The sequence below is a fragment of the Psychrobacter sp. T6-4 genome, from assembly GCF_052258425.1.
Taxonomy (GTDB): Bacteria; Pseudomonadota; Gammaproteobacteria; order Pseudomonadales; family Moraxellaceae; genus Psychrobacter.
The window spans coordinates 1-57,671 of sequence record NZ_JBQQEZ010000002.1 but is presented as its reverse complement, the minus strand read 5'-3'; the positions used below and the strand labels follow the sequence as shown (position 1 = coordinate 57,671).

49 protein-coding genes are annotated in these 57,671 nt (G+C 44.7%); 34 read left to right on the top strand and 15 right to left on the bottom strand.

Annotated elements, in window-relative coordinates; all coding sequences use genetic code 11:
* The first annotated feature begins 199 nt into the window (after nucleotides 1-199).
* The 4 genes from ACTXGE_RS02020 (at nucleotide 200) to mmsB (ending at nucleotide 4,546) form a co-directional block, all read left to right on the top strand.
* A complete protein-coding gene (locus ACTXGE_RS02020; RefSeq protein WP_317199335.1) occupies nucleotides 200-1,360 on the top strand; it encodes an acyl-CoA dehydrogenase family protein in 1,161 nt (386 codons plus the stop codon).
* A gap of 50 nt (nucleotides 1,361-1,410) precedes the next feature.
* Entirely contained in the window at nucleotides 1,411-2,193 is a 783-nt protein-coding gene (locus ACTXGE_RS02015; protein ID WP_443541540.1) for an enoyl-CoA hydratase, read from the top strand.
* A gap of 28 nt (nucleotides 2,194-2,221) precedes the next feature.
* A complete protein-coding gene (locus tag ACTXGE_RS02010; protein WP_443541539.1) occupies nucleotides 2,222-3,490 on the top strand; it encodes an enoyl-CoA hydratase/isomerase family protein in 1,269 nt (422 codons plus the stop codon).
* Nucleotides 3,491-3,607: 117 nt separating this feature from the next.
* Nucleotides 3,608-4,546 carry a 3-hydroxyisobutyrate dehydrogenase gene (gene mmsB, locus ACTXGE_RS02005; RefSeq protein ID WP_435950876.1) on the top strand — a complete coding sequence of 313 codons (939 nt, stop codon included), beginning with the start codon at nucleotides 3,608-3,610 and terminating at the stop codon, nucleotides 4,544-4,546.
* A 91-nt stretch (nucleotides 4,547-4,637) separates the two neighbouring features.
* Here the strand turns inward: mmsB and ACTXGE_RS02000 are convergent, their stop codons facing one another.
* Complete coding sequence (locus tag ACTXGE_RS02000) at nucleotides 4,638-5,396, bottom strand: IclR family transcriptional regulator (RefSeq protein ID WP_317199339.1); 759 nt, start codon at nucleotides 5,394-5,396, stop codon at nucleotides 4,638-4,640.
* Nucleotides 5,397-5,922: 526 nt separating this feature from the next.
* Between ACTXGE_RS02000 and ACTXGE_RS01995 the strand changes: the two genes are divergently transcribed.
* On the top strand, nucleotides 5,923-6,666 hold the full coding sequence (locus ACTXGE_RS01995; RefSeq protein ID WP_443541537.1) for a hypothetical protein: 744 nt from the start codon (nucleotides 5,923-5,925) through the stop codon (nucleotides 6,664-6,666).
* 74 nt (nucleotides 6,667-6,740) lie between these two features.
* Here the strand turns inward: ACTXGE_RS01995 and ACTXGE_RS01990 are convergent, their stop codons facing one another.
* From ACTXGE_RS01990 to ACTXGE_RS01980, 3 genes are all read right to left on the bottom strand, one after another.
* Nucleotides 6,741-7,310, bottom strand: a complete 570-nt coding sequence (locus ACTXGE_RS01990; RefSeq protein ID WP_317199341.1) for a 4'-phosphopantetheinyl transferase family protein — start codon at nucleotides 7,308-7,310, stop codon at nucleotides 6,741-6,743.
* Between the two features lie 204 nt (nucleotides 7,311-7,514).
* Nucleotides 7,515-8,057, bottom strand: a complete 543-nt coding sequence (gene pal / locus ACTXGE_RS01985) for a peptidoglycan-associated lipoprotein Pal (protein WP_317199342.1) — start codon at nucleotides 8,055-8,057, stop codon at nucleotides 7,515-7,517.
* A 138-nt stretch (nucleotides 8,058-8,195) separates the two neighbouring features.
* Entirely contained in the window at nucleotides 8,196-8,783 is a 588-nt protein-coding gene (locus ACTXGE_RS01980) for a DUF6231 family protein (RefSeq protein WP_443541535.1), read from the bottom strand.
* Between the two features lie 248 nt (nucleotides 8,784-9,031).
* On the opposite strand from ACTXGE_RS01980, the gene pepN reads away from it, so the two are divergent.
* On the top strand, nucleotides 9,032-11,668 hold the full coding sequence (pepN, locus tag ACTXGE_RS01975) for an aminopeptidase N (RefSeq protein ID WP_443541533.1): 2,637 nt from the start codon (nucleotides 9,032-9,034) through the stop codon (nucleotides 11,666-11,668).
* 188 nt (nucleotides 11,669-11,856) lie between these two features.
* On the top strand, nucleotides 11,857-12,813 hold the full coding sequence (locus tag ACTXGE_RS01970) for a DMT family transporter (protein WP_443541531.1): 957 nt from the start codon (nucleotides 11,857-11,859) through the stop codon (nucleotides 12,811-12,813).
* 74 nt (nucleotides 12,814-12,887) lie between these two features.
* Here the strand turns inward: ACTXGE_RS01970 and ACTXGE_RS01965 are convergent, their stop codons facing one another.
* A complete protein-coding gene (locus ACTXGE_RS01965; RefSeq protein ID WP_317199346.1) occupies nucleotides 12,888-13,970 on the bottom strand; it encodes a 3-deoxy-7-phosphoheptulonate synthase in 1,083 nt (360 codons plus the stop codon).
* Nucleotides 13,971-14,338: 368 nt separating this feature from the next.
* On the opposite strand from ACTXGE_RS01965, the gene lpxB reads away from it, so the two are divergent.
* The 4 genes from lpxB to ACTXGE_RS01945 all read left to right on the top strand — a co-directional run bounded on the left by lpxB (nucleotide 14,339) and on the right by ACTXGE_RS01945 (nucleotide 19,449).
* Nucleotides 14,339-15,637 carry a lipid-A-disaccharide synthase gene (gene lpxB, locus ACTXGE_RS01960; RefSeq protein ID WP_443541529.1) on the top strand — a complete coding sequence of 433 codons (1,299 nt, stop codon included), beginning with the start codon at nucleotides 14,339-14,341 and terminating at the stop codon, nucleotides 15,635-15,637.
* Nucleotides 15,638-15,662: 25 nt separating this feature from the next.
* Nucleotides 15,663-16,508: a ribonuclease HII gene (locus tag ACTXGE_RS01955; RefSeq protein WP_443541528.1), complete on the top strand. Its 846-nt coding sequence runs from the start codon at nucleotides 15,663-15,665 to the stop codon at nucleotides 16,506-16,508.
* Nucleotides 16,509-16,724: 216 nt separating this feature from the next.
* Nucleotides 16,725-18,026 carry a CAP domain-containing protein gene (locus tag ACTXGE_RS01950; RefSeq protein ID WP_443541526.1) on the top strand — a complete coding sequence of 434 codons (1,302 nt, stop codon included), beginning with the start codon at nucleotides 16,725-16,727 and terminating at the stop codon, nucleotides 18,024-18,026.
* A gap of 175 nt (nucleotides 18,027-18,201) precedes the next feature.
* Nucleotides 18,202-19,449 carry a CAP domain-containing protein gene (locus ACTXGE_RS01945; RefSeq protein WP_443541525.1) on the top strand — a complete coding sequence of 416 codons (1,248 nt, stop codon included), beginning with the start codon at nucleotides 18,202-18,204 and terminating at the stop codon, nucleotides 19,447-19,449.
* Between the two features lie 43 nt (nucleotides 19,450-19,492).
* Here ACTXGE_RS01945 and ACTXGE_RS01940 read toward each other — a convergent pair whose 3' ends face one another.
* Nucleotides 19,493-20,068 carry a DUF924 family protein gene (locus tag ACTXGE_RS01940; protein WP_435951028.1) on the bottom strand — a complete coding sequence of 192 codons (576 nt, stop codon included), beginning with the start codon at nucleotides 20,066-20,068 and terminating at the stop codon, nucleotides 19,493-19,495.
* A 180-nt stretch (nucleotides 20,069-20,248) separates the two neighbouring features.
* Between ACTXGE_RS01940 and ACTXGE_RS01935 the strand changes: the two genes are divergently transcribed.
* The 17 genes from ACTXGE_RS01935 (at nucleotide 20,249) to radA (ending at nucleotide 37,321) form a co-directional block, all read left to right on the top strand.
* Entirely contained in the window at nucleotides 20,249-21,472 is a 1,224-nt protein-coding gene (locus ACTXGE_RS01935) for a carboxynorspermidine decarboxylase (protein WP_443541523.1), read from the top strand.
* 284 nt (nucleotides 21,473-21,756) lie between these two features.
* Nucleotides 21,757-23,028 (top strand): saccharopine dehydrogenase family protein, encoded by a 1,272-nt coding sequence (locus ACTXGE_RS01930; protein ID WP_443541522.1) that lies wholly within the window; start codon nucleotides 21,757-21,759, stop codon nucleotides 23,026-23,028.
* A gap of 189 nt (nucleotides 23,029-23,217) precedes the next feature.
* The gene (locus ACTXGE_RS01925) at nucleotides 23,218-24,894 is read left to right on the top strand and encodes a GMC family oxidoreductase (RefSeq protein ID WP_443541521.1); all 1,677 of its coding nucleotides are present in this window, start codon (nucleotides 23,218-23,220) and stop codon (nucleotides 24,892-24,894) included.
* A 157-nt stretch (nucleotides 24,895-25,051) separates the two neighbouring features.
* On the top strand, nucleotides 25,052-25,513 hold the full coding sequence (locus ACTXGE_RS01920; protein ID WP_443541519.1) for a methyltransferase family protein: 462 nt from the start codon (nucleotides 25,052-25,054) through the stop codon (nucleotides 25,511-25,513).
* A gap of 35 nt (nucleotides 25,514-25,548) precedes the next feature.
* Nucleotides 25,549-26,364, top strand: coding sequence for a PhzF family phenazine biosynthesis protein (locus tag ACTXGE_RS01915; protein ID WP_443541517.1), 816 nt, complete (start codon nucleotides 25,549-25,551; stop codon nucleotides 26,362-26,364).
* Nucleotides 26,365-26,370: 6 nt separating this feature from the next.
* Nucleotides 26,371-26,703 (top strand): YnfA family protein, encoded by a 333-nt coding sequence (locus ACTXGE_RS01910; protein ID WP_317199357.1) that lies wholly within the window; start codon nucleotides 26,371-26,373, stop codon nucleotides 26,701-26,703.
* A 195-nt stretch (nucleotides 26,704-26,898) separates the two neighbouring features.
* The gene (locus tag ACTXGE_RS01905) at nucleotides 26,899-27,531 is read left to right on the top strand and encodes a 6-pyruvoyl trahydropterin synthase family protein (RefSeq protein WP_443541515.1); all 633 of its coding nucleotides are present in this window, start codon (nucleotides 26,899-26,901) and stop codon (nucleotides 27,529-27,531) included.
* Complete coding sequence (gene tsaE / locus ACTXGE_RS01900; protein ID WP_443541513.1) at nucleotides 27,531-28,031, top strand: tRNA (adenosine(37)-N6)-threonylcarbamoyltransferase complex ATPase subunit type 1 TsaE; 501 nt, start codon at nucleotides 27,531-27,533, stop codon at nucleotides 28,029-28,031. The genes ACTXGE_RS01905 and tsaE overlap by 1 nt, the downstream gene beginning before the upstream one ends.
* A gap of 73 nt (nucleotides 28,032-28,104) precedes the next feature.
* A complete protein-coding gene (mutL, locus tag ACTXGE_RS01895; protein ID WP_443541511.1) occupies nucleotides 28,105-29,829 on the top strand; it encodes a DNA mismatch repair endonuclease MutL in 1,725 nt (574 codons plus the stop codon).
* 32 nt (nucleotides 29,830-29,861) lie between these two features.
* Nucleotides 29,862-30,947, top strand: a complete 1,086-nt coding sequence (miaA, locus tag ACTXGE_RS01890) for a tRNA (adenosine(37)-N6)-dimethylallyltransferase MiaA (RefSeq protein WP_317199360.1) — start codon at nucleotides 29,862-29,864, stop codon at nucleotides 30,945-30,947.
* A gap of 299 nt (nucleotides 30,948-31,246) precedes the next feature.
* Nucleotides 31,247-31,771 (top strand): RNA chaperone Hfq, encoded by a 525-nt coding sequence (hfq, locus tag ACTXGE_RS01885; RefSeq protein WP_443541508.1) that lies wholly within the window; start codon nucleotides 31,247-31,249, stop codon nucleotides 31,769-31,771.
* Between the two features lie 252 nt (nucleotides 31,772-32,023).
* The gene (locus tag ACTXGE_RS01880; protein ID WP_443541506.1) at nucleotides 32,024-33,007 is read left to right on the top strand and encodes a KpsF/GutQ family sugar-phosphate isomerase; all 984 of its coding nucleotides are present in this window, start codon (nucleotides 32,024-32,026) and stop codon (nucleotides 33,005-33,007) included.
* A gap of 77 nt (nucleotides 33,008-33,084) precedes the next feature.
* Entirely contained in the window at nucleotides 33,085-33,645 is a 561-nt protein-coding gene (locus ACTXGE_RS01875) for a KdsC family phosphatase (protein ID WP_317199363.1), read from the top strand.
* Nucleotides 33,642-34,223, top strand: coding sequence for an LPS export ABC transporter periplasmic protein LptC (gene lptC, locus ACTXGE_RS01870; protein ID WP_317199364.1), 582 nt, complete (start codon nucleotides 33,642-33,644; stop codon nucleotides 34,221-34,223). Before ACTXGE_RS01875 ends, lptC begins: the two co-directional genes overlap by 4 nt.
* 147 nt (nucleotides 34,224-34,370) lie before the next feature.
* A complete protein-coding gene (gene lptA / locus ACTXGE_RS01865; RefSeq protein ID WP_317199474.1) occupies nucleotides 34,371-34,859 on the top strand; it encodes a lipopolysaccharide transport periplasmic protein LptA in 489 nt (162 codons plus the stop codon).
* 130 nt (nucleotides 34,860-34,989) lie between these two features.
* Nucleotides 34,990-35,700, top strand: a complete 711-nt coding sequence (lptB, locus tag ACTXGE_RS01860; protein ID WP_317199475.1) for an LPS export ABC transporter ATP-binding protein — start codon at nucleotides 34,990-34,992, stop codon at nucleotides 35,698-35,700.
* Between the two features lie 172 nt (nucleotides 35,701-35,872).
* Nucleotides 35,873-37,321: a DNA repair protein RadA gene (radA, locus tag ACTXGE_RS01855; protein ID WP_317199365.1), complete on the top strand. Its 1,449-nt coding sequence runs from the start codon at nucleotides 35,873-35,875 to the stop codon at nucleotides 37,319-37,321.
* 124 nt (nucleotides 37,322-37,445) lie between these two features.
* On the opposite strand, the gene ACTXGE_RS01850 is transcribed toward radA, so the two are convergent.
* Together ACTXGE_RS01850 and ACTXGE_RS01845 are read right to left on the bottom strand one after the other, a co-directional pair.
* Nucleotides 37,446-38,054, bottom strand: a complete 609-nt coding sequence (locus ACTXGE_RS01850; RefSeq protein WP_317199366.1) for a septal ring lytic transglycosylase RlpA family protein — start codon at nucleotides 38,052-38,054, stop codon at nucleotides 37,446-37,448.
* Between the two features lie 367 nt (nucleotides 38,055-38,421).
* The gene (locus tag ACTXGE_RS01845) at nucleotides 38,422-39,156 is read right to left on the bottom strand and encodes a glucose 1-dehydrogenase (protein WP_443541504.1); all 735 of its coding nucleotides are present in this window, start codon (nucleotides 39,154-39,156) and stop codon (nucleotides 38,422-38,424) included.
* 197 nt (nucleotides 39,157-39,353) lie between these two features.
* On the opposite strand from ACTXGE_RS01845, the gene ACTXGE_RS01840 reads away from it, so the two are divergent.
* On the top strand, nucleotides 39,354-39,893 hold the full coding sequence (locus ACTXGE_RS01840) for a DUF924 family protein (protein WP_443541503.1): 540 nt from the start codon (nucleotides 39,354-39,356) through the stop codon (nucleotides 39,891-39,893).
* Nucleotides 39,894-39,896: 3 nt separating this feature from the next.
* Here the strand turns inward: ACTXGE_RS01840 and ACTXGE_RS01835 are convergent, their stop codons facing one another.
* The 6 genes from ACTXGE_RS01835 to ggt form a co-directional block, all read right to left on the bottom strand.
* On the bottom strand, nucleotides 39,897-40,376 hold the full coding sequence (locus tag ACTXGE_RS01835) for a PACE efflux transporter (RefSeq protein ID WP_435950903.1): 480 nt from the start codon (nucleotides 40,374-40,376) through the stop codon (nucleotides 39,897-39,899).
* A gap of 55 nt (nucleotides 40,377-40,431) precedes the next feature.
* Nucleotides 40,432-41,331 (bottom strand): serine O-acetyltransferase, encoded by a 900-nt coding sequence (gene cysE, locus ACTXGE_RS01830; protein ID WP_435950904.1) that lies wholly within the window; start codon nucleotides 41,329-41,331, stop codon nucleotides 40,432-40,434.
* Between the two features lie 137 nt (nucleotides 41,332-41,468).
* Complete coding sequence (locus ACTXGE_RS01825; protein ID WP_443541502.1) at nucleotides 41,469-42,410, bottom strand: RNA methyltransferase; 942 nt, start codon at nucleotides 42,408-42,410, stop codon at nucleotides 41,469-41,471.
* Complete coding sequence (locus ACTXGE_RS01820; RefSeq protein WP_443541501.1) at nucleotides 42,410-42,805, bottom strand: Hpt domain-containing protein; 396 nt, start codon at nucleotides 42,803-42,805, stop codon at nucleotides 42,410-42,412. Before ACTXGE_RS01820 ends, ACTXGE_RS01825 begins: the two co-directional genes overlap by 1 nt.
* Nucleotides 42,806-42,873: 68 nt before the next feature.
* Nucleotides 42,874-46,566, bottom strand: coding sequence for a DNA polymerase III subunit alpha (gene dnaE, locus ACTXGE_RS01815; RefSeq protein WP_443541500.1), 3,693 nt, complete (start codon nucleotides 46,564-46,566; stop codon nucleotides 42,874-42,876).
* Between the two features lie 274 nt (nucleotides 46,567-46,840).
* Nucleotides 46,841-48,703, bottom strand: a complete 1,863-nt coding sequence (gene ggt / locus ACTXGE_RS01810) for a gamma-glutamyltransferase (RefSeq protein WP_443541720.1) — start codon at nucleotides 48,701-48,703, stop codon at nucleotides 46,841-46,843.
* Nucleotides 48,704-48,913: 210 nt separating this feature from the next.
* On the opposite strand from ggt, the gene ACTXGE_RS01805 reads away from it, so the two are divergent.
* Nucleotides 48,914-50,914: a hypothetical protein gene (locus ACTXGE_RS01805; protein WP_443541499.1), complete on the top strand. Its 2,001-nt coding sequence runs from the start codon at nucleotides 48,914-48,916 to the stop codon at nucleotides 50,912-50,914.
* A 64-nt stretch (nucleotides 50,915-50,978) separates the two neighbouring features.
* The gene (locus ACTXGE_RS01800; protein ID WP_443541498.1) at nucleotides 50,979-52,724 is read left to right on the top strand and encodes a hypothetical protein; all 1,746 of its coding nucleotides are present in this window, start codon (nucleotides 50,979-50,981) and stop codon (nucleotides 52,722-52,724) included.
* Nucleotides 52,725-52,828: 104 nt separating this feature from the next.
* Here the strand turns inward: ACTXGE_RS01800 and ACTXGE_RS01795 are convergent, their stop codons facing one another.
* Entirely contained in the window at nucleotides 52,829-53,377 is a 549-nt protein-coding gene (locus tag ACTXGE_RS01795) for a Spy/CpxP family protein refolding chaperone (RefSeq protein ID WP_435950910.1), read from the bottom strand.
* A 208-nt stretch (nucleotides 53,378-53,585) separates the two neighbouring features.
* On the opposite strand from ACTXGE_RS01795, the gene ACTXGE_RS01790 reads away from it, so the two are divergent.
* The 3 genes from ACTXGE_RS01790 to ACTXGE_RS01780 all read left to right on the top strand — a co-directional run.
* Complete coding sequence (locus ACTXGE_RS01790) at nucleotides 53,586-54,272, top strand: response regulator transcription factor (protein WP_435950911.1); 687 nt, start codon at nucleotides 53,586-53,588, stop codon at nucleotides 54,270-54,272.
* On the top strand, nucleotides 54,272-55,822 hold the full coding sequence (locus tag ACTXGE_RS01785) for a sensor histidine kinase (protein ID WP_443541497.1): 1,551 nt from the start codon (nucleotides 54,272-54,274) through the stop codon (nucleotides 55,820-55,822). The genes ACTXGE_RS01790 and ACTXGE_RS01785 overlap by 1 nt, the downstream gene beginning before the upstream one ends.
* A 334-nt stretch (nucleotides 55,823-56,156) precedes the next feature.
* The coding region (locus tag ACTXGE_RS01780; RefSeq protein WP_443541496.1) for an ESPR-type extended signal peptide-containing protein at nucleotides 56,157-57,671 on the top strand (1,515 nt) is incomplete at its 3' end.

The window sequence follows — 57,671 nt, the reverse complement described above, 5'->3', positions numbered from 1 at the left end:
TGAACTCTATGTAGTATTAATATTGACACTACAGCTCAGGCTTAGCTTGATATACTATCTGTCTGTTTATACTCTTTATAAAGAAGCGACGCGGTGTATCAAGCACAGCTATCGATACAGATAGATAGTGATGCTTTAACACAACAAAGGCTTTAACGTTAAGCCCCCATATTTGTAGTGCATGCACAAGGATGACCTCATGGATTTTACGCTCACCGAAGATCAAATCGCCTTTCGCCAAACGGCTAAACAATTTGCGCAAAAAGCGCTCAAACCGCACGCTGCTGAATGGGATCGCACCTCGCATTTTCCTGTAGATGTGATCAAAAAAACAGGCGAGCTTGGGTTTTTAGGTCTGTATACCAATCCAGATCATGATGGCCTAGGACTGACGCGCTTAGACTCTGCAATGGTATTTGAAGAGCTATCTTGGGGCGATACCTCAGTTGCCGCCTACATGAGTATTCATAATATGGCAGCATGGATGATCGGCGAGTACGGTAGTCATGAGTTATGCCAGCAGTTTTTGCCTAAGATGGTTAGCGGCGAGTGGCTAGGCAGTTATTGCTTAACTGAACCTAATGCTGGCTCTGATGCCGCCTCCTTGCGCACCAAAGCGGACAAACAAGGCGACTATTATGTGTTAAATGGCGAAAAAACTTTTATCTCTGGCGCAGGCTCGACTGATATTTTAGTCGTCATGGCACGTACTGGCGGCGCAGGGCCCAAAGGTGTCTCCGCGTTTGTCGTTGACGCCCATAGCGACGGCATTGAGTATGGCAAAAACGAGCACAAAATGGGCTGGAAAGCACAGCCGACGCGCGCTATTAGTTTTAAAGACGTTAAAGTGCCTGCGTCAAACCTGATAGGCGAGGAGGGTCAAGGCTTTAGTATTGCTATGAAAGGTCTTGACGGTGGGCGTATTAATATCGGTATTTGTGCGGTAGGAACAGCGCAGTCAGCGCTTGAGACCGCTACCAACTACGTGCAAGAGCGCAGTCAATTTGGTAAGCCAATAGCAAACTTACAGTCGGTGCAGTTTAAACTTGCTGATATGCTCACTCAAACCATAACCGCGCGGCAAATGCTGTATTTAGCAGCGAGCAAAGTCGATAATAAGGATCCGCAAGCCTCAGTCTATTGTGCGATGGCAAAACGCTTATCTACTGATCTGTGTTTTGATGTGGCCAATGAAGCTTTGCAACTTCACGGCGGCTATGGTTATCTCAATGAGTATCCGCTAGAGCGTCACGTACGAGATCTGCGCGTGCATCAAATATTAGAAGGCACAAATGAGATTATGCGGGTGATTATCTCGCGTCAACTGCTCCAAGACGATGCACTCGATAAGTTACGCTAAGCGATCTAATCTAACAGCAATTGTCAAAATAATAAGACAAGGAGGTTGTGATGACCGAGTATACCAATCTAAAACTATCAATCGATGGCGCTACCGCGACTATAACGCTGCACAATCCCCCCGCGCATACGTGGACGATGGAGAGCTTGCCTGCGCTCAAACAGCTGATTGCTGATCTCAATGCCAATGATGAGGTTTATGCCATTATTTTACATGGCGACGGTGAAAAGTTCTTTTCAGCGGGCGCGGATCTCAATAACTTCTCAGACGGTGACAAAGGTCGGGCGATCAGTATGGCTATCGCTTTTGGTGAGGCTTTTGAAGCGTTATCAAACTATCGCGGCGTCAGTATCGCTGTGATCAACGGCTATGCAATGGGCGGCGGGCTTGAGTGCGCGCTGGCCTGTGACATTCGTATCGCTGAGGAGCATGCGCAAATGGCCTTGCCAGAGACGGGCGTGGGTTTATTGCCTTGTGCTGGCGGTACACAAAATCTGCCGATGCTGGTGGGCGAAGGCTGGGCCAAACGCATGATACTGTGTGGGGAGCGCGTTGATGCAGCAACGGCTCTGCGCATTGGCTTGGTTGAAGAGGTAACGGCTAAAGGTGAGGGCTTGCAAGTGGCGCAGGAATTGGCTAAAAAAGTCGCCAAGCAATCCCCCGTCGCCGTCAGTTATTCCAAAGCACTGATTCAAGCAGCTAGAGACAACCCACCTGCACAAAACCTGATCAAAGAGCGCGAAGCCTTTGTTAAATTATTTGACACCCAAGATCAGCGCGAGGGCGTACAGGCATTCTTAGAGAAGCGTAAACCCAATTGGCAGAACAAATAATCGCTACTTGAATTGATAGGTCACTTCTATGACAGTTATAAAATATCCCAATAATAAAACAGCTAAAGCTCAATATGGCAATGACGCAGATGCACCAGTATCCGCTGACGCGCCAGTCCTATTTGAGACCAAGCCAACAGACTGCGGTCATCTATTAGGTATCATGACGCTTAATGCGCCAAAGTCGCTTAATGCGCTTAGCGTTGAGATGTGCCAGCTACTTTCAAAGCAGCTTGAAGATTGGCAAGCCGACTCACAAATCGTCGCTATCGTATTAAGAGGCGCAGGTGATAAGGCATTTTGTGCAGGCGGCGATATCCGCAGGCTCTATGACAGCATGTCGGCTGATGCACCGATGCCGAACCCTTATGCAACAGAATTCTTCGGTAATGAGTACCGTCTGTATCGACAGATGCATTTTTATCCCAAGCCGCTCATTCTTTGGGGTGATGGCATTATCATGGGCGGCGGTATGGGATTGATGGCGGCATGTAGTCATCGTATCGTTACTGAGCGTACGCGCTTTGCTATGCCTGAGATTACCATTGGCTTGTTTCCTGATGCCTCTGGTAGCTGGTTTTTGCGGCGTATGCCTGCCAAGTCCGGTTTATTTTTAGGACTCACAGGTGCGCTGTGTAACGGTAGTGACGCGATGTTTACCAGCCTCGCTGAATATGCGGTAGCAGGAGATGATTACGATAAGGTAATAAGTCTCTTAACACAAACAGACTGGCAGCCTGCAACGACACTCAATCAAAGCAGCTTAGATACGGTCACAAGCCAAGCACTAGCAGCATACCCTGTGGCTGATCTGCCTGAGAGTAAGCTGGCACTATATTGGCAGTCTATCTCCCAAATCATGAATAGGGGCGGTCTTGGTGATATCGATGATCTTTTGCGTGATGATGACGCGCTTGCCCAGATAGACGGCAATTTTGCAGCGGATAAATGGACTAAGCGCGCGCTTGCTACTTATCGGCACGGCTGCCCAGTGAGTGCGGCATTGACTTATGCATTGTACGACAAAGCGACAGATCTTTCGCTTGAGCAAGTGCTCTATCTTGAGCTTAATACCGCTGTACACTGCGCGGCAAATCCTGATTTTAAAGAAGGCGTACGGGCGCTGCTGATTGATAAAGACAAAGATCCTAAATGGTCGCGATCGCTTAGCGAGTGTTTATCCCCTGAGGGCCGCGATTATATCGAGCAGCATTTTGACAACCCTTATAGCAAAGACGCGCACCCCCTAAAAGACTGGCTAGGCGCTGATGCTTTGGGCGCGCAATACGTTCGCTAAGCTTTACGTATAGTTGAGTTCCTTTAATAGTGCTATCTCTTAGTCTAAATATGTCAGTTTTTTTGAGACTGACAATAGAATATATAATCAGAACAACAATCATCAAGGAGTGATGACATGAGTCCAAGTAAACATAGCGATAGTCAAAATAAGCCTAATATTGCCTTTATTGGTCTAGGTAATATGGGCGCGCCAATGGCGGAGAATCTGATAAAAGCAGGATATAAGCTCTCGGTGTATGATTTATCACAGGCGGCGCTCGATCGTTTGCAGAGTGCAGGTGCTAGAGTTGCCGATAGCCCAAAGGATGCGGCACGTGACGTCCAAGTCGTCATCACGATGTTGCCAGCAGGCAAGCATGTACACGCGGTCTACTTGGATAGCGAAGAGTCAAACGGTCTACTCTCGGTACTGCCTAAGGGTACACTCGTCATCGACAGCAGCACCATTGCCGCAAGTGATGCACGCAAGGTGGCGACAGAGGCGAGCAAATTAGGCATCGACTTTTTAGATGCGCCAGTCTCAGGCGGCACGGGCGGCGCTATTGCAGGTAGTCTTACCTTTATCGTCGGCGGTAGAGCAGACGCCTTTGCCCGTGCTAAGCCTATCCTTGATGTTATGGGTAAGAATATCTTTCATGCAGGGGATCATGGTGCAGGACAAGTCGCTAAAATATGTAATAACATGCTGCTTGGCATTTTGATGTCAGGGACAGCTGAGGCGATTAACTTAGGGGTCAAAAACGGCCTTGATGCCAAGGTGCTCTCCGAGATTATGCTCCAAAGCTCAGGGCGCAACTGGACGCTTGAAGTGTATAATCCTTATCCTAACGTCATAGAAACCGTACCCTCGAGCAATGGCTACAAAGGCGGATTTATGACCGAGCTTATGCAAAAGGATCTTAACCTTGCCATGCAAACAGCGCAAACAACAGGTGCTGATACGCCAATGGGTGCTAGGGCTACTGAGCTATACAACGAGCACAGCGTCCAGCATGGTGACAAGGATTTTTCCAGTATCATGGCGCTGCATGATAAGTCAGTATTATCGTCCTAATCAGTTTTACTGCCGTATACTTTAATAAGCAATAAAAAGCCGTTGATGCTACTCACGATAGCACCAACGGCTTTTGTTATTACAAACCAATTTAACTTTGTAGCTCATACACCAAGGTCTGAATATCTTTGGCCGCTTCTCGTAGTCTTGGTACATGGCTTAGTAGTTCATCGAGCGATACTCGTATCGTTGGCGCGTGTATATAGAGCGAGCCCAAATAGCGAGATTTTTTATCAGATATGGCAACGGATACCGCTACCATCTCAGATATAAACTCCTCATTATCGATACCGACGCCTGTCTTGGCAATGTGATCAAGCTCAGTATTTAAAGCACTGATATCGACGATGGTGTTTTTAGTGAACTTATCGAGCGCTAAGCTTTGGAGCACCTTGCGCCGACTCTCCAGACTTAACTGACTTAAATACAGTTTACCCGTTGCTGTGCACCACATGGGTGACTTAATACCTACTGGCAAGTAGATTTGCAAGGGTAGTTTAGTCGCAACCCTATTGGTATAGATCATATCGGTATGATAGGGAATACCAATGCCGCAAGTCTCTTTTATATCGTCTACCAGCTTTTGTAATATGATTTGCCGCTCGTTAAAGAACTGCCTATGTTGCCAAAGCTCAACACTTAGATTGCGCACGCGCTTGCCAGGGATAATACCGCCACCGATATCGACTGCAACAAAACCTTCATCAACCAGATTTTGTACCAAACGATGTATTGTTGGTTTTGGAATATCGAGCATTTGTGAGAGCTCAAGGGGCGAGATAGGTTTGGATGAATAGGACACCGCTTCGATAATTTCTAACACGCGAGTAATAGAGGATACTTTGGGCATAGAAGAAGCTCAGTATAGATAAAGAGAGTAGTTAGAAAGTTTGAATTCACTGAAATGTATATAAACCAGTAACAGTAAGTATAAAGAATTACGATAATAATCACTAGTTTATAGCGATAAACTTTACTAATTTATGAATCTTATTATTAATATGTTCAACTATCATAGATACATCAACTCACAAACCGAAACAAATGGTAGTAATAAGTAATAGAATATTTACTGTCTAAAATACATTTATAGTCCATTATACAGAAACATCTTGAAATACTTTCTTTATCTCGAATTTGTATATTTACTTGAGTTTAGGGAGTAGTAGGTCGTAAAAAGCAAGTGTTTTAGGTTGCTAGGTGCCACTAATTACAATATGCATGCAATCTTTACATAATACTAAACAAAAGGGGTCTCTGAGGGGATGACTTTTGAAGCTAAAATTGTTTTAATCTGCTCAACAAAAAAATGATTATGCAAACCATCCAATCAATCATTTTTATGGGCAAACAATCCCACACTTTAGGAGAGAGTTATGAAATTCATCAAATTATCTTTGGTTACTGCTGCTGTAATGGCATCAACTGCTGCTATGGCCGCTGAGCCAGCTTATCAGTACAGCAGTGATAACGGCATTATCCGTAACACTACTGGTGCTGTTGTTGGTACGACTAAAACTATCTTTAACACGCTTACTAACCCAGCTTCTGTTAGTGCTGAAGTGGGTTCATTAGGTTACGGTGCAAACGTTGGCTTTAGCGTTAACGAAAAAGTAGAACTACAAGCGGGTTGGGCAGGTGGCGATGTTGCTGACCTATTTGGCGGTGACTTTGACGTTGAAGATATCGAGTATGACGTTGATTCAGACTTTAGTAACCCGTACCTAGGCGTTCAAGTACGTCCTGCTGGTAACTGGTTCACTATGGGTGCTGGCGTAATCGTACCTGATAATGAAATTGATATCAGATCTGATGGTAACAATGGTACGTTTGAAATTGATAACGAAACATATACTGGTGTTGGTGAGTTAAGAGGTAGTGTCAAGCATCGCAACGAACTTGCTCCTTACCTAACCGTTGGTTTCCGCCCTAATATCAGCAATAATTTTGGTGTATTTGGTGAAGTTGGTGCTGCATACTTAGGTGATGTAAACGCTACAGTAACTGCTACTGGTCCTGATCTACAAGGTGCTGCTGCTGCTGCAAACCGTGAGCTTGAAAATGAAGACTACTTAGAGTGGTTACCTATCGTGAAGTTAGGTGCAACTTACCGCTTCTAATATCAGTTTATAAATAACTGATACGATAAAAAGACGTCCTTTGGGGCGTCTTTTTTTGTGTGTAAGCTTTTTATTTACAAAGTAATTATTATTTGCAGCTTAGGTAGTAGCACAATGCGATAAATACTTTGCGTATCCTTTATCCTAATTGGCGTAACATCTTCGTTATCCGTGTTTATCAACAGCTCATCAATTAATTGTGCGTAGTTGATACCCATACCTTGCGCTAGCGTGTAATTGTGCACTTTGATAAAGCACTCTTTGACTTGCCATAGTAAACGACTCAGATGCGCGCGTTTTATAGTATTCAGCTTGTCTAAAACAGCCAGCTCATCAGTATGATAATACCGCTGTACAATAGACCATTTCACACTTTGTACCTCTATATCGATACCGACTGGTCTATGACTGCTGACAACGACCGCAACCCTATCAACGGAATGACTAAAGCAGACATAATAACGGTGATGAATAAGCCGATAAGGGAACTGGGTCTCATCTAAATCATCATAGATTGCAAGCTTTTGCAGTAAGTGCTGAAGTAAATCTCGTACGCCTTTACGTTGTTGCTGCCGCTCATAATTAAATGCACTATTCGTGTTGTTTTGACCATCATGATGGGTAGATGCTATTTTTGCGCTCATACACCAAGTGCTGTTATCGAGTTGGATATAGCTTAAATTATATAGTGAGAAGGGCATAGTTGATAAGATCATGAGTATGAGTATGAGTATGAGTACTATTGAGAATAGCATGCTTTAAAGTCGTAAAAAACCCAGCAATGCTAAGGTTGCTGGGTTGTGTTTTTTTAACGAGGCTCTTTTGCTAATGCAAGTTTATACTTAAATTTAGTAAGACAACTCAGCACGGCGGTTTAGAGCATAGGCCGCCTCGGTCATACCAGTAGCAGCAGGACGCTCTTCGCCATAGCTAATAATTTGAATATTATTGATAGCAACGCCTTGATTAGCTAGATAGTCACGAGCCGCCGCCGCACGGCGCTCTCCTAGAGCGATGTTATATTCACGGCTACCGCGCTCATCCGTATGACCTGCGATAAGGACACCAGCAGCTGGGTTTGAGCTCAACAGATTGACGTGTTGATTGAGTACGCTAGCAGCTTGCGCTGTAATGTTGCTACTATCAAAGTCAAAATAGACGACCGCTTGCAAATTATCAGCAGCACTAACAACCATACCTGGATTGTCAACGAGAACGGCACCTGAATAAGCGACCTGACCGCTAGGTACACCTAGGGGTGCAACAACAACTTCAGAGGTTGCTCTTTTAGTGGCACAGCCTGAGGTAATGGCTATAGCGCTTGATAATACGGCTAAGGTTGCCACTTTCGCAAAACGACTATTGAGAGTAGAGTGAGTAATGATTGACATATAAATCTCCTAAAGTTGAAATAACATTCTTATTTTTAAAACCACTTAATATACCACTTAGCTCATTGCTACTTATCATATAACTCATGTTAATTTATGTAAGTATCATTACTGTAATTACAAAGACCGTTTATTTAATCACCAGCGACCTTTATCCCAGTTCTCAGGATTGGCCCAATACTTATTGTTTAGCCAATTGGGTAGAACTTTATAATCATAAAGATTAAATTGCCATAAAGTAATTGGATGTTTAGCTACAGCAGCACTTAAAGGTCTGCTTGGGTTGACGGCTTGCTCTTTGTTAACGATATCAAAAGGAGTAAATCCGTAAGCTCGCAAATCTATAGTACTATCAATAGCTATAAGTAAGTGAGCGGCATATAAATCACGATAGCGCATTAGTAAAGGGATATAGTGCTGTATCATCTCATCTGATAATGTTGGTAGCCAAAAACAAACCAGCTCATGACGCTTGTGTATCTGCTGCTGATCAAGTGCAGGTAAGGTTAAGAGATGAGTATGGTCTTTTTTTGACTTGATATCGTTTGATGCTTTATTAAGCTGTGTTTGTAGTGATGCAAGTGCGGCTTTATCCTCTGCCACCCATAACATCTGTGTACTATCAAAAGCAGGCACCTCTGATGCTAATTCTGGAAGCAGCTCCTCTACGTAAGCCACAAGCATTGGCAGGCTAACGTTTGAGTGCTCTGTTTTTCGCTGCGTCATAAGAGTGCCTTTTTATGAAATGAAAATCTACTCTGCCATTAAATCACTTTATATGGCATTAGCCAATTAATAATACGACTTAAAGCTATCGATGACTCTTAAAGCTAAGTTTAAGTTTTTCGGTAGCGTAACTTGAAATCTAGCAAATCAAATCAATGTAAGCTAATAATGTAAAGTCACTCAATTGAACGAACCATTCTACCTCTAACAAAAATGCTCTCAATCTACAATTAATAATAGGAATGACCATGTCTGCTGACACTCCCCAAATTATCAACCCTGAGATGGCTGATGTACCCCTTCATGAGCCAAGCAAAATCCATCTAAAAGACTATAAGCGCCCAAGCTTCGATGTCGAGACCGTCAATTTGGACATTCAATTATTTGATGAGCATGCGACAGTCGAAAGTACGCTGGTTATGAATCGTCAGACCGAAGGCGACTTGGTGCTATATGGTGAGGACGTTGAGCTGCTCACCATTGAACTCGATGGTGAAGTGCTGGCTACTGAACGTTATAGCATCAATAACGGTAAGCTGACCATTACAGATGCGCCAGATAGTCTAAGTTTGCATATAAAGGTGCGTATCCATCCGCAAACCAATACCGCGCTTGAGGGTCTGTACATCGCAGGCACGGGTAGTGAGACCATGTTCGTCACTCAGTGCGAGCCAGAAGGCTTTCGCAAGATTACCTATTATCCTGATCGACCTGATGTGCTGGCGGTGTTTACGACGCGTCTAGAGGCAGACAAGCGTTATCCGACGCTGCTTGCCAATGGTAATTTGATTGAACAAGGTGAAGTCATAGGCGCGCCTGATCGTCATTATGCTATTTGGGAAGATCCGACTAATAAGCCAAGCTATCTGTTCGCTTGCGTTGTCGCAAACTTAGATGTATTAACCGATCATTTCACAACTAGTGAAGGGCGAGAAGTCACCCTTGAGTTGTACGCAAAGTCTGATGATATTGATAAATGTCATGTCGGTATGCAAGCATTAAAGGACTCGATGTTGTGGGATGAGGTCAATTATGGGCGCGCCTATGATTTAGATCGCTATATGATTGTGGCGGTGAGCCAGTTTAATATGGGCGCTATGGAGAACAAAGGTCTCAATATCTTTAATACCGCTTGCGTATTGTCTAGTCCTGAAACGACAACCGATGCGCGCAGCTTTAATGTAAAAGCAGTCATCGCTCATGAGTATTTTCATAATTGGACGGGCAACCGTATTACCTGCCGCGATTGGTTTCAGCTGTGTCTAAAAGAGGGCTTTACTGTATATCGGGATCAGTCGTTCTCAGCCGATCAGCAATCAAGTGCGGTGCAGCGTATAGACGATGTAGCGATGCTGCGCGCGCATCAGTTTGCAGAGGACGCAGGACCACTCGCGCATCCTGTACGTCCTGAGAGCTTTGTTGAGATTAATAACTTTTATACCACCACTATTTATGAGAAAGGCGCAGAAATCGTACGCATGATTGCTAATATGCTCGGCGCTGATAATTTCCGTCAAGGCACTGATGAGTATTTTCGCCGTTATGATGGACAAGCGGTCACAGTAGAGGATTTCTTATCAGCGCTTAGTATCACTGATAGTAAGGTTGAGGACTTTATCGACTGGTATCGTCAGCCCGGTACGCCTGTGTTGTCTGGCCATCAAGACTATGATAGCGAGACGCAGACGCTCACTATTACTTTGAGTCAGCAGACGCGCCATGTCGCTGGATTTGACGCGCCAAAGCCTTTGCCAATTCCGGTTGCGATGGCTTTGTTTGATCAAGACTCAGGTGAGATCATTAGCGAGCGTATGCTATTACTTGAGCAAGCGGCGCAAACCTTTGTGTTTGACAATGTAGGCAGTAACCCTGTGGTGTCCTTGCTACGCGATTTTAGCGCACCTGTGCAATTGAATTATAATTATCAAGATACCGATTTAGCGTTTTTGCTGACTCATGAGACCAATGGTTTTAACCGCTGGCAAGTGACGCAAATGCTGGTCAATCGTATATTACTGCCCAGTAGTGACGCTAAGAGCAGTCCTGATATTTACTTGCAAGCACTAGTGGCGACCCTGCCTAAGCTTGCAGTAGATGATCCTATGTTAGCGGCGCGCCTGCTCGATATCCCATCACCGCAGGAGCTGGCATCAGCGACGCACAAAGACTACGATCCAGAGGTCATCAAACAAGAGCGTGAGAATCTATACAAACAAGTCGCCCTTGCGCTAAAGGATCAATGGGCAACTATCTATGAGCAGTTGCCATTACAAGCCTATACTGATACCCCAGAAGCACTAGGCAGGCGCGCCCTACGTAATGTAGTACTAGATATGGCATTGACAGCCAAGGTCACAGGCGCGGATCAGTGGGCTAAGCAGCAGTATGACAATGCCAGCTGTATGACTGAGCGTTTTGGGGCGCTAAGAGCTATTGTCAATCATCAGCTAGAGAGTTGTAATGTCTACTTAGCTGATTTTTACGAGCGGTTTAATACGGATGACTTGGTCATCGACTTATGGTTTAGTGTGCAAGCATCTAATACTCATGTGACTACTGATACTATTAAATCGCTACTAGCGCACAAGGACTTTGATTGGAATACGCCGAACCGTATACGTTCGGTAATAGGTGCATTTACCGCGCAGCCTGCGGTGCTCTGGACCTTTGAGGGTTTAGATATCTATGTCGATGTTATCAAAAGATTAGATGAGGCCAATCCAGTGGTTGCATCGCGTATGCTACAAGTGCTGGCGCGTTGGTATACTTTGGTTGAACCGCGCCGCACTATGGCACATGAAAAACTGCTTGATCTACAGCAAAAAGCCACCTCTAAACATGTGCTTGAAAGTTTAGAGAGCGTACTGGGCGCAGCTGGTAAATAAAGTTGTCGAATGATTTAGATAAAAGGCTAAACTGCTATGTCAGTTTAGCCTTTTTATTTTTAAGAGATGCTAAGGTATGCAAAGCGATAAAGATTATAGTTCATGATAAATCGAGTTAAATGCTAAGTTAGGCACTGATTCTAAGCACTGATTCTAGGCACTGATTCTAGGCACTGAGGACATCAATTATGAACAAGATGATATTTGGGGTGGTCTTTAGTTTATTGTGGTCATCAGCGTTTATAGCGGGTAAGTACTCGGTTGATTATATGTCACCGCTTAGTTTTTTGAGCGTGCGGTTTTTATTGGCAGGTATGTTACTACTAGGTCTGTATCAGGTATTAAAGCGGCGACACAAGTTAAAGATATCAACTAATAAAACAGAACTTCTAAGTCGCTCAATGTGTCGTGATGCCATTATTTTAGCGCTACTTAACTACGTGTTGTATCTTGGGCTATCTTACTCAGGCTTGCAGTATGTATCACCAGAGCTTGTAGTGTTACTAGTATCTACCACACCGTTTTTAACCGCTTTTGCGCAGTCATATTTAAGTAAAAAGTGGTCGGCATATTTGTGGATAGCATTAACACTTGGGTTTTTAGGCGTTGTCGTTGTGCTTGTAGCTCGTGTGGGCGAGGTAGAGTCGCTACTGAGTCAGCTGCAAAACCCTGCTCAAACGGATGAGTTTTTATGGGGTGTCGGATGTGTATTGCTATCCGTAGTTGCTCTAGCGGCTGGCACCTTATACTATCAGCTTATCGCTTCTAGTCATAACGTAGTGGCGCTGACAGGACTACAAAATCTAAGTGCAGGCGTTATGTTGTTGCCCTTTGTATCAGTATTTGCTTGGGGACAAGCCTTGAGCGTACCGATATTTGTATACGCGCTCTTGTACCAAGTCATCTTGATATCAGGCGCGGCTATGCTGATGTGGTTTCAGCTTATTCGCTGGTTTGGCTCAGGATATGCTTCGGCTTTTCATTTGCTCAATCCAATATTTGCAACGCTTTTATCTGTCTGGTTGTTTGATATTGATTTAAGTGTAAGTGACGTTATTGGCACAATAATGGTGGTCATTGCTATGGGGATCATTAGCTTAGATGTCGTTAGTATTAAAGCCAAAGAAAATCCTGTGTCACTTTAAAATTTCTACCTCGCAGCCAAAAGCCCACCTACGAGTAGATGGGCTTTTGTATTTGGGCAGTTAGTTGTTGCTCATTAACGATTGGGTAAAACGTCTTTGACCATATTACGCAAATTGTGTAGCGCGGCTACGCTACTCTCCCAGTCGAGGCAACCATCGGTGATAGAGACGCCATATTCAAGCTTGCTTAAGTCTTCGGTGAGCTTTTGATTACCACCTTTTAGGTGACTCTCAACCATCATACCGATGATAGATTTGTTACCGTTTTCGATTTGCTCAGCGACGTTATTGATGACCATGGGCTGCAAGTAAGGATCTTTGCCTGAGTTGGCATGACTTGAGTCAATCATAATTTTGGTACTGGTTTTACCTTTCTCAAGCTCATTCTCAGCGGCTGCTACTGCCGTCTCATCATAGTTTGGCTTACCATTACCGCCGCGCAGTACCACGTGCGCATAAGGGTTGCCTTTAGATTTGATAATAGAGACTTGACCGTCTGAGGATAACCCCAAGAAGCTATGAGGCGCTTTGACCGCTTGCATAGCGTTGACGGCGACAGTCATACCGCCGTCGGTACCGTTTTTGAAGCCAACTGGACAAGATAGACCCGAGCTCATCTCGCGATGCGTTTGGCTCTCAGTGGTACGAGCACCAATAGCTGACCAGCTAATCAAGTCTTGCATGTACTGCGGTGTATTTGGGTCTAAGGCTTCAGTCGCGCAAGGTAAACCCTTCTCATTAAGATCAATGAGCAATCTGCGCGCGCTGCGCAAACCCTTCTCGATATCGAAGCTATCATTCATATCAGGATCGTTGATCATGCCTTTCCAGCCAACCGTAGTACGCGGCTTTTCAAAATAGACCCGCATAACGATAAAGATGGTATCTTCCAGCTCTTTTGCCAGCTTAGCCAAGCGGTCGGCATATTCGTGCGCAGCCTTTATGTCATGGATAGAGCAGGGGCCGATGACGATAAACAAGCGCTTATCTTTACCATCTAAGATGTTTTGAATGGTTTGACGTCCTTTTAGGACAGTTTGATACGCGGACTCTGAGAGCGGTAGCTCAGCTTTTAATTCAGCTGGCGTAACTAGGGGGATGAATTGTTCAATATTCACGTCGTCAATGTCTGCATTATGGGTAGCTGGTGTTGTCATGATTATATCGTCTAGCTTATTTATAGGAACAATCATTATGAGGTCAAAAGTAGTCGTTGACAAGGGGACAAGAGTAGTTAATTGACTGATAACTGGAATGCCAAAACCAATGTTTTGTTATACTTGCGCTGATATTAGTCTTTTTAGGCGTCGCTATACTCTATAATTCTTTAAAATTTATTATTGTTTGCCTAACATCTTGAGCGTTTCGCTATTTGGGCTGCGCTCACGTATGATGGCAGCCTAAACGCTTAAGCACTTAGAAGTCTGTATAAGCGTCTAGGTGGTTAGCGTCCAATAATGGCTTGTGCTATATTTTAGTTTGTACCCAACTCCACCTTATATCTAATAGCGGTTAGGATCCTATCATGCCAGAATCTGTAACACCTTTTAAGCAAAGTCCTTTGTCTGATACTCTTGCTACTGATCAGGCATCAGGCCCTTTGGTGATAGGGATAGTCGCAGGAGAGGTCTCAGGCGATAGCTTGGGTGCTGATTTTATGGCGCAGATGAACAATTTGCGCGGTGATATTATCTGGATCGGCGTTGGTGGTAGTAAGATGCAAGCGCAAGGTCTGCAAAGCTTATTTCCGCTATCACGCTTAGCAGTTATGGGCTTGGTTGAGGTGATGTCGCAATTGCGAGATCTATTTAAGGCGCGGCGTGAGCTACTGACTGCCTTTGATGGCGCGAACATTGATTGGTTCGTGGGCATCGATGCCCCTGATTTTAATTTACGCGTTGCCAAAAAGCTTAAACCCAAAGGTGTGTTTTGCGTGCAATACGTGAGCCCATCGATATGGGCCTGGCGTGAGTCACGTATTCACGGTATCAAGGCGGCAACCAACTTGGTGCTGTGCTTATTTCCCTTTGAATTGCCTGTGTATGAGCAGTATGATCATCCAGCGATCTGCGTTGGACATCCGCTACTACGCACTATAGATCAAGCGCTCGTTCAGACGCCGATGACCCAGCTACGTAGTGAGCTAGTCTGGCACAATGATGGCTTACAGCAGTTTTTTACCAGCCGTTTCAATGCAGTTAGTCAGCTCATCTGCGTGATGCCAGGGTCGCGCCGCAGTGAGATTACTGCTATTTTACCGGTGATGCTTGATGGTATTCAAAAGCTCATACTCCTAGATCCAAAGCTATGCTTTATTATCCCAACGGTTGATCAAAACCATCAGTATATTGTACAAGAGGTAATCGATAAGCGCTCAGAATCACTGCGAGCTGCAATCGTTGTAGTTTATGATGACAGCCTACCTACCTTTAGTCAGCAGGCAATGGCAGCCTCTGATATGGTCATGCTCGCCTCAGGTACAGCAACCCTTGAGGCGATGCTACTTGAGCGGCCTATGGTTGTGATCTACCAGTTAAATCAGCTGACTTATCGGATTGCTAAGCGTCTGGTTAAAGTGCCCTATGTAGCACTGCCCAATATCTTGGCAGGCGATGCCATCATCCCTGAACTCATTCAAGAGCAAGCAACGGGGGAGAACATTTGCCGTACTGTCATGCAACTGCTCCAGCCGCGCGCTTATGATGAGCAATTAAGGGCTTTGGTTGAAACCAAAAAAACTCTGCAACAGCAAAGCAATCACAATCCTGCCAATAGCGCCGTGCAACAATATTATGCCCAAAAGGTTCGGTATTTTAAATCATAAATATTAACAACAAGTCCGCTAAGTTATGAGTCAAATAGAGCAGATCATCGTACTCGACGATACTATCGGGAACATTGATATTAAAGATCAATATGTCAGTTTAAACGCACCGATTACGTTATCAGGTCAGCTCAATATCACTAAGCTGATCGCTGATAAAACCTTCAGTTCTATGTCATCACCATTACAAATAGGGGTAGATGAAGCAGGTCGCGGTCCATTACTCGGCTGCGTTACTATAGCTGCCGCTATCTTGCCTAATACCTGGTCAGATCTAATCGAGCATCAGCCGTTACAGAACACGCCGCTCTGTACACTCACTGATTCCAAAAAGCTCAGTGAAAAAAAACGCGATATTCTATATCCGCTCGTGCAAAAGTATGCACTTGGTTTTGTTGTCGCTGAGATACCTGCTGCGGTGATCGATCAGATTAATATTTTGGCCGCAACCATGCTCGGTATGCGCTTATGTAGTGAAACGTTGCTAAAGGCAATAGCCCAGCATTTCGCTACAATAGTGGTAGGAGGGCAGAATGAGCTCAATAAAGAACAGATTGAGATACTCATCGATGGTAATCGCTGTCCAGATCTTGACTATTTAATACTTGAGAAGCTAGGGCTACCACCATCCGCCATTGATTGCCAAGCTTGGATAAAAGGGGATGCGCGTCATACCAGTATAGCGGCAGCTAGTATCTTGGCAAAAGTCAGTCGCGACAAAACTATGTATGAGATGGATGCGCGGTATCCAAACTACACTATCGCCCAGCATAAGGGCTATCCGACTCGTGCACACATAGCTGCTATCGATACCTACGGCGTATTGCCGGAGCATAGACGTAGTTTTGCGCCCATAAAACATATGCAATGAATACACTCATCATAACTGTATTTAATCAAAACAATAACATCTGCTAGTAAAAATAGCCTAAGTAATAATACTTAAATCCCTGAAATATAACATATTTTGGATATAAACAATTTGATAAATAATGTCTCATTACTATTGAAAACTGTGTATCTTACGTTTATAGTTTGTAACTAGAGTCTAAACAGCATTCTAGTATTATCAAACAATCGAGGACTGATGATGGTTTCAACACTGGCAGCGAAGCGTTCAAGCGCACTACTTTTTTCTATTTTGTTTCTAGCAGCATGTGGGGGCGGTGGGGGCGGTGGTGATGGTGGGGGCAGCGATTCAAACACGAGTTCTGGCGCAGATGAAGCTGTTGAGCCGAGTGTACCTAGTGAAGTAGAGAGTGATATTATAGTCTCAGACCCAATTGTTTCAGACTCAGATACCTCCGTACCTGATGAGCCAGAGGATGAACAAGATGATCCAGTAGACCCAGCCCCTGTTGCTTTAGACAATGATACTAAAGCTGCGCTAGCTGCTAATAACACGATCAGTCTGGCACGTACTAGTTGCGGTCTTAATGGTTTGTCAGATGACGCAGAGCTTGGCAATGTTGCTATTAAACACGGTAATTATATTAGACATGTGTACGCCAACAGCACACCTACATCCTTTAATGCCCATACTGAAAACTCTATTAGCGACATCGCTGCGGTTACAGGCAACAATAATCCTTTTTTCGGTGGGGTGAGTTTTGGTAAGCGTTTATCTAATGCAGGCTATAGCAACGTCAACCATGGCGTTACCGAAAATATTGCGCAGACAGTATACTATAGCACTGCTGATAATATAGTCGCGTCAGAAGTTGCTGCGCTCTCGATGACTAAGTCATTACTAGCTGCACCTTACCATTTACGTTCGCTTATGATGCCAGGGTCGAGTCTAACAAGTTCAAGTATGGTTGCCTACGAGCCGTTTAACAAATCGGGCTTTAAACATGCCAAAGGCTATGTGCTGGTCAATCATGCAGCGGTGACCGATTCAAGTAAAAATAACACTGTTGAGGGTATCTTTACCTACCCTTGTAATGGCGTTACTGGCACAGTTACTGCCCTTTATAACGAAAGCCCCAATCCATTTAGAAATCCAAATGGTGGATTGCCTACTAGAGATTTGCGCACTAATCCAATCGGGCAACCTGTTTATATCAACATGCCTTCAGCCCAAAGTATCAAAGTGAGTAACATAAAGTTCCGTGATATGAAACGCAATGTCGATATACCGGTCAAATTGTTGGATAGTAATGATGATCCGTTTAAAGGGACCAATTTTGAACTACCAGCAAATGAGGCCTTTATCATGCCGCTCACAGACAGTCTAAAAAGCTGCGAGGCTAAACGTACTCAGAATCAAAGTCAGCAGTGTGGACTGTATGGTAATAGTGAATACCGCGTCAGCTTCGACGTCTTAGTCGACGGTAAAGATATGCAAAGCAAATCGTTTACCTTTAAGACAGGCAAAGTAAGTTATTAGTATACAAACAAGGTCAGTCTACTAAAATTGCAACAGACTCAATAGACAATAAAAAGTATAAGGTATCCCCTTATACTTTTTTATTTGTCTTTTACTTAAACTATCTAAAGATCATGAATGGGGTTCAAGGTCGAATTTGACCGTTATCAGATAATCAAATCATATAGGGCAGTTAATGAGCGCTAAATCGTCAAGCAATTACTCAGGAATACTGGTTATTTTACTCCTGTTGCTACCCGCTCATGATGGTATAGATAGAACCTACTTAAGCGATATTTATATCAAAGACTTTGATGCATTAGTGACTAATCTACGAGCGGATACTGAGAATGGCATAGGGAATAAGACGCCGATTGATGTGACTAGTAATGATAGAGCAGTAGATAATCGTATTGATGACAGTGCAGCAGGTCTAGAAAATGAAAACGATGATGATGTCGCCTTGATGGCCAATAACGAGTTTAACTCAGCAAGACGTCATTGCGGGTTAGATACCTTATCGCTAGATACTGAGCTGACCAAAATTGCACTACAGCACGCCAACTACATTAAATATGCCTTTGAGAATGCGGCGGTGACTAGGTTCAATCCGCATTACCAAATAGCTATTAAGGATATCGATTCGGTAACGAGTACAAATAATCCGTACTTTAGTGGACTCGATGTCCAGAACCGAATGTTTAATGCAAACTATCCTAATATAAATTATGGCATCACAGAGAACATCGCCCAGACAAGATATTATCATTCAGCAGGCAGACTCATCTCTCCTAGCATTGCTACGACTTCGATGGCAAAGTCATTAATGGCAGCGCCTTATCATTTGCGCTCATTGATGACGCCGCAATCAAAACTCGTCGGTACAGCAGTAGTCGGCTACAAACCTTTTGACATGGATAAAGACAATAATCAAGGCTATATGCTAGTCACCAATGCAGCGGCGACAAGGGCTACATCAAGAGCAGCATTCTCTGGCGTTTTTACTTATCCCTGTCAAGGTGTCACTGAAACGGTAACAGGACTCTATAACGAAACGCCCGATCCTGTAAAGCATACGGGCCGTAATTTGAGTACTGATCCAATAGGCCAGCCCATATATATCAATGTGCCAAACGCTAAGCAAATTCAAATCATCAATGTTGAGTTTTATGATATTGAGCGAGATATAAATGTGCCCACGCACATCCTTAGTTATCAGAACGATCCGTATAAAGATACAGAGTTTGCACTGCCAGCGAACGAGGCTTTTATATTGCCTATTACTGATGCGCTAAGTAGCTGCAGGGGCATGACGAGAAAGAGCAAGAACTGCGGACTACATGGTAATAGTGAGTACCGAGTCCGCTTTGATATTGTACAGAGTGATAATCGTATACAGAGTCAGTCGTTTACCTTTAGAACAGGCGCTGTGAACTACTCGTAATATAAAGTGAAATAGGCGATTTATCTGTCGTTGTATTGATCATCTAAAACGAAGATCCTGGCTGCTTTAAAAACTCCTCTTCTTTGTCAGTAGATGTGCGACCCAGCACTTCATTGCGATGCGGATAACGGCCAAACTGATCAATAATGTCTTTATGACGATGCTCAAAGTCTAAAGTATTTGCATCGTTTAACTGCTTAAACAGAGGCAAGTAACGCTCATGAATCATAGCCGATTCTGAATGCATAAAGGGCATAATCGTAAATCTGCGCCACTCCATAGGCAAACTATTAAAATGCGGCTGCTCGATGGCTTCTTGCGCAAGGACTAACGCCATACCATCTTGAGCAAAGGCGCAAGCCTCGTCGCGGCATAGATTGCGCGAGAACTGATCAAGCACAATAATCTCAGCCAAACGTCCTGCCAGCGCTGTGATTGAGCTATTGCTATCAGCAGTCGCGTCTGCAATACGCCAGCTTACGCATTCACCTTGTTTAGCAGCTTGCCAAATATCACCAAATTTGTCCGCTATCTGCTGATCAAAATTGTCATTTTGTTCAAACCAGCAGGCCTCGTTGTCCTTATCAAACCAAAAATCCAATACTGCGCGGGCGTCAATATTGAGATGCGTCAAGTCGATATTCTTGGGATCGAGCTGTGATGAATGAGCTTGGTTTGAGGCGTTGGAATAATCAGTAGATAGCGACATAAGATATTCTAATTATGATGGATTTAGTCTACTATAGCGCAAATATTTATATCTGTCATGATGCCAACAGCAGCTATTAGGTAACCTCTTATGAATTCTAAAAACGCCGTAAAAACTCCTAACTCCGCACTACCGCCAACCCCTTATTATCTGCTTGACGAAGCGGCAATCGTTGCCAACATGCAGATTATTGCTCGGCTATGTGAATTATCAGGCGCGAAAGCATTGCTCGCGCTTAAATGCTTTGCGACTTGGGGCGTATTTGATGTTATGCAGCCTTACTTGCATGGTACAACCTCATCATCACTCAACGAGGTGCGGTTAGGCTATGAAACTTTTGGTGATAATGCTGACAATAGTAATGAAGGTAGTAGCAAAGACAAAAAAGAAACCCATGCCTATAGCGTGGCCTATAGCGCAGGCGAGATTGACGAAGTACTAAGCTATGCCGATAAGATTATCTTTAATTCTATCTCACAGCTTAATAGCTTTAAAGATAAGGCTTGTGCACAGAATATTCCAGTAGGACTACGCTTGAACCCAAAGACTAGCAATTCATCTTTTATCATTGCTGATCCAGCGCGTCCCTTTAGCCGTCTGGGTGAGCATGACAAAGATAAGATTGCCGCGGTGCTTGGTGATATCACAGGTGTTATGATCCATAACAACTGCGAGAACGACAGCTTTGCAGCCTTTAGCGAAAGTTTGGCTGATATTGAAGATAGATTTGGTGACGTGTTGGCGCAGCTTGACTGGGTCAGCTTAGGCGGCGGCATTCATTTTATCGCCCCTGATTATCCACTAGAAAAACTCGCTGATAGATTAAAAGGCTTTAGTGAAAAATACGGCGTACAAGTCTATCTTGAGCCGGGTGAGGCAAGTATTCATGGCGCAGGCTCATTAGTCACCACAGTATTAGATACTATGCACAATGAAAAGAACTTAGCTGTCGTCGATGCTTCTATTGAAGCGCATATGCTAGATTTACTGATTTATCAAGAGTCAGCGTCTATCGCTACTATTAATGAGAGTGTCGTTGATATAGTTCCTGTGAATAAAGAGCAGGCAGATGATGATACGATTATCTACGGTCGCTCATGTTTGGCAGGTGATATCTTTGGCGAGTATGCACTACCTAACCAGTTACAGGTAGGTGATACCATCGCGTTTGGTAATGCCGCAGGCTATACGATGGTGAAGAAAAACTGGTTCAATGGCGTGGGCATGCCAGCGATTGTCATTCGTCGCCTTGATGGCAGTATCTATATTCAGCGCAAGTTTGATTACCAAGATTACAAGGATAGCTTGTCTTAAATAACTGCGTTGCTCAATCTGCTTAAACGCTAAAAAACAAAGGTTTAGAGATAACTATCTGTAGTTTTTGTTACTGTATTTTTATACATTATTTTTACTATTAACAGAATAAAAATTGTTATAATCGCCACGGGCAAATAGCTATCGACTAAAAACGATGTTTGCCCGACGGGTGCGTGGGTTTTCCTCGGTCTTCCTTTTTCATTCACGCACATCATTCACTCGTTGCTGTTTTGCATAGCCATATCACTGGTATCGACAGGGACACAAAGGAGGATTGTTCATTGAACACAAACCAAACCAAACCCAGCAAAAAAGACGTACTTATCATCGGTGCAGGCGGCGTCGCGCAAGTAGTCGCCCATAAATGTGCGATGCACAATGACGTGCTCGGCGAGATTCATATTGCCTCTCGCACCAAGGATAAATGTGATGCCATCGCTCAGAGCGTAAAAGACAAAGGCAGCTTTAAGCAAGCTGCTGTCTTGCATACGCATGAAGTCGATGCTATGGATACTCAAGCTGTCATCGATCTTATCAACGATACCGGTATTCAAATCTTAATTAACGTCGGCTCGGCATTTATCAATATGACCGTATTAGAAGCTTGTATCGAGACGGGTACAGCCTACATCGATACCGCCATTCATGAGGATCCGCGCAAAATTTGCGAGACGCCGCCATGGTATGACAACTATGAGTGGCAGCGTCGTCAGCGCTGTGCGGACAACAATGTCACGGCGATTTTGGGCGCAGGCTTTGATCCTGGTATGGTCAACGCTTATGCGCGTCTGGGCTATGACATGATGGATGCAGGCTCAGTCACTGATATCGATATCATTGACATAAACGCTGGCGATCATGGTAAGTATTTTGCCACTAACTTCGATCCTGAGATTAATTTTCGTGAGTTCACGGGAACCGTCTACTCTTGGCAAGATAGCCAGTGGCAGTCGAATAAAATGTTTGAGGTCAAACGTACTGACGATTTGCCAGTCGTTGGCATGCAAAACAGCTACTTGAGTGGTCATGATGAAATTCACTCATTGTCAGCCAATTTAGATGTGCCCAATATACGCTTTTGGATGGGCTTTGGTGAGCACTATATCAATGTGTTTACCGTCTTACAAAGCTTAGGTCTGTTGTCCGAGCAGCCGGTAATGACTGCCGAAGGGCAAGAAGTCATTCCATTAAAAGTGGTCAAAGCGGTACTACCAGATCCAAGCTCGCTGGCGCCAAACTATACGGGCAAAACCTGTATTGGTGATAAAGTTAGAGGCAAGATTAATGGCGTTGATAGCGAAGTATTTATCTATAATATCTCCGATCATAAAGACGCCTATAATGAGGTCGGTAGCCAAGGGATCTCTTATACCGCAGGCGTGCCTCCTGTCGCGGCTGCTATGTTAATCGCCACAGGCGAGTGGGACGCGGGCAAAATGGTCAACGTCGAAGAGCTGGATGCCAAGCCCTTTATTAATCTGCTCAACAAGATAGGTTTGCCAACACGCATTCAAGATAGCGAAGGCGATAGAGCGTTAGAATTCGATATTTAATACGTTTTAGGCATTTAGAAAAAGCCCGTCTAATTTCTCAACAAGAGAGTTAGATGGGCTTTTCTTATGTTCTATATTTTTTGTTAAATTTTCCTACTCATAATCTACTGATAATAAATTCTGCTATAGTTAAGCGACAGTATGGTGTTGTTTGACACCTGCTACTCATAAGCAAGGAGCACTTAACTCATGGAATTTGACTACATAATTATCGGTGGCGGCTCAGCAGGCTGCGTTATGGCAAGCCGTTTATCAGAAGACCCTAATATCACTGTTTGTCTGCTCGAGTTCGGCGGCGACGGCAAAGACTTGGCAGTACGCGTGCCAGCTGGCGTCATCGTTATGATGCGTGACAAACCGACCAAGATTAACAACTGGTGCTTTGATACCGTGCCGCAAACGCACTTGAACAATCGCACCGGCTACCAGCCACGTGGACAATGCTTGGGCGGATCTTCTGCTATCAACGCTATGGTCTACACGCGTGGTAGCGCCAAAGATTATGATCGCTGGGAGCAGGATGGCTGCGCAGGGTGGGGCTACGATGATATGCTGCCATACTTTAAAAAAGCTGAGAACAATGTACATGGCGGTAGTGAGCATCATGGCGATAGTGGACCACTCCACGTGTCAGAGCTGGTGAGTCCTCGTCCAATATCGACCTCTTTTGTTGATGCCTGTATTGCCAATGGATTAGACGCCAACAACGACTTTAATGGCACCAAACAAGATGGGGCAGGTCTTTATCAAGTCACCCATTTTCATGGAGAAAAACAAGGCCAGCGCTGCTCAGCGGCCGCCGCGTACATCCATCCTTTTGAAGATAGAGAAAACCTGACGATTATGACGGGTGCGCGCGTCACTAGTATCTTGACTGAAAATAAGCGAGCGATAGGCGTGGCTTATGATAAGCATGGTGAACATTATACCGCCACCGCCCGATCTGAAGTTATTTTATCAGCTGGTGCATTTGGTTCACCGCAGATACTCATGCTATCAGGTATCGGTCCAAAAGATCATCTAGAAGAGCTCGGTATCGAGGTGGTACATGATTCGCCAAATGTCGGTGAGAACTTACAAGATCACTTAGATGTGGTCTTTGATTACAAGGTAAATACCAAAGATGTCATCGGTATTGGCTTTGGAACGGTGCCTATGATGATGTCAGCGATTGGGGAGTGGAGAAAAAAAGGTACTGGCATACTGACCACCAACTACGCAGAAGCGGGCGCGTTCTTTAATGCAACAGATGCGACACCAACTGATTGGCCAGATACGCAGTTGCACTTTGTCATCTCGCGCGTCATTAATCACGGCCGTGAGGTCAAATGGGGTTATGGTATCTCTGTCCATAGCTGTTATTTACGCCCTGAGAGTCGCGGTACGGTTAAATTGGCCTCAACCGATGCTAGTGTCGCACCCCTTATAGACCCCAACTATTTGTCACATGAAAAAGATGTTGAATTCATGATGGCAGGGGCCAAACGTACGCGTGAGATTATGGAGGAGGCCCCCCTTGCCAAGTTTATCACCGAAGATTACGCCGCGCCCTATCTGGAAAAAGATGGGCTGCTTGGCTACATTCAAAACAGATCTGATACTATCTATCATCCTGTAGGGACTTGCCGTATGGGTGCAGATGAGCTATCCGTCGTCGACACTGATCTCAAGGTCAGAGGGATAGAGAGCTTGCGCGTGATTGATGCCTCTATTATGCCGACCCTGATCAGTGCCAACACTAATGCGCCAACCATCGCTATCGCTGAAAAGATAGCGGATCAAATGAAATCTGAGCGCATTAGTAGTGGAACCGTACCGACCGAGATTAACAATTATGCTAAAGCTGAGCACGTAGCGGCGGTATAGTATTCCCGTAATGTTTTGATTTATACAAAGCTTCTTGGTGCTTTAGGGCTAAGAAGCTTTTATGTTTTGGTAACGATATATTTAAGACAGCATGATTTATATAAAACGTTTAGCACTCAAACTATAACTATGGTTTTACATTGGAGGTAGACTTGTCATGCGCTTTTTAGAGCTTAAAGTACCACCTGTAGTACAAGTTGTTGTCTCAGCCGCTGCTATGTATGGCGTCTCTAAAGTTGCGCCAAATTTACAGTTCTCAATTGAAGGCTCAACCATGATAGCAGTTGGTTTAGGCGCTATAGGGTTAGGATTAGGCGTTTTAGGAGTTGCTCAATTCAAAAAAGCGCAGACCACGCCCAACCCGCAAGCGCTCGAAAAGGCATCTAGTTTGGTGACTAGCGGCATTTATCGATACACGCGTAATCCTATGTATGTCGGATTGACTCTAGTCTTGTTAGGCTGGGCATTTTATTTATCCCATTATTTGGCGTTTATAATCCTGCCTGTCTTTGTGATCTACATGACACGCTTTCAGATTGAGCCTGAGGAGCGCGCGATGACACGGTTATTTGGCACAGCGTATCAGAGTTATAGAGCCAAAGTTCGGCGCTGGATTTAATGCTATTTGATAACAAATGTAGGAGTGAGACTAGTATGCAACTTGAGATCAACGTAGTAGATGCTTTTACCGATGAGCTATTCAAGGGTAACTCAGCGGCTGTAATAGTCACGGAGAATTGGCTGGCGGACGAGCAGATGCAGTCCATTGCTACTGAGAACAATTTATCTGAGACTGCGTTTTTAGTGGCGGGTAGCACAGCGGATACTTATCACATTCGTTGGTTTTCACCGCTGACTGAGATTGCCTTTTGTGGTCACGCGACTTTGGCGTCGGCTTTTATATTGTTTAATAAATATCCTATTTTAAAAACCATTCGTTTATCAGCAAAAGCTATCGGTATGATGACCGTGATACAAACTGACAACGGTAAAATACAGATGAATTTTACCAATACCAAACCTATTGAATGTGAGGATATTCCTGAGAGTTTACTGGCAGGGTTGTCCATCGCGCCTGCTGAGGTCTATAAAAACGCTCAAGCTTATTTTGTCGTTTATCATTTTGAATCTGATGTTCTAAATGTGGTTCGTGATAACGATAAATTAAAGCAGCTAGCGCCTTTGGATGTGGTCGTGACTTGTCAGACTCAGTCAAAGCAGTTTAAAGATTTCGATTTTATCTCTAGATATTATTGGCCTGCCAATGGCGGTGATGAAGACCCAGTGACAGGTTCAATTCATACAGGACTGGCGCCATTGTGGGCAGATCGTTTGGGTAAAAACGAATTGGTTGCTTATCAAGCATCAAAGCGGGGCGGGGTAGTATATTGTGAGGTTGCAAGCGATAGAGTTTTGATTTCAGGCAACGCCGTTCAGTACTTGACGGGATTTATTACGATTAAGGAGTAATGGGGTTTGACTGAATTAAAGACGCTTGGTCTTTTTGCGCTGACCGCATTGGCTGAAATTGTGGGTTGCTACCTACCTTATCTTTGGCTACGAGAGGGTAAGAGTGTTTGGCTGCTTATTCCTGGTGTGCTGAGTTTGGCGGCCTTTGTCTGGCTATTGACTCTACATCCGACTGCGGTAGGTAGAGTTTACGCAGCTTACGGCGGAGTGTATGTGGTTATGGCGATTTTATGGTTATGGACTGTGAACGGTATCAGACCCACCACATGGGATGTATTAGGGTCTGCGATTGCACTATTAGGAATGGCGATCATTATGTTTGCGCCACGAAGCAGTTAAAAGGTTTATTTATCGAATCATTATGTTAAAGGTGGCAAAACTTCGACATCAGTGTTTGTTTTTATGCTACCTAGACCTTGTTAATAAGCGCTTACTTACGGATGCAGAGCAATTTGCTATAATAGATACTAAATTTGGCACCCTCTTTTCGTTATCTTGGCTGACAGGATAACGTTTCTTATTTGGTTGATATCTATGCGTATTCGTAAACTTTTTAAATTTGAAAATGCTCATATCGTGCGTAACTGTAGCTCTGAGCGCTGCAAGCACTCCATCCATGGGCACAGTTATCAGATTGAGCTCATACTTGAGGCCCAGCGTCTTGATCAAGGCCAGATGGTCTATGATTTTGGCCTATTAAAATCATCTATCAAAGATATTATTGACAGCTTTGATCATGCCATTTGTTTTTGGAATCAAGACGATCCTGAGTATATCGAGGCATGCAAAAAATTTAGTGCACGCTGGATTAGTTTGCCCGTGTCACCATCAGCTGAGCAGTTCTCGCGGGTCATATTCTTTTGGGCGCAATCAATCCTAGCGCAGACGCAAATGCAAAACGGCGAGGCAGATGTGAGCGTTTATTCCGTCATTGCGCACGAGACGGCGACAGGTTACGCGCAGTGCTTTGCCGATGATGTCGCCAACGCGCAGATGGGTGAGCTACGACTTGAGGACTTTGAATTTAGTGAACAAGTGCAAAGCGAATGGCATGATCCCAAGCTTTATGCCAAGCTCATAAAAGGCGAGCGCTTTATCAATCCTACGGTATTGATGCAAGTGGATACCAGAGTTCAAGTGGATAGTAAAGAGACAGGCAGCCATTGATGAGTGATATTCATACAGCAACTTTGACTTTACATTCTGAGGACGACACTCAGCGTTTGGCTGAGCAATTAGCGACGCTACCGCTCACGGGCAGCGTCTGGTTATCAGGTGATTTGGGCGCGGGCAAGACGACATTGACGCGCTATTGGCTGCAAGCACTTGGCCATGATGGCGCGGTTAAAAGTCCCACTTATACTTTGGTTGAGCCGTATCAAATCGAGCAAGCGGACGGCTTTATTCACCCAGTCTATCATGCCGACCTTTATCGTTTGCAAGACCCTGAGGAGCTCTCCTTTATCGGTTTTGATGAGTATCTCGATGAGCCAAATGCTTTGGTTATCATTGAATGGGCGAGCCGCGCTGATAGCTATTTGCCGCCGCCCGTTTTGTTTATAGATATGACTCAAAGTGATACCAATCAAGACAGCCGAAAGGCTGCGCTGCGCTTATCTAAAGCAGGGCAGGCGCAAGGGCTAGAGCTATCAGCCATTGGCCTTTAACCTGTATCCTATCTAGCTCTTAATCTTTTCAATTAGTTCCCAAAGTTTAAAATGGATCTCTAAAGCTTTTACTATGTCAGATAATCGCTTAAGCACACGTATCAAAAAGCTATCACCACTGCTCATTAACCAACTAGCAGCAGGTGAGGTCGTCACGCGCCCAGCCGCTGTGGTTAAGGAGTTACTTGAGAACGCTGTCGATGCGGGTGCTACTCATATTGAGGTGTGTATCACTCAAGGCGGTATGGGCATGATAGAGGTCATCGATAACGGTAGTGGCATTCATCCTGATGATATGATCATGGCAGTTACGCGTCATGCGACGAGCAAAGTGGCTGATATTGCCAATTTGCATGGTATCAGCACGCTTGGGTTTCGCGGTGAAGCGCTGGCGGCAACGGCTGCGGTGTCACGGCTCACATTGAGCAGTAGTCATGATGACAGTGGTATCGGTCGGCAATTGCAGGTAGCAGGCGTATTAGCTGATACGCCCAAACTTATGCCAGTGGTGCATCAGCGCGGTACGACGATCACCGTCAAAGACCTCTACTTTAATGTTCCTGCGCGGCGCAGTAATATAAAGTCGCTAGCTACTGAATTTATGCATATTGAAACTATCGTCCGCGAGGTGGCTATCGCCTGCGCCGATATAACACTGACGCTTTATCACGATCAAAAAAAGCGCTTACATTTAGGTGCTAGTACTATCGATAGCGGTATTGAGTACACTATTGGTAATCTACTGCCGCTGCCAAGATTGGAGCAAGCTCTAGGCATATCGCTTAAGGATCAAGCGCTAGAGATACTAGTCGATTTGAACAATCTGGTGTCCCAATCGAGGACCAAATCTGAGCACATAGCAGATGACAAAAGGCTCAGCGAGGCAAAAATCAGTGGCTGGATTTGGCCCAATCAAGATAAGACGGCAGGTCTGCCTAAGCTGCTATATGTCAATGGGCGTTTGATCAAAGACTCGCTGATTAGTAATCAGCTCAAGCAAATTGCGTCAAGTGCAGGGTCCGATAGTATTCACTATGCGCTGTATTTTGAGCTGCCTTGTGAGTGGCTAAATCTCAATGTGCATCCGACCAAGCAGCGGATTAAGATTAGTCCTTTGAACAATATACTCGCGCATTTAGGTCATGTGGTTCAAACGACATTGAGCCGATTGCCACCACCTAATGCTCTAGCAGCTAATCTGTCTACAATGAACAACTCAGCTGATACTAAACCATTTTCACAGTCCGCTTATTTGGTACAAGCACCTACAGATCAATATAGCGCATCGCCTACTATCAATAATAATCCTGTTATAGATCATGATTATCCATTAGCAAAAACGAATATTTATGATGACGATAGTGATACATCATTAAGTGTTGATAATCAGAGTATTGATCTGGCAGTACATTTAGATAAACGTATGAGTTTGCCACTGTGTTTGGAGGTCATTCATGATGCAAAGGATAATTGGCAGTTTGAAGATAACGACGACAAGACATTGCCTTGGCTGCTCTTGTTTCATCAAGGTCAGTTGCTACTCATTAGCGAGCAAGACTGGTATACGCATATCAATGCTCTATTTGATTCAAACTGGTTTACCCGTTCAGATTCTATCAGTACAGCAGACACCATCAATCAGCATCTAAACCAAGTTGCTAAGCAGATGTCAGCGCCAGATCTGCACGCATTTGTCGTAGATATTGATTATATACTTAAGTCTTTTGCCATCAGGGCCATCAACACCTCACATCTGCTTACGCTATTATTAGCAGCTCCTACAACGTCGCTCCAATAGCATTAATAGTATTTTTAATCACAAGGTTGTCCATGTCATCGTCCTTTTCTAGTTCATCGTCTAAGCTTAATGATAATAGCGTCATCTGCTTAATGGCGCCGACTGCGAGCGGCAAAACCGCATTAGCGTATGAGCTGTATGATACCAAGCGTTTTGAGCTAATTTCGGTTGATTCAGCGCTTATATACCGTGATATGAACATCGGCACCGCAAAACCTACTAATGAGGAGCTCACCCATTATCCGCATCACTTAGTGAATATTATCGATCCGACGCAAAGCTATAGTGTCGCCGAGTTTGTAGATGACGTGGCGCAACTCATCGCTCGCTGCCATCAACATGGCAAAATCCCTGTGTTAGTAGGCGGCACGATGATGTATTACATGGCGCTGCTAGAAGGGCTCTCTGATATACCCGATAGCAGCGATGTGACACGTGCACAGGTCGAAAAGTGGCGACAAGATGCAGGCATAAAAGTGTTATATGAGTATTTGGCTAAAATAGACCCCGTTAGTCATCAGCGCCTAAAACCCAATGACACTCAGCGTATTACGCGAGCAATTGAGATCTACGAGCAGACCCATATCCCGCTTAGTGAGTGGCAACGCAAACCTAAACTAGCATTAGCGCACAACGAGCAGCAGAACTGGCATGCCTTATCTGTCCTGCCAGATCGTCCTTGGCTGCATCAGCGTATCGCTCAGCGCTTAGATGTCATGTGGAATGAGGGACTGGTTGATGAGGTTATCGACCTATTAGAGCGTTATACGTTGACGCCTGATATGCCATCGATGCGCTGCGTGGGCTATCGGCAAGTGCTTGAGTATCTGGTACACATCAAACACCCTGTATTCAAGCTGCCGCATTTAGACCTTGAGTTATTCTATAAAACTTTTGCGGCGCAGACTGACAACGCTTCAACTCAACAAGCGTTTGCCTACAAGCAGATGCAAGACAAATCTCTGTATGCCACTCGTCAGTTGGCAAAACGTCAATACACTTGGCTGCGTAAACTTACGCAATTATCTACTGCTAGCGCTCTAGATAAGCCAGATAGTCTTATTCAAAACCAGACCTTCGCGACTATGACGCAGGCAAGAGAGTATCTCTTATCATAAACAATGCATGCGATATCAAACGGTTAACCATACATAAAGGAATCAATCACAATAAGTTGCAAAATCTAAAATAGATAGCTGTTATAATTTAGGAGTAGTAATCAACACTGCGTAAAAAGACTATAATAAACAAGTAGTTAACAGGATTGTTTACTGTCATAAAAGTAATCGTTTAAGCTTGCGTAGATACATTTAATAAATATTCGTAGTACTAAATCTAAAAATTGTAGTATTAGAACTCATAGTATTAAAACCGATAACGACTATTAAAAATAATTATATTATCTAGGAGAGACCTCATGTCAAAAGGACAAACCTTACAAGATCCGTTTTTGAACTCACTACGTAAAGACCGCATTCCTGTGTCAATTTTTTTGGTAAATGGTATTAAATTACAAGGCCAAATAGAATCATTTGATCAATATGTTGTACTGCTAAAGAATACTGTCAGTCAAATGGTGTACAAACACGCTATCTCAACAGTCGTACCTGCGCGTAACCCTAGAGGGACAACGACTACAGGAACCACCACAAGTGGCGCCTCAAGTACTGGATACCAAGGTGGCGGTGCAAGTAGTGGCTTTGAGCGTAGTACCAGTAATACTGGCGCTGCTAATCCTAGTGGCGGTTTTGAAGATCGCGGTTTTGCCTCAAATCGTAGCGGCTTTAGCCAAGGTCAAGATCGCGGCTTTGAGCGTGGTAACTTCGGTCAGGGTCAAGATCGCGGTTTTGAGCGAGGAGGCTTTGGTCAAGATCGTGGTTTTGAAAATTCACCTCAAGATACCAGTAGTGATGATAAAAACGATGACGCTAGCGATAGCTAATTGATATCATAATAACTTCTCAAAGACCTGCTACTAAGTAGGTCTTTTTGCATCAAGGTAGGACTTAATAAGGTTTTGTACGGCCAGTTAGCTGTTTATAAAAGTATTGCTAACGATGATTTACTACATATGAGTAGAATATAGTAAGATAGATAACTCTTTTAAAAAAGTCCTTTTAGAGATAGTGACTTATAAAAATAGTAACTTACAAAAACAGTGACTTATAAAATTTGACAGGCATTGAGCGAATATATGACTAACAATACCACGCACGCGCAATTTATCAACGCTGCTATTGAGGCGATTAATACTGAAAAATCAGCGCTGACTTTGTTGGCAGAACAAATAGATACGCGATTTGCACAGGCCTGCGACGTGATCTTGGCCTGTCAAGGCCGCGTGGTAGTAACGGGCATGGGTAAGTCGGGTCTGATTGGCCGTAAGATAGCGGCGACCTTTGCCTCGACAGGTACGCCTGCGTTCTTTATGCATCCAGGTGAGGCCGGTCATGGCGATCTAGGTATGCTAGTGCAAGGCGATGTGCTTCTTGCCATCTCAAACTCTGGCGAGTCAGATGAGATTAAGATGCTATTACCTGTGGTCAAGCGTTTGGGCATTCCGCTCATTAGTATTAGCCGCGACCATAGAGGTATGTTGCCATGTGCCGCTGATATCATTCTGACCCTTGGTAAGTCACAAGAAGCTTGTCCGCTCAATTTAGCACCTACTTCGAGCACGACTGCCACTTTGGCGCTCGGTGATGCCCTAGCAGTGGCTTTGGTTCATGCGCGCAACTTTACCTCAGAGGACTTTGCCTTATCACATCCTGCAGGTGCGCTGGGTCGCCAATTGCTAACGCGAGTAGAGGATTTGATGCATACCTCAATTGATCAATTGCCACTCGTCAATCAGCAATCAGTGCTACGTGAAGCGCTATTTACGATGACTCACGGACGCTTGGGTATGACAGTAGTGACTGATGATGAGCAAAAGGTCGTCGGTATATTCACCGATGGCGATTTGCGCCGCGTGCTTGAGCGGGGTCTTGATTTATCCGTACCTATACACGAGGTGATGACGACAAATCCACGCCAGGTTAGCAAAACTATGCGCGCCTCAGACGCTCTTAGCGTTATGAATGAGAAGGGTATTAGTCAGCTGTTAGTCATGGACGATGATGATCATTTGCAAGCCATTATAACGGTTCATGATTTGTTGCAAGCTGGGGTCAAATAAAGAAGTATTTTTTCAATACTTATTGAGCTACAAGACTTATTGAGCTATAAGATTCATTGAACTATGAGAGACAGATTATGCAAGATCTAACAAAAAAAGCAGGCCAAGTTAAACTCCTCATAATGGACGTAGATGGTATTTTGTCTAATGGACAAATTATCTATGACGCTAATGGTATTGAGACTAAAGCATTTTCGGTACAAGATGGCGTTGGAGTCAAATCGCTATCACGCTATGGCATACTAACAGCCATTATCACAGGCCGTAGTAGCCCTATGGTAGACAAACGGGCAAAAGAGATGGGTGTTAAATATGTCGTACAGGGCCGTGATGATAAACTTGTGGCGTTAAATGAGCTACTTGATATGTTAGATCCTGCCCTTAATATTACGACCGCTGATTGCGCCTACATGGGTGATGATTTGCCAGATATCAAAGCCATGCAAACGGTAGGCTTTGCCGCGACGGTTCCCAATGCTCACTCAGAGGTGATTAATCGTAGTGACATGGTGACAACGCGAGCGGGTGGTACTGGCGCGGTACGTGAAGTCTGTGATCTCATTCTAAAAGGTCATGGACATTATCAGGACTTTATCGCGCACTATACATTAGATCAGACGCAGGATGGTTTATCGTGAATACTCGTGTTCTTATTGTCCTAGCCCTTATTATCGCAGGCATTGCCGGTTGGTTTTTTCAGCAGCAAGGGGAGATTACGCCGCCTGTTAATATTGAAGCGACCGATGTAGATTATGAGGCCACTGATATTAAAGCGGTGCAAACCAATGATGAGGGCGAAACAGAGTATGAGCTTAGCGCTGAGTCTTTGACCCATAATCCTAAGACCAATCAAGATGAGATGTCTGGGATCACTATGAATTGGCAGCCCTCTGATGAGCAGCGCTATCTGATTGAAGCAGGTAGCGCCGCTATCAATCAGCAAAGCGGTGATCTACGTTTAGGTGGCGGTTTTAGCTTGGTGAGCGAAGAAAAAAGCGCCTCTGATATCGAACCCATCAAGGTCACAGGTCAAACACTCATAGGTAATACAAAAACGCGCCAAGTCTATAGCAATGAGCCTGTCAAGGTCGAGCAAGGCATGAACCGCTTTAGCGCCTCAAGCATGACTGCTAATCTTGAAACCGGCGAGTATGAGTTTGGGCAAGTAGCAGTAACTTTTACCCCGTCTGAGCGTCAAGATAAAGCGCTGTTTTAGAACCTTAATGCAATGATTTGACACTTTACTAAGGCATTTGCAACGACAATAACCAGAGACCCTTTTATGAAGAAGAATAAACAGCACGCTTTGTACGCGTCTTCAATCGCTATAACACAAGTCTTGTATGGCGTCCGCGCTTTACCTATGATTATGCTTTTAGCTCTGCCTTTATACAGTCATGCCTTGCCATCAGATGCCAATCAGCCGATCAAGCTACTCGCAGATAAGGCCACTTATAGCGAGCGTACTGGGGTCACTAGCTACTCAGGTAACGTCATTATTACCCAAGGCACGCTCAAACTAACTGCTGATGATATTACGGTTAATCTATCAGAGCAGCGTAGTATCAATTCAGCGGTGGCTACAGGTCGACCTGCGACGATGCAACAAGTGATCACTGCTGATAAAGGTCTGGCAAAAGGCCAAGGTAACAAGATCGATTACAACGCGGTAACTGGTATTATTACTTTAACTGGTAATGCTAAGCTCAATCAAAACGGGGCTAGCTTTGCAGGTAATGTCATTCGCTACAGCCTAAAGGCGGGCGATGTTGAGGCCACTGCTGGCAATAGCCAACGCGTTGAGCTGATACTACCGCCAAATAATAACACCAGTCAGCGCGGCGTGCGCTAGAGTCGGCTGATATCTAAACCTTATGTCCCTTAAGTCTGAGTACTATATGAATAATACACTTGCCGACAACGCATCGATTAAGTCGCCAGTTCAATCGCCTACAAGCTTAGCACCACACGCGCGCTTAGTGATGCAAAACCTTGGCAAGCGCTACGGCAAGCGCTGGGTGGTAAAAGACGTCTCATTCTCAGTAGAGCAAGGACAGGTCGTTGGACTTTTGGGCCCAAATGGCGCGGGCAAGACCACCAGCTTTTATATGGTGGTCGGTTTGGTCAACATGGATAAAGGCCGCGTGACTTTAGGTAAGATGGACTTGTCCAAATACGCTATGCATGAGCGTGCGCGTGCGGGTATCGGTTATTTGCCGCAAGAGGCGTCTATATTTCGCAAATTATCTATCGAAGATAACATCCTCTCAATTCTGCAAACGCGCAGTGAATTAAGTGCCAGCGAGCAGCGCTTAGAGCTTGAAAAACTGATCAAAGAGTTCCATCTAGAAGGGGTGCGCAGCTCTCTTGGTATGAGCGTGTCAGGCGGTGAACGTCGTCGCTGCGAGATTGCTCGAGCACTGGCGGCTAATCCTAAATTTATCTTATTAGATGAGCCTTTTGCTGGCGTTGATCCGATCTCAGTCGGTGATATCAAAGATGTGATTTTAGCACTCAAAAATCGTGGTATCGGCGTATTAATTACCGATCATAATGTCCGTGACACGCTTGCTATCTGCGAAAAGGCTTATATTGTCTCTGAAGGCGCTATTATCGCTGAGGGTACCTCAGATGAGGTATTGAACAATGAGCTGGTTAAAGAGATATATTTAGGTAAAGACTTTAGAGTCTAATGGATGCCTTTGTAACCATTAGCCCTATAACCATCGACTTCGTATAGTCATCTTCTATAAAGACGCTTATTTAGCCGTCTGATTCTATTTATTAAAGCTCCCCGTTCATGCTGACTGATAATTGTACGCTACCATGTACGACTTAAAGTAAGCTAAATAAGGCTTATCCTCTATGGCAAAAAACAAAAGCAGTTATGTCTGCCAAGGTTGCGGCGCGCATTTTGGTAAATGGGCAGGTCAGTGTTCTGACTGCTCAGAGTGGAACAGTCTGGTCGAAGCACCAAATGTTAGTATGCCGCATCACAACAAAGCTAGCGCAAAAAGCGCGCCTCGAGCCGCGCCGCGCCATCCCCCTAATGGCACGACCACTGGCGGCAACTATTCAGGGACTCATAGCGCAGTGATGCCGCTCAACGCGGTCAGTGTGACGCTAGATACGCGCCTGCCTACTGGTATTAGTGAGTTTGATCGCGTACTTGGCGGTGGCTTAGTAGCAGGGTCTGTGGTGCTCATCGGCGGTGATCCTGGTATCGGTAAGTCAACTATCTTGCTTCAGACAGCGACCAATATGGCGCGTGCTGACTCATTAGCGGGTAGCGCGTTATACGTCACAGGCGAGGAGTCCTTGGCGCAGGTGGCTATGCGTGCCAAACGCTTAGAGCTACCCGCAGATCGTCTTCGAGTGCTCGCTGAGACCAATGTCGAGACGATATGCGCCGCGCTCACTCAAGAGCAGCCAGCTATCGCAATCATCGACTCTATACAGACTATTTATACTGACGCGATCAATTCAGCACCAGGTGGCGTAAGCCAAATCCGCGAGTCGGCAGCGATCTTAACTCGTTATGCCAAGCAGACAGGCACAGCGCTGTTCTTAGTCGGTCACGTAACCAAAGAAGGTACGCTGGCAGGGCCACGTGTGCTTGAGCATATGGTTGATACGGTACTGTACTTTGAAGGTCAGTCTGATTCGCGCTTTCGGATGATACGCGCGGTCAAAAATCGTTTTGGCGCGGTCAATGAGCTGGGTATCTTTGGTATGACTGATATGGGGCTTAAGGAAGTGGCGAACCCATCAGCGATATTTTTGAGCCGCTATGATAAGCCTGTGGCAGGCTCTGTGGTTATGGTTAGCCGTGAGGGTACGCGTCCGCTGCTGGTGGAGGTGCAAGCACTGGTTGATGACTCACAAGGGCAGCCAAGGCGTATGGCGTTAGGTTTGGACTTTCAGCGCTTATCTATGCTGCTTGCGGTCATGCATCGACATGGCGGCATTCATACTAGCGGGCAAGATGTATATGTCAACGTCGTTGGTGGGGTCAAGGTAATAGAGACAGGCTCTGATTTAGCAGTACTGCTCGCCTGTGCGTCTAGTATCAAAGAGCGTGCTTTGCCATCCTCATTAGCGGTATTTGGGGAGGTGGGGTTATCAGGTGAGATACGTCCAGTACCTAATGGTCAAGAGCGCTTGAAAGAAGCGATGAAGCACGGATTTAAGCATGCTATCGTGCCAAAAGCCAATGCGCCTGCCAAGAACTCGCCTCAGTTTAAGGGCATCAATGTGATTGCCGTTGAGCGTCTTGATGACGCTATCCAAAATGCTTTTGAGATAGATGACTAGGTTAATGGTTCTAATCAAGCATAAAACTTAAGCAAAAAAACGCCTCATTCATTAATGAGGCGTTTTTTATGGGCAGTACTTAACCATTAGTCAATACTTAGCAATTAGATGATGTATTTAAACCTTAGGGTCCAGATACGCGCTCAATAGAGACATTACCGACGCCTTTGCTAGTAATACCAAGCTTTTTGGCAGCACCATAAGATAAATCTAGAACACGATTACCATGGAAGGGGCCACGGTCATTAACTTTTACCACAACGCTTTTACCATTGGTCTTATTGGTCACCTTAACGTAGCAGTTGAGCGGTAGTGAGCGATGCGCGGCTGTTAAGGCATTCATGTCGAAAGTCTCACCACTAGCAGTTTTGCGGCCATGAAACTTACGACCATACCAAGAAGCTAAGCCACTTTGAGTAAATTTGCTCAATGAGTTAGAAGCGGATGCAGTTAGGCGCTCTAAAACGTCATCATCTTGGCTCACTTGTGCGGTGTCACTAGTGAGCAATGAGCTATTTAAAGCTAAAGATGATGGCTGACGAGCAGATTTGACAAGACTTGAAGCACCATCATGCTGGCGAGTAAGTTCACTTAAAACGCGGTCAATATGAGAGTTATTGTCTTGTGACAAAGTACTGTAGGCGCTTTCTGCTGCATTAGTATTGATAGCTAAGGTTGAGCCTGCAAACAGACAAACTGACAGGGTAAGTAAACCAGATAAACGCTTATTCATAAATACCTCTATAACTTATACGTTAGCGCTTAGTCCAATCCTTGGTACTAAGCGGAGCGCTGTTAGAATCTTTTAACGCTGCTGACTATACTTACAAGTTATAACTCAATGATTGTTTAATGCTATCTTTATCAGTAGCTTTGTATAACTTGTGTATCGGTTCTGATTAACAGAGGTTAACTCATAGTTTTATAAAAAACAAGCATTAATACCTGTAAGTATAAATTAACAGTCAGTGTATTATTTGAGAAACAATACAGCAGGCTAAGTGAAATAAGCAAAATAGTGTCGGATGAATCTAACTACTCAACACTATCTTGTTATTTATAAGCTTCAAACTACAGGGATTTATGGTTGCACTCAGAGGCTATTTGGCGGTCAAACCGCCATCAATAATGAATTCTGAACCAGTGGAATAACTAGAGTCATCAGATGCCAAAAAGAGCACCATACTACTGACTTCCTCCGGCTGAGCGACGCGCTGTAAAGGAATGGTCTTAGCAAATGCCTCAACAGCATCTTTGGTATCGCCTTGAAAGATCATAGGCGTAGCAATCACACCTGGATGCACAGAATTGACACGTATGCCAAAGGGCGCGCATTCAAGTGCTGCAGCTTTAGTCATACCGCGTACCGCAAATTTGGAATCGGTATAGCCAATAGCGCCGCCAACCAGACCGTTGATTGAGGAGATATTAATGATAGAGCCTTGCTTGGCCGCTTTCATAGTTGGGATGACTGCTTTCATACCCAAAAAGACTGAGACTTGATTGATCTCGAGGATTTTACGATAGTCATCAACCGAGGTATCCAATATCGATTTGTGCGTGGTAATGCCTGCATTGTTGACGAGCACATCGATTTGACCAAACTTAGTTATTGTAGCCTCTATCACTTGTTGCCAATCCGCCTCGTCAGTGACGTCTTGTTTGACGAATAAAGCATTATCACCAAGCTCTTTGACCAGCGCTTCGCCTTTGTCAGCATTGATGTCTGTCAACACTACCTGAGCGCCCTCAGCAATGAATAAGCGCGCATGAGTCTCGCCCATACCTTGAGCGGCGCCTGTAATGATAACGACTTTGTTATTTAATCGAGCCATGATATCTCCAAATTTTACAATAACTGTATGTGAGGTAATAACTGTATATAAGGTATAGTATAAGCCATTATGAACAATTTTTGGCTTATAAGCCTAAAGGTCTTGTTCCTATTCAGTAATAGTCTAAAAATATAAGAACGATATATAGAAGTTAAGATCACCTAAAGTCAGAGTGATATCGATTAAAGGCGTCATTAATGTATCAGGAGATATTAGAGTTTTGTTTTAAAAAGGTGGGCAGCCAAAAGTTTTTTGAAAAGGATGTCGCTTTTGATAAGCAGCTGACTAAACGTTTCTCTGCTGTGCTTGAGCAAGCTTTGGCGGCAGAGTTTTATGAGTGGCGCAGTAGTATCGAGGGCAGGCTGTGCGAAATTATTATTTTAGATCAATTCTCACGCAATATTTACCGAGGTACGCCCCAAGCCTTCGCGCAAGATGCGATGGCGCTGGCCTTAGCGCAAGAGGCAGTAGCCGCTGGGATATTAGATAAGCTCACTCAGGTAGACGCTAGAAAGTTTGTGCTAATGCCCTATATGCATAGCGAATCAAAACTCATTCACAAGCAGGCTGAGCCGTTATTTGCAGAATATACCAATCAGCAGACGCTAGAGTCTGAGATAAAACACAAAGTCATCATCGATAGATTCAATCGCTACCCGCATCGCAATAAAATCTTAAATCGTATCTCAACTTTGCAGGAAATAGAATTTTTAAAGCAGCCAAACTCTTCTTTTTGAGATTTAGCGCTCAGTGAGAGTAGCAGTTTGATGTGGTAGGGCAAAAATAGTGTCAAAGGCTAGGGTAAATAAAAAGGTATAAACCAAAAAGGCAAGGGTCAGCGATATCTCCATAGTCAACGCCATCCAAATGCCAACCCCGTACCAGATCATATAAAGAGGCAAACAGACCACAGTCAAACCGCCCTCAAAGCCGATAGCGTGAATACTACGAATCAAAAAAGTGCGTTTTTGAATATGCTTGCGCCGCTCCCAATACTCAAACAGCGTATTATAAATATAGTTCCAAACGACAGCAGTACTGGCAATAATAATAGCGAGGATAAGAGACTGCTGGGTATCACTGCCGCTAAGTACCACTAGAATAAAGGTCGTTAGCATGACCGCAAATATCTCAAACAATGTCACATAGAGTACTCGGCGCTTAATAGGACTTAAAGTAATCAAGACAAGCTCCAGCAAACGCTCAGGCTGATGGCTCAAGCTTATTGATCATACTATCTTTTTAAGCAGTCAGTGACTTCTAGAGCAGCTTAAGTTACTTGTGCTTATCATTATCGATGACATCTATATCATCTTGACCAATAACGTCCAAATCCTTTAGGCACAATCTATCGTATTCCTTTTTACAAAAGCTTGGGTCTATCTTGCACATAGCGTCTTGCAATTGATCTAGGCGAGTCTCAGACTGCTGAATGTGTTCGAGCATTTTTGCAAAGGCTTCAGCCACTGGGTCTTGCGAATAGGGATCGATGCCGTAGGCTTGAAAAGTAGTCGTACGTGCTGTACTTTGTTTTTGATTGGACTCTTTTGTACCCGCTTTGGCAGCTTTTTCTTGTTGCTTAGCATCATTAACTTTGGTCGCAATCGGGTTGCCTTTTTCGTCATGATAATCAGAGATCATGCGTGCCGCGTTACCGACCATCGTCGCGTTTTCTGGTACAGGTTTGACAACTACAGCATTTGAGCCGATCTTGGCATTTTTGCCAACGGTAAAGGGTCCTAATACTTTAGCGCCCGCGCCGACCGTCACGCCGTCCTCTAAAGTCGGATGACGCTTGCCATCGTTCCATGAGACCCCGCCCAAAGTGACGCCGTGATATAAGGTAACATCATCTCCAATCTCAGCGGTCTCGCCGATCACAACGCCTACGCCATGATCGATAAAAAAGCGTCTGCCGATTTTGGCGGCAGGATGAATCTCAATACCCGTAATAATGCGCGAGCCATAAGAGATGGTGCGCGCGGCAAGTTTATGGTCACGCTCCCACAAGTAATGAGCGCTACGATGTAAAATAAGCGCGTGAATACCAGGGTAGGTCAATATCACCTCTAGGCTATTGCGCGCTGCAGGGTCTCGGGTGAATACCGCCTCAATGTCTTCTTTTAATTCTTTTTTGACACAAGATAAGGATTTAAATAAGGTTGTGAATGACATAAGGCATCCTTTTTTATCGAATAATAGATGGCGACAATAACAGTAGCAAAATAATACACAAGCTAATGATAAAGTTATAACAGCTTTGGGATTCAAAACCTAGTCATCAGCTTTAAAATAAAAACAAATGATACAAGCTACTCTTTAGCAAGCTTGGCGATGAGTGCACTGAGCAATTGATATTCTTTTTGATCAAGCTGCAACCGCGCGCCGAGCCGCGACAGCCTCAGCGGTAGCGATCTTAGATGCTCACTATTAGCAAGGCCGCGATCGACCATCAAAGTAGTGATACGATCGGTGAGCTGCTGTAACTGCTGCTGACTAATAGCAGGCTCATCCCACTGTTGACGCAGATAAATATCTAGCATCGGATGAGCGTCGTTTTGCTCGTTACTATTGGCAGCACCACTGAGGCTAGCAGTATCACTAAGGCTATCAGGTGTCTTTGATTTATCCTGAAGATGATTTTGTGCGTAAGCATAAATAAAACTAGCAATAACTTGTACGGCTGATGCGACGTTTAGCACAGGGTAGGCGGGATTGGCGTCAATTTGGATATGATAATCTGCGTGCGCCAGCTCTTCATTGGTCAAGCCGCGGTCTTCACGACCAAATAGTATAGCGATATTAGGCTTATTTTTGGCAGTGACAGGGTTAGAGATTTTGGAATCTAGGCTTTGGTCATCAGGAGTGACCAAGGACTGCTGATCAATAAAATGAAAGATGATCTTGGCCGCTTGGGTTGGCGTGACTACGGGGCGCGGCAAGTGGCGGCTACGGCTGCTGGCAGCAAATACTAGCTGACAATCCGCTATAGCCGATTCAAGCGTTGGGGCAATGCGTGCTGATGATAATATCTTATGGCCACCTGCTGCGTGCGATACACTGGTATCATCTACTGGCAGTTTAGGGTCGACCACGCTAAGACGCGATAGTCCCATAGTATGCATGGCGCGCGCCGCTGACCCTATATTGGCAGGCAAGGTGGTGTTGACCATGACCACCTGCACGCAATCAAGATAGTCATTTATACTAAAGGGAGAAAGTTCTGCTGTTGTGGCTAAAGCGTCGTGAGCCATTAAATCTCCAGTCGTTTGTTTATTTCAAGTTCTGCACGATTTAACGCCACTGATAGAGCCTCAATTCGTTCGGCTTGCTCACTAATACGCCGAGCCCGGCAGGCTTCTTGCAGCTGACTACTCAAAGTAACCAGCTGCGTGGTTCCCAAATTTGCACTAGCGCCCTTTAACGCGTGAGCAACCTCAAAACCGTTAGCATTATCATCTGCTTGCAGCGCGGTACGTAGTGCATCTATACGCACTCTACAATCGGTAAAATATACTTGCACCAAATCGGCAAAGTCTTCTTCTAATAAGTCGCGCATGTCTTCAAATTGTTCGTGATCGATAATCTCTTCGTTAAGACAATCGCTGACATTATCATCTTGAGTTGCTAGATTTGATAGGTCATCCATGATTGAGTATCCAGTAAATTTAAAACCTGTAGTATAATCTAAACGATAAAAGTTGACTATAAAAACCGTTAGCTAAAATGAAAATGTAAGCTGTCTTCGTTTATCATGCTCTTTAGTTGCTGTAGATTGTCATCGTTAGGATAGACGCGCCAATGCTCAGATAGGCCCACGTTGGCAATCCCATAGATATCATAGACGCTCAGACCAAGTGGTAAACAGTTGTCATTAATTGAGTCATCAGTATTACTCAAATTGGCATAGTTTAAGCTATTTTGATCAGTAGAATCTGGACTCATGCCCAGCTCAAGCGCCATTAAGTCATTACCGTTCTCATCATATAAACTACCATTCATAGCCGGATCATGGTGGTTGCCATCGTTTTGATCCTCATCATAGGATAAGCGCGGCGCTGGAATAATATCCGCTTGCGCCGCTTTGAGTAACGGCTGCAAACGGTTTAGCAAGGTGACATCGCTACCATGAACTTTGATACTAATCTTTTTCATCCAGCGCAGGCGAGCATCGACGATACTCATGGCATTATCAAGACGGGCGAACAGGCGACCTTCACGCTCACGAATACTGCCTTTGATAATGACGACTTCATCAATCTTTAATTGCTCTTTGACGCGATTAAAGCGCTCGGCATAACAGCTAACCTCAAGCCTTGAGGTGCCATCATCTAAGGTGATGACATGGCGATTACCAAAATTTGCCATATCTATTATCAGACCAGCAAAATAGCAGCTGCCGTTATAACCGGTATCAGTCAATGTATTGAGCCTTGTGCCTGAAGTGTAGCGTTTTAGCTCCTCTAGGTACTCATTAATAGGATGACCTGTCAGATACAGACCTAAGGTGTTTTTTTCCGCTTTTAGTCGGTGTTTGTCGCCCCAAATGAGATCAGGCGTCATTTTGAGCGCAGGCGTAGCAACCACGCCGTCCATCTCACCAAACAAGTCCATCATGCCAAGTTCATTGTTTTGGCGGTCTTGCTCAGCCGCTTGTACCGCGCTTGGCAACTGACTCATCAGTGCCCCGCGAATCTCATAAGCCTCATCGCTAGCTAAATCTGGTCGTAAAGTAGCCGCAAAATCATCGAAACAACCTGCGCTGACTAAAGCCTCTAAAGTGCGTTTATTGACTTTTTTGATATCAACGCGGCGACAAAAGTCATAGAGGTCTTTAAACGGGCCATCCGCACGGCGCGCGTTAACAATAGACTCAACTGCGCCTTCGCCGACGCCTTTGATTGCGCCAAGACCATAGATGATATTGGTCGGTGTATCGGCGACAAAATGCCACGCGCTACGATTGACCGAAGGATTGACCACTGTTAAACCAAAATTCTCACGGCAATCATTAATAAAGAACACGACGTTGTCGGTGTTGTTCATGTCGGATGTGAGTACCGCTGCCATAAATTCGGCAGGGTAGTACTGCTTAAGGTAAGCGGTCTGATAGGCGAGCACTCCATAAGCGGCAGAGTGCGAGCGGTTAAAGCCGTAACCGGCAAACTTCTCCATCAAATCAAAGACGCCGCCTGAGGTGACCTCATCAATGCCTTGATCGGTGGCACCGGTGACAAAAATATCACGCTGCTTGGCCATCTCTTCAGGTTTTTTCTTACCCATAGCACGGCGTAACATATCGGCGCCGCCCAAACTATAACCTGCCATGACCTGTGATATCTGCATGACTTGTTCTTGATAGACGATAACGCCATTGGTGTTCTCAAGTATCGGCTCAAGATTGGGATGATCGTAGATGACTTCCTCGCGCCCGTGCTTACGATCGATATACATCTCTACCATGCCTGCATCTAGCGGCCCTGGACGATACAGCGCACACATGGCGATGACGTCTTCGATGTTGGTTGGTTGCAGTTTGGCAAGGTATTTTTTCATACCCATACTCTCTAACTGAAACACCGCTGTGGTTTTGGCGTCTTGCAATAGCTTATAGGCTTTTACGTCATCTAACGGTAAGTCTTCTAGTATAATCTCATCGAGGCCCTCGCGAACACGGCGTTGATTGATGTTTTTGACCGCGGCATCGATAACGGTTAGGTTGCGCAAGCCTAAAAAGTCAAACTTGACCAGACCAACATCCTCGACATCGTCTTTATCAAATTGACTCACCCGCGAGCCATCATCGTCGCAGTATATGGCGCTAAAGTCGGTGATTTTATTAGGGGCAATTAATACCCCGCCTGCGTGTTTGCCAACATTTCGGCACACGCCTTCTAACTTAATTGCCATCTCCCAAATCTCGATAGCGTCCTCAAAATCCATATTGTTAGGATTAGAGATGAGATCTTTGAGCTGCGGCTCTTGCTCGAGCGCTTGACTTAGCGTGATACCTGGCGTTTTGGGTATCAGTTTTGATATTTTGTTGGCCAAAAAGTACGACTTACTCTGTACGCGCGCCACATCTCGTACCACAGCTTTGGCAGCCATCGTACCAAAGGTGATAATCTGCGAGACCGCTTCACGGCCATAAGTCTGCGCCACATAATCAATGACCCGATCGCGACCTTCGATACAAAAATCAATATCAAAATCTGGCATCGAGACCCGCTCTGGGTTCAAAAAGCGCTCGAACAATAGATCATAATGGATAGGGTCAAGGTCGGTGATATTTAGCGCATAAGCGACTAGTGAGCCTGCACCTGATCCGCGGCCCGGTCCAACAGGGACGCCATTGGCTTTGGCCCAGCGGATAAAGTCCATAACGATTAAGAAGTAGCCTGGGAATCCCATTGACAAAATAACATCTAGCTCATATACCAAGCGCTCATCGTATTTTTGACGAATATCTGCCCAATTTTCACCGCGCTGATCTATCGGAAATAACTTCTCTAAGCGTCTCTCAAGTCCGCGCTGTGACTCTGCGCGAAAAAACGACTCTGTAGTTTCGCCTTCGGGCACGGGAAATTTAGGTAGCACATTGATACCAAGCTCTAAGATGACGTTACAACGCGTCGCTAAGCGTACCGTATTGTCAATAACTTGTGGAATATCCGCGAACAGCTGCGTCATTTGCGCCTGCGTCTTGAGGTATTGCTCATCAGAATATAGCTGCGGGCGGCTTTGATCGGCGAGGACATAAGAGCCTGCAATACAAACGCGTGCTTCATGAGCATCAAAATCCTCTTGCGCCATAAATCTGACATCATTATGGGCAATAATAGGAATATTATGCTTTGCGCCTGCATGAATAGCGGCATTGATAAACGTATCCTCGCCTGAGCGGTTGGTACGTTTGATGGCAAAGTATAGCCGATCATCAAACTTTTTTTGCCACTCAGTGATTAGCTCATCGGCACGCTCTGGCATGGAGCCAACGAGCGCCTGCCCGACGTCAGACTTTTCAGTGAACAGTGCAATAACACCCGCCGCATGATTCAATATGTCACTACGTTTGACAACAGGAGTACCATGATTGGCAGGATCGCTGCGCCCATCCGTGAAGCCAAGCGAGACGATACGCGTGATGTTTTGATAGCCTTCATTGTTCATCGCGAGCAGCACTAAGCGCGTGTCTTCATGATCCATGATGACCTCGCTACCGATAATCGGCTTAATGCCCGCACCCAAGCAGGCTTTATAAAACTTTACCGTCGCATACAGGTTCGATAAGTCAGTCAACGCTAGTGCGCGCTGATCGTCTGCCGCCGCCGCCTTAACAAGTGGCTTAATACGGATGATAGAGTCAGTGATTGAATATTCGCTATGAATGCCAAGGTGTACAAATGCCATAGAAGACTCTTAGAAGTGCAAGCAGTGAATTAGGTAATAAGTATATAATTATCAAAGACTTAAATGTATATTTAAAAGACAAAAATACATTAGTGCTGATAACTTTTTGTTTTAAATGTGGTCGTTAATGATAGCATTATTTAGGGTCGACAGCCACTGATTACAGGCGCCTAATTAGTTATCGAGGGATAAATAAGTGAGTAAGTCGTCAGCAAAAACCCTCTACATTTTTGATGATAGAGGGCACGTTTAATCATATTTTAATTGGCAATTTTTAATACCCAACCACTGCCGCATCGACAATACGCGGATCAGAGGATCCATATATTCCATTTGGGGTGAGCATAATCGACTGGGTTGAGCCCATAGCTGCCTTTGGACTAACCGTATGTCCCATAGATTTAAGTTTATTGACCGTATCTATATTTAGCGCCTTCTCTACTCGTATCTCATCAGGCAACCATTGATCATGTATACGCGGCGCATGAGTCGCTTCAGCGATATTCATATCGTGATCGATGACGTTGGAGATGATTTGGGTGACAGTAGTAATGATACGGCTACCGCCTGGGCTGCCTGTGACGATATATGGTTTGTCGTCTTTAAATACTAACGTCGGGCTCATCGAGGATAGTGGACGTTTACCCGCTTCAACGGCATTAGCATCACCGCCTAATAAGCCATAACCATTTGGCGTGCCAGGCTTGGCAGAAAAGTCATCCATCTCGTTATTGAGTAATATGCCCGTACCTTCTGCGACCAGACCCGTGCCATAAGAGAAATTGAGCGTATAAGTATTGGCGATTGCATTGCCGTCTTTATCCACGATAGAGAAATGCGTAGTTTGATCACTCTCGTACGGCAGTGGGTTATTGGCTTTAATGGTCTTCGCTGGCGTAGCTTTGTTTGGGTTAATTAAGCGGCGCAAATTATCAGCATATGCTTGAGAGGTGAGGCCGCTCGCTGGTACGTCAACGAAGTCTGAATCTCCTAAATACTCAGCGCGATCGGCATAAGCCAGTTGCATCGCCTCCGCCATCAAATGTATAGTTTGTGCGCTGTTTTGACCGTAGTCACTCAGCGGATAGCCTTCTAAGATATTGAGTATCTGTACGATATGGATACCGCCAGAGGAGGGCGGCGGCATAGAGACGATCTCATAACCACGGTAGTCGCCTGTGACTGGCGTGCGAGCGATGGCCTCGTAATTGGCCAAATCTTGTACGCTCATATTGCCGCCTGCGTCATTGACTGCTTTGACAAGTTTACGTGCCGTCTCCCCTTTATAAAAGCCATCAGCACCTTGTGCAGCAATTAATTTCAGAGAGCGAGCAAGCTCTAGCTGCTTTAAGCGTTCACCTGGTTGATACGCGCTGCCATCAGGTTTAAAAAACACCTTTTTGGTACTCGGCCATTTTTGCAGGCGATCGGTTAATGCGGTGAGTGATTCTGACAAGCCCGCCGTGACTTCAATACCATTTTCAGCTAAAGCAATCGCTGGAGCCATCACTTGCTCGCGGCTCATGGTGCCATGGTCATCGAGCGCTTTTAATAGTCCTGCTACGGTTCCCGGCACGCCAACAGCTAATCCATGAAAGCGCGACAAGTCACTGACCGCATTGCCATCACTGTCTAAGTACATATCACGTGAGGCACTGCTTGGTGCTTTTTCGCGATAATCGAGCGCGACCGTTTTGCCTTTCTTTGCATCATAAATCATCATAAAGCCGCCGCCGCCAATATTGCCTGCGCGCGGCAGGGTCACGGCCAAAGCAAAGCCAACCGCGACCCCAGCATCAACGGCATTGCCGCCGTCTTTTAGAATTTGTAAGCCAATATCAGAGGCGAGCGCTTCTTGGGTTGCGACCATGCCATTCTTTGCCCAGACGGGATGGTGAATGGCGTCAGCTGAATAGATGGCTTGGTCGGTTTTAGCTTTGTTAGTTGTGGATATCAGTGTATTGGTGGGCGCTCGGGTAATGCTCTTGGTCTCAAGTACGATCGTAGGATTGTCGGTCATGATAGTAAGATTGATAGCGCTGGTGTTAATCGATGAGTTATTAATAGTCTTGCTATCTATGGGTTCAAGCGCATGCGCCGATACAGACAGAAATAGTGAGCTACTTATCAGTAGCATGGCAGATTTTAAATTTACGCTACCTTTAGCATTTAAAGTATTACTTAAAACTTCGCTATGAGTTTGAGAAGATAGGTATGACATCGCAAATTCCTTTTATGCATTTAAGAAAGTTACTTTCATATTACTCATTTGTAATCTTTTATGCTATAAATAACCACAATACTATGTGACTAATTATTGTTGATTGATTTGATTAAAGGAATATACATGTCTACAGATCGCCCTAGTAAATCGAAGCAACATTCACAACCGCACTCTTATACTTTATATCAGCGTTCATGGTTTCAAACTATTGGCTACGCGGCATTATTAGGTAGTAGCGCTGCTGCTATTAGCGGTTGTCAATCTACGCCAAGCACTGCGCCGCAGACAACAGGCGCGTTAATAGATTATAGCGTGACAGACATGTCGATAAATCAGGCGCAGAGCCGCGCGTTTAATGAGCATTTGCAGGCAAATCAACAGCAGCACGAGCAATTATTTACGCTACCTAATAGCGAAGCACAGGCCAAAACCCGCCTGCTTACCGCGATACGCCAACATCTAGGAACAGAGCATGTGTCGGTGTCGCAAGCGCATTATCAAGCAGTACCTTTTATCGATGCCGATAGTATAGATGCGGGCGCGACGGGTCTGCTTAGAACCATCATTGAGACTTACGCTTATAGTGAAATGCAAGATGAGGACGATAGCAACTATAGTAATGATGACGACTATGACTACAATCTAAATGATGAGAAACTAAGCTCCGCTAGAGCTGAGATTGAGGCAGCGATGGATGCAACTGATGCTGCCAGAGCGCTAGAAGAATACGATGCCGATGCTGATGTCAACAAAGTAATCGTTGCTGAAGAGGCTTATGAGTCGATAGCTAGTGATTATGACACCGAAGGTTATGATGAATACGGCTATGATCAAGACGGCTACGATAGATATGGATTCGATCAATATGGTTATGACGAGTATGGCTACGATCAATATGGTAGCCAAGATCCATACTTAGAGGGTGACGATGATTATGACACAGGCGGCGCACTCTCAGGCTTATCAAAATTAAATCCAAGAGACTTGTTTCGTAAATACGAAGTCATGCAAGCGCAAAAACAAGCAAAAACTGCAGCACCGGCTGACGCACTACCACCTATGTCCACTGGCATGTTAGGCCTGCTACTCGATAGTATTCATCGTACTCCAGAACAAATAAAGGCCACCAATGCCTATCAATATCGATACCTAACTTTTAACAGTGTTAGTCAATTTAAACCTGAGCAAAAACGCATTCAAAGCGTCTATAGTTATGACTACGCCGCGCCTACGATGAGCTCATCGATACAGATTCCCTTAGCACTTGATTTTGCTAATAGTCGCTTGAGCCTTGATCCCTCCGCCATCATGCCAGTAGTGGCGCTTATCAATCCAGAACAGACGCCGACGCCTAACGAGATGACAGCGCACACGGTAGATTTTGGTTTGCCTGAGAGTATCACCTCGCAATTGCCCTCTGCTGTCATTTATGACGCTGTCATTACGGGAATACAAGGGAGCATGGCAGAGATATCCCCTGAATACTTTAGCGCTGTGGACATTCGTGATGACACCTTTGCCAAGCAAGTAGGGGCGAGTAGCGCGGTAAAAGTGTACTTCGGTAGTAAGCAAAGCGGCGAGATGATTGGGCGTATGCTCAAATATATCAGCCAGTCTTTGAGCGCATACGTTGACGCCCATCCAGATAGATACCCTGATGGCGCGCTACTCAAAACCGCGATTGACAAGATTGAAGTTTATAACAAAGGCTATCAAAGTGCGGACGTCGGTGCTCTATTGCAACTGGTAGAAGCTATTGCGCCCATATCCTTTAATCATACCAACTACTATTATCTAAACCATTCAGATCGCTTAATTGCCAAGCAGCAGCGTACCAATATCGGTAGCGACCTATTTGGTGCCAAACTGACAGTGCTTAACCAGACGCGCTATGATGCGCAAAGCTACAATAACCATGCGCTCACGCCACTACTTACGCAGTCGTTTGGTCCTAACGCTGCGTCTGCTATTGATGGTAATGCTTGGCTCAAACAATCTAAGCTCAATAAAGAGCGGCTAGAGCAAGCCAGGTATGCTCGATATGACTATAACGATGCTTATGACGCGATGGAAAATCCTTATGAGTATGAAAATGATGAATACGAGGTTGACGACAATAATTAATTTTAAGCATGACAAACTCGTGTTTTAAAACGTATTCAAGATAAAAAATATTAAGGATAAAGCCATGAACCGCAATATTAATACTGACATCAACACCGAACTAGCACGCTCGTCTGATCATCCAAAACGCAGCACAAAAGTACTTATGCTTAGCGCTGCATTATCTACGGCGATTATAGCGACTGGCTGTCAATCTACTAGCGGGGGTCAAGGTACAGTAGCCATTAATCAAACACCAGCAGCTGCCAAAACAGCACTCGCGGCTGCCCTGCAAAAACAGCGCCGTCAGTCCTTTGCTTATCATAGTAACCTTGAGATTAGTAATGAGCAGAAGTTCTTAAATATAGATGAATCTCAACTCGTCGCCTCAGAATATGTAGATGCGCACTGCGAAGAAACCCACGACAAGGCTTATGCCGCCCTTATAGAGCAGGCCCAGACCGCAGGAAAAATGATTGAATCGGCGGATTATGCGCCGCAGCGCAGCGCTATTAAGCAGTCCTATTTGGCTTGTGATGAGGCTTATCGGGCATGGGATGAGAGTCAATATAATAGCGCCGCTTTTGAGGACAGCGATGTCTATGAAGAATACGATGATGCCGAGTATAGTTCTGCATATAAGGCGCTGGACGATACAACATATGTAGAGGATGTAGGCGCCACCGTTACAGAGAGTAGGGTGATTAAGGGAGGCGCTATAGCCAGTGATAGCAATGATAAAGTCTCACCTTATTATCAAGAGCTGTTTGACAATTATGATAATAAAACCACGAAGCAAAATGTGAGAAATGCTCAGTTGCTTGACGCCTATTTGTTAAAGCCTCTATCCATCAATGCGCAAGGCGTCTATCAGCCGGTCGCAGGCAAGATCACTATGCTTAGTAGCATGCAGTACAAAGGACGCAATCATCACAGCAGCATCAACCAGCCCATTTATTTCGATGCAAAAGAAGGCGCTATCTACTTTTGGGCGGACAATATCGCGATGCTCAACTCTGAGCTATTTGATAACAAGCTCGGTACGCAGTGGCAAAATAAGTGGCTTAAGCTCACGCTTAATGATGGGACTTTGCCTAAAGACTTTGGTCGAACAGTGATTAAAAGTCATTTTGACGCATTAGATCGCACTTTTGAGACAGCGCCTTTGAGCCAGTTTGATTATGTCACTCCGCAATCTCTGAGCGCAGTGTCTCCTAAGTACCCAGCGGCGCAACTTGCTCCGATGCTAAAAACGCCGCAGATTATTCGCCGCGCTCAAAGCACAGCAAGCTATGAGCAGTTTTATCAGGACTACATGAGTATAGTGTACGAGACGATAACCACACAGTACCCAGATTTAGTGACTGATAGCGAATTGGGTAGTGATGTCTTTGACCCAAGCGGCAAGTCATTAACCAGTAAGGCAATCGTGCAGCAAATACTATCTATTATAAAAAGCGAGATAACAGGCGATGAAAGCGCAATAGCATCACAAAACAGTAATACAGCAATTCTAGAGCTATACGGTTTAGATAATCGCGGCCGTATTAAGTGGCAGCATATGCGTAACCAAGATATGGGCTTGCAAGACTCAACTAGAGGTATCACCATTGATGTCTTGCAGCAGTATGCACCGATAACCTCGCAAACGATTGCCTATCCCAGCTTGCCTGCCGATGTCCAAGAGCCTAACGCTAGTAACAGTGTCGATATTAGAGACTATAGTCGTGAGCTTATAGAGTCCTACCGTGAAGGTAATGGTACGGCACTGGGCAAAATGCTATTTAGAATGCTGCCTATGAGTCAAGAGCGTTTAGAGAGTATTGACTAGGGTATAACACCTAATAAATTAACCATTTATAACAAAAGCGCATCGTTTAAACGATGCGCTTTTTGGTGACTGATTTAAAGTTAGAATTAAGTTCAACTTAGCGTTTAGTTCTGCATGTTACCACTGTGACCGCCTTTTGCCATTCTATCAGCCTTTATTGTCTCTAGCTGCTGACGCTGCTGGGCGGTAAGCACTTGCATGATCGCATTATGCTTTTGCATACGACTACCTGTGTTGGTCTGTCTGATGGCTTTGATTTGCGCTTGTTGCGCCGTCGTCAAATTCAGCTGTGCAAAAGGACTGTTTTTACCGTCCATTTGGTGCCCGCGGCGATGACCTTTACCTTGCTTTTCTGATGTCATCGTTACCAGTTGTGCGCGCTGCTCGGGAGTCAATATATTGAGCATCGCCTCGCGATTTTGCATACGATTGTCTTTATTGTTTTGTTTAAGGGCTTGCAGTTGTGCTTGCTGCGCTGCGCTCAAATTAAGCTGTGACATAAATCCTCTACTGCCGTCTTTCATGCCGCCTTTATGCTGCTTTTGCATCTGAGTGGTCGCTGGCGTGTCGGTATTAGCACCTACGCTAGTACAAGCTGTTAAGGCAAAGACGCTAGAGGTAGCAAGTGCGGCGCCTAATAGTAATTTTTTCATTGTGATTCCTTAATAATTAAATAAATACAGGACTAAATAGTATAGCCAACGGACATAAAATTTCGTCTTATAGGACAATAAGACTGAAACTATAATACGACAGGCGAAAGTTGCGATACTTTATAAAGTATTAAGAAAGGTAACGTTTGTCACTCAGGCGGCGCATAACAGATGATAATATAGAGGGTATAGCGATGAGGAGATAAATATGACAAAAATACTATTAGGCGATGATGATGAAGAATTGACGCAGTTGTTGCAAGAGTATTTGCAAAATCATGGTATCGACTGCGACTGCGTTCATGATGGCGAAGCGGTCATACATAAACTTAGATCGACAAACCATAGCGCTTTGAACTACGATCTACTGGTACTAGATATCATGATGCCAAAGCTAGATGGGCTCTCAGTGCTACGTCAATTGCCCGCCATCAGTGATATCCCTGTCATTATGCTAACTGCAAAAGGCGAGGAGATTGACCGTATTATTGGTCTTGAGCTGGGCGCTGATGACTATATTACCAAGCCTTGCAATCCTCGTGAGCTTTTGGCACGGATTAATGCAGTCATCAAACGTACGAATACGCCTGTCCTAGATCACACGCCGCTACCTGAGAGCCGTCTGTACTTAGATCAAAGTCAGCGATTGTGCCAGATAGATGGCGTGGAGCTACAAGTAACCGGAACAGAGTTTGATTTGTTACTCGCGCTACTTAAGCGAAAGGGCGAAGTAGTCAGTAAATCTTGGTTGTCCGAGCACGTCTTGCAGCGCGTACTACAACCCTTTGATCGCAGTCTGGATGTGCATGTCTCACGCCTGCGCAAAAAACTTCAACCCTTCCATGATGAGCCGATTAAAGCGATTCGGGGTAAAGGGTATCAGCTGGTCTTATAATGACAACATCTACTCGATTTAAACCAAGAATAACGCTGTTCTGGCGTCTGTTTTTGAGTTTGCTACTGACCATTTTGCTAACCTCTGTGCTATCCATTGTGCTCGAGCGCGCGCTTAACGAAAAAGCGCTCAATGCCCGTATGGATAGCCAAATTGAGCGCTTGCTTGTTAAGCGTGAAGTGGTAGCTCAGGTACTCAAGACAGGCGATCTTGCGAGCGTGCGACAAATGTACCGACAAGATCGACCCCTTATGTCACAGATACGAATCTATGACGAACAAGGAGCGACATTGTTCCCGCGCTATAGAGATCGCAGCGAGCAAATGCAAAGACGTGAGCGAGGGCATCAGCAGTCTATGAGTCCCTTGTCACCATCTAACAGATCTGATGATGACTTAGGCCACGATAATAGCCGTCACAATCAAGCTGACGTTACCAATAGACCTTCCATATTACCTAGTATCTTACAGCCAGTAATGCCTAGTGATATGGCAATAACCAACAGTAGCGAGCGTCCAGAACTGGCTGATAAAGAGGTGATCTTACCAGACGGTCAGGCGGTCATTATACAATTGCGCCCGCAGCTGCGTTTTGCTGATGTTATCGCCTTGCAGCGAGGTCATTTTCCCATACGTTTATTACTGATATTAGTGTTTGGTGTCTTGGTCTGTATTTGGCTTAGTCGTACCCTCACAAAACGTATTCGCCGCGTGCAGCTAAGCGTACACCGTATGACAAATGGTGATTATCAAGCATCCCCTAACTTATCAAAGATGGGCGATGATGAGATAGGATTACTGGCAAAAGATGTCGCCACATTATCTACTCGTCTTGCAGAGAGTGAGCTTGCGCGCAAGCAAATGCTCAGTGATATATCGCACGAGCTACGCTCGCCGCTCGCACGCCTTGAGGTTGCTACCGAGCTGACTCGCGACTTTGCACCAACGGCTCATCGCTATCTTGATCGTATCGATAAGGAGTCTGCAAGAATGAACGAGCTGATTGAGCAAATCATTCATATCCAGTCGCTACAGATGCAGCAGTACACTAGCAATAGTGTAGAGGAGGAGGTCGATATCGCTGAGATTATTAGTAAGATTGGGCAGGATGTGTGTTTTGAATTTCAGCAAAAAAACATCAACTGGCAATGGCAACCACCGACATTTGCCTCGATCGTCAGGGGCAACCAAGAGCAATTGCATAGCGCGCTTGAAAATATTATTCGTAATGCATTTATGCATACATCGTCAAAATCAGCGGTAAGCGTTCAAATAATACAGGCGCTATTAGACAATCGCATACCTGCGATAAAAATCATCGTAATGGACGAGGGCGGAGGCATTGCCGATGCGGATCTGAAGCGTATTTTTCAGCCCTTTGTGCGCCTAGATGCTGCTCGACACCGCAAAACGGGTGGCTATGGTCTTGGTCTTGCTATCGTACAGGCGGTGGTCACGGCTCACAAAGGTAAGGTGAGTGTGAGCAATCGACAAGATGGTAGAGATGGACTCGTAGTGGAGGTGGTGCTACCGCTTGAGAGTCATAAATAAACAAGGCATATTATATATTGTACTCAAGTATATTTCCGTTTTTACTTCCAGTAGCCCTAAAATCTCCATGAAAAGTCAAGTCTAAACAAGAGCCTACATATATATTCAATATATTGCATATTTTCCGACGAACGGTAGTTAAATGCAAATTTATTAATTGATTACTTCTTTATATTCATTTATTGTTATATAAAGAGAGTAATAATTGTGATGCAACTTAAACATCTAGCTTTGTGACTTCGATGTTTGAATAAGTTTGTATCTATCCGCGTTTTTACTCTCTACAACATGAGTTTGAGTTTATACCTATTCATTATGTAAGGGAGTACATATCATGAACCGCAATTTTAAAGTTATCTGGAATGAAGCATTGGGCTGCTTTACGGCTGTTGCTGAGTATGCCAAAGCACGCGGCAAATCATCAAAATCTAGCGTGAGTGCCAATGCAAGTATTAACACTAGTGCTAGCTTGTCTTCTGTTAATACTCTACGCCTGAGTGCTATAGGACTTGGATTATTGGCAGCTGGGTTAACTATTCCTGCCGCTGCTAATGGTTATTACTATTACTACCCTAGTGGAATGAACTTCGCTGGAGATGATGCAACACCAAAAGTATATATAAGCACTACTTATAGAAACCAGACACTAAAAGTTCAGGGTGGCGAAACCGTAGCTGGCGATTCAAATACTAAGAATATTAGCGTTGCTGCTAACAGTAGCGATAAATCCTTGACTGTAAAGCTTGATGAAGACGTCAACTTAGGTACGGATGGTAGCCTCAAAATAGGGGATACTCTGGTTGATAGCTCCGGTATTATGGTGAAAGCCATTGATCCTAACAACAATGTCGTACTCAGCAATAGTGGTTTAAACAACGGCAATAACAGAATCATTAATGTAGAAGACGGGATTGGTCCAAAAGATGCGGTGAATGTAAGTCAGCTTGATAGTAGTATCGCTGAGAATAAGGTGAAGTACTATAGTGTCAATTCAGACGGCGGCACTAATGACTTGAATGAAGGTGCAACGGGTCAAAATGCGATGGCTATGGGGAGAAACGCCCGTGCTATAGGTAGTCAAACCATTGCTATTGGTAGCGCCTCTAGTGGTCAAGATACAATAGCTAAAGGTGCACAATCTATTGCGATTGGTGCAAACGTTGTGTCTATAGGGGCATCCTCTATCGCTATTGGTGGCGATGATCTAGATTTGGCTTCAAAATATAATATAGATGGTAGTGATATTGATGATGCTCTAAATAGTGGCACAGTCAATACTGTCTTTAATGAGTATGCTGGTCGCGATTTATTAGATCCTAATAATCGTTTTGCAGGACATACTCAAACACTTGGCGCAGCCTCTATAGCAATCGGTGCTAAATCACGCTCAAATGGTCATCTAGCAACTGCTGTAGGAATACACTCAGATGCATCTGGTACCGCATCTTCAGCATTTGGTATCGCTGCAACAGCCAGTGAAAAGGGCGCATCAGCGTTAGGTTCGGGTGCAAATGCCTCTGCTGTAAACGGTGTTGCCCTAGGTTCAAAATCAGTAGCTAATATCGCAGGAGGCGCAGGTACTGAAGGCTTTGTTCCGGCAGGCGCAACGCTCGCTGATCAAAATATTATTACTTCAACTAGAAGTGAATCCCTTGGTGCAGTGTCTGTCGGTAATGATACCGATGGTAATCGTCAGATCGTCAAAGTTGCCGCAGGTAAAAATAATAGTGATGCGGTCAACGTCGCTCAGTTAAAAGGTCTCTCAAACGTCGTAGACCTCGGTCTAAACTTCGGCGCTGACAGTGGCAATACCGTCAAGCGAGAATTGGGTCAAACCTTCAACATCAAT

Coding starts and splice junctions, on each gene's coding strand:
- mutL (WP_443541511.1), top strand. CDS start 28,105: ATGTCAGATAATCGCTTAAGCACACGTATCAAAAAGCTATCACCACTG.
- cysE (WP_435950904.1), bottom strand. CDS start 41,331: ATGTCATTCACAACCTTATTTAAATCCTTATCTTGTGTCAAAAAAGAA.
- ACTXGE_RS01980 (WP_443541535.1), bottom strand. CDS start 8,783: ATGACGCAGCGAAAAACAGAGCACTCAAACGTTAGCCTGCCAATGCTT.
- ACTXGE_RS01990 (WP_317199341.1), bottom strand. CDS start 7,310: ATGAGCGCAAAAATAGCATCTACCCATCATGATGGTCAAAACAACACG.
- lpxB (WP_443541529.1), top strand. CDS start 14,339: ATGCCAGAATCTGTAACACCTTTTAAGCAAAGTCCTTTGTCTGATACT.
- radA (WP_317199365.1), top strand. CDS start 35,873: ATGGCAAAAAACAAAAGCAGTTATGTCTGCCAAGGTTGCGGCGCGCAT.
- ACTXGE_RS01795 (WP_435950910.1), bottom strand. CDS start 53,377: ATGAAAAAATTACTATTAGGCGCCGCACTTGCTACCTCTAGCGTCTTT.
- ACTXGE_RS01805 (WP_443541499.1), top strand. CDS start 48,914: ATGTCTACAGATCGCCCTAGTAAATCGAAGCAACATTCACAACCGCAC.
- mmsB (WP_435950876.1), top strand. CDS start 3,608: ATGAGTCCAAGTAAACATAGCGATAGTCAAAATAAGCCTAATATTGCC.
- dnaE (WP_443541500.1), bottom strand. CDS start 46,566: ATGGCATTTGTACACCTTGGCATTCATAGCGAATATTCAATCACTGAC.
- ACTXGE_RS01920 (WP_443541519.1), top strand. CDS start 25,052: ATGCGCTTTTTAGAGCTTAAAGTACCACCTGTAGTACAAGTTGTTGTC.
- ACTXGE_RS02015 (WP_443541540.1), top strand. CDS start 1,411: ATGACCGAGTATACCAATCTAAAACTATCAATCGATGGCGCTACCGCG.
- ACTXGE_RS02000 (WP_317199339.1), bottom strand. CDS start 5,396: ATGCCCAAAGTATCCTCTATTACTCGCGTGTTAGAAATTATCGAAGCG.
- ACTXGE_RS01800 (WP_443541498.1), top strand. CDS start 50,979: ATGAACCGCAATATTAATACTGACATCAACACCGAACTAGCACGCTCG.
- ACTXGE_RS01945 (WP_443541525.1), top strand. CDS start 18,202: ATGAGCGCTAAATCGTCAAGCAATTACTCAGGAATACTGGTTATTTTA.
- ACTXGE_RS02020 (WP_317199335.1), top strand. CDS start 200: ATGGATTTTACGCTCACCGAAGATCAAATCGCCTTTCGCCAAACGGCT.
- ACTXGE_RS01825 (WP_443541502.1), bottom strand. CDS start 42,410: ATGGCTCACGACGCTTTAGCCACAACAGCAGAACTTTCTCCCTTTAGT.
- ACTXGE_RS01875 (WP_317199363.1), top strand. CDS start 33,085: ATGCAAGATCTAACAAAAAAAGCAGGCCAAGTTAAACTCCTCATAATG.
- ACTXGE_RS02010 (WP_443541539.1), top strand. CDS start 2,222: ATGACAGTTATAAAATATCCCAATAATAAAACAGCTAAAGCTCAATAT.
- lptB (WP_317199475.1), top strand. CDS start 34,990: ATGCAAAACCTTGGCAAGCGCTACGGCAAGCGCTGGGTGGTAAAAGAC.
- miaA (WP_317199360.1), top strand. CDS start 29,862: ATGTCATCGTCCTTTTCTAGTTCATCGTCTAAGCTTAATGATAATAGC.
- pepN (WP_443541533.1), top strand. CDS start 9,032: ATGTCTGCTGACACTCCCCAAATTATCAACCCTGAGATGGCTGATGTA.
- hfq (WP_443541508.1), top strand. CDS start 31,247: ATGTCAAAAGGACAAACCTTACAAGATCCGTTTTTGAACTCACTACGT.
- ACTXGE_RS01850 (WP_317199366.1), bottom strand. CDS start 38,054: ATGAATAAGCGTTTATCTGGTTTACTTACCCTGTCAGTTTGTCTGTTT.
- ACTXGE_RS01845 (WP_443541504.1), bottom strand. CDS start 39,156: ATGGCTCGATTAAATAACAAAGTCGTTATCATTACAGGCGCCGCTCAA.
- ACTXGE_RS01955 (WP_443541528.1), top strand. CDS start 15,663: ATGAGTCAAATAGAGCAGATCATCGTACTCGACGATACTATCGGGAAC.
- tsaE (WP_443541513.1), top strand. CDS start 27,531: ATGAGTGATATTCATACAGCAACTTTGACTTTACATTCTGAGGACGAC.
- ACTXGE_RS01965 (WP_317199346.1), bottom strand. CDS start 13,970: ATGACAACACCAGCTACCCATAATGCAGACATTGACGACGTGAATATT.
- ggt (WP_443541720.1), bottom strand. CDS start 48,703: ATGCTACTGATAAGTAGCTCACTATTTCTGTCTGTATCGGCGCATGCG.
- ACTXGE_RS01790 (WP_435950911.1), top strand. CDS start 53,586: ATGACAAAAATACTATTAGGCGATGATGATGAAGAATTGACGCAGTTG.
- ACTXGE_RS01935 (WP_443541523.1), top strand. CDS start 20,249: ATGAATTCTAAAAACGCCGTAAAAACTCCTAACTCCGCACTACCGCCA.
- lptA (WP_317199474.1), top strand. CDS start 34,371: ATGATTATGCTTTTAGCTCTGCCTTTATACAGTCATGCCTTGCCATCA.
- pal (WP_317199342.1), bottom strand. CDS start 8,057: ATGTCAATCATTACTCACTCTACTCTCAATAGTCGTTTTGCGAAAGTG.
- ACTXGE_RS01785 (WP_443541497.1), top strand. CDS start 54,272: ATGACAACATCTACTCGATTTAAACCAAGAATAACGCTGTTCTGGCGT.
- ACTXGE_RS01840 (WP_443541503.1), top strand. CDS start 39,354: ATGTATCAGGAGATATTAGAGTTTTGTTTTAAAAAGGTGGGCAGCCAA.
- ACTXGE_RS01880 (WP_443541506.1), top strand. CDS start 32,024: ATGACTAACAATACCACGCACGCGCAATTTATCAACGCTGCTATTGAG.
- ACTXGE_RS01950 (WP_443541526.1), top strand. CDS start 16,725: ATGATGGTTTCAACACTGGCAGCGAAGCGTTCAAGCGCACTACTTTTT.
- ACTXGE_RS01925 (WP_443541521.1), top strand. CDS start 23,218: ATGGAATTTGACTACATAATTATCGGTGGCGGCTCAGCAGGCTGCGTT.
- ACTXGE_RS01995 (WP_443541537.1), top strand. CDS start 5,923: ATGAAATTCATCAAATTATCTTTGGTTACTGCTGCTGTAATGGCATCA.
- ACTXGE_RS01915 (WP_443541517.1), top strand. CDS start 25,549: ATGCAACTTGAGATCAACGTAGTAGATGCTTTTACCGATGAGCTATTC.
- ACTXGE_RS01820 (WP_443541501.1), bottom strand. CDS start 42,805: ATGGATGACCTATCAAATCTAGCAACTCAAGATGATAATGTCAGCGAT.
- ACTXGE_RS01905 (WP_443541515.1), top strand. CDS start 26,899: ATGCGTATTCGTAAACTTTTTAAATTTGAAAATGCTCATATCGTGCGT.
- ACTXGE_RS01970 (WP_443541531.1), top strand. CDS start 11,857: ATGAACAAGATGATATTTGGGGTGGTCTTTAGTTTATTGTGGTCATCA.